Origin of the sequence: Micromonospora sp. H61, from assembly GCF_018070325.1 — a bacterium.
Taxonomy (GTDB): Bacteria; Actinomycetota; Actinomycetes; order Mycobacteriales; family Micromonosporaceae; genus Micromonospora; species Micromonospora salmantinae.
In genome coordinates this window covers 287,145-344,815 of the sequence record NZ_JAGPXY010000001.1, presented here as the reverse complement: position 1 = coordinate 344,815, position 57,671 = coordinate 287,145, and the positions used below count along the sequence as shown (strand labels likewise).

Genomic DNA, 57,671 nt, shown 5'->3' with positions numbered 1-57,671 from the left:
GCGTCGTCACGGCACACCGCCAGGGCCCGGGTCACGCCGGGCTGGGCGGTCAGCACCTCCTCGATCCGCTCCGGTTCGATCCGGTGGCCGTCCAGCACGATCTGGTCGTCGACGCGACCGAGGTAGTCCAGTTGGCCGTCCGGACGGCGGCGTACCAGATCGCCGGTGCGGTACATGTGTGCCTCGGGGGTACCGGCGAACGGGTCGGGGACGAAGCGGTCGGTGGTCCCGCCTGGCCGGCGCAGGTATCCCGGCGACACACCGACGCCGCCGACGTACAGCTCACCCGGCACGCCGAGCGGGAGGGGACACAGGTCGGCGTCGAGCACGTACGTCCGCGTCCCCCGCGTCGGTCGTCCGATCGGCACCCGTCCGGTTCCCGGTGTGAGGGGATCGGTGACCGTCGCCACGATGGTCGTCTCGGTCGACCCGTACGCGTTGTGCAGCCGTCGTGGCACGTCGCCCGCGACCCAGGTACGCACCAGATCGGGCGGACAGACGTCGCCGCCGACACAGATCACCCGGAGTGTCGGGTGGCCGGCGGCCGGCACGGTGGCCAGTGACGTCGGCGTGGTCAGCAGGGCGCTGATCCGACGATCGTCGAGGAACGCGCCGATCTCGGTCCCGGTTGCCGTATCGGCGGGCCCGACCACCAGAGCGGCGCCGGCGGTGAAGGCCAGGCACATCCCGGCGACCAGGTGATCGCAGTTCGGCGCGCTGAGCTGGGCGACCCGGTCGTCGCCGGTGAGGGCCAGCCGCTCGGTGAGGTCCGCGGCGAACACGCCGAGCGCGTGCCGGGTGATCGGCACCGTCGCCGGTCGGTCGCCGGAGGCGGTGTGCCGGACGTACGCCACCCTCGGCAGCGCGGCTTCGCCGGCCAGCGCCGTGAGGCGCGGGGTCGCGACCGCCCCCGGACCATCCTCCAGGGTCACCAGGACGGCCGGCGTCGTGGCGGCGAGCAGCACGTCCCGCCGTCCCGGGGGGAGAGCGGGATCGACCGGCAGGTAGGCGGCGCCGATCCGGTCCGTGGCCAGCGCCATGACGGCGAGTTCAGCCGATCGGGGCAGGGCGAGCGCGACCACGTCGTGCGGCCGGACGCCGGCCGCGCGCAGCCGGGCCGTGGCGCTGTCGACCTCGGCGTGCAGCCGCGCGTAGGTCCACGCCTCGTCGGCGGCCTCGAGCGCCACCGCGTCCGGTCGCTGGGTCGCCCATCGGGCCACCGAATCGGAGAGCGACGGAGCCGGTTCCGGTTCGGCCAGCTCCACGTCGAGCGGTTCGGACACCAACGCCCCTCGGCTGACCGGAGCCTCCGGACTCGACACCAGACCGGCGAGCAGGACCGCGAAGCTCTCCGCCCACGACGCGGCGGTGGCCGGGTCGCAGGCGTCGGTCCGGATCTCGAACGTGCCCTCCAGGTCGCCCTGCTCGGACTCCCGCACGATGCAGACAAGGTCGTATTCGCCACCGGTGTGGATCCGTCGTGGCTCGCTGATGGTGTGCAGGTCGACGTCGCCCTGCCGGCGCGGCAGGTACATGAACACCCACTGGAACAGCGGCGAGACGCCCGGCGTCCGAGGTGGGTCCACCGCCGCGACGATTCGTCCGACGGGGACGTCAGCGTTGACCATCAGGCTCGGGAACTCGGCCGCGAAGTCCTTCACCAACCGGGTGAACGTGTCGGTCGACTCGAACCGCCAGCGGGTCGGTACCACGTTCATTACGTAACCGACGACATCGCGCAGTCCACGGGCGGTCCGGTTGGCGAGCGGAGTGCCGATGAGCAGGTCCGGTTCGCCGGTGAGCCGATGCGCGAGGACGGCGAACGCGGTGGCGAGCACGCTGTAGACGCTGACGCCCTGCGACGCGGCGCAGGCGCGTACGGCCGGTGCGATGTCGGCTGGCAGTCGAATCGGCACCTGGGCGATGCTGTCCGGCCCGCCGCGTTGCGCGGCGCCAGTGCCACGGACGGCCAGCGGGCCCCGTACACCGTCGAGGTGGCGCTGCCAGAACGTGAGCTGGGCACCGAAGACACCGGACGCCTCCAGCTCCCGTTGCCACCCGGCGAAACTCGCGTAGCGGACCAGGGGTGGGTCGGCATCCGGTGGGACGCCGTTCCGCAGCGACTGGTAGGCCCGCACCAGGTCGCGGTGCAGCACGTCGAACGACCACCAGTCGGTGACGATGTGGTGCAGCGTCAGGCAGAGGACCGACCGCTGCTCGTCCAGTGGCAGGTGGCAGCCGCGGATCAGTTGGTCGCTGTCGAGCCGGAACGGCCGCCGGCTGAACTCCTCGGTGACGCGCCGGGCCGCCTCGTCGTCGGCCACGTCGACGCGCTCCAGCCGGAACGGCCCCCGCTCGGGAAAGTCGACCCGCAGATCGCCGGCTTCTCCGGTGATTCGCAGCCGTAACACCTCGTGGCGCTCCTGCAGCCAGGTCAGCGCCCGTTCCAGCAGCGAGACCTGCACCGGCTCGTGGAAGTGGTAGGCAACCGACAGGTTGAGCGACGCCCCCGGGTAGAGGGTCTCGTACACCCAGAGATCCTCCTGAGCCGGGCTGAGGCGCTCCGGTGTGTCCTCGTCGAGGGGCGGAATCACCGCCGGAATCTCCGCTGTACGTCCGGCCGCGACCAGTTGGCGGAGGACGCCGATCCGTTGCTCTCTGCTGAGCCGGAGGAAGCGTTCGCCGCGGGACAGCGGGGAACGATTCGGCGCGGAATTCATGTCTGGTCCACCTCCACGGTGGCCGGTGCGATGCGCCGCAGACCGGCCAGGATCTCATCGATCGGGATTCCGAAGTCGACGAAGCAGGCCACCTCGTCGCAGCCGATGTCGGCCAGGTCGGCGAGCGACCGCGCGCAGGTCTCGGGGGAGCCGATCAGGCTGCCCCAGTCGACGTATCGGCGTAGGGCCAGCTCGACCAGGCGGTCCAGCTGCGCCTCGGGCAGGGAGTCGACGGCCGGTGTCGCCGGGTCACCGTTCGTGGCCAGCTGCCCGAGGTAGGACCGCAGGTAGCGGCGCAGCGGCGGTCCGGCGATCCGCAGCGCCGTGTCGTCGTCGGCGCCGGCGTACGTGTGGGCCATGAGCGTCACCGTGCCCGGCCCGGTCCCGGTGTCCCGATATGCCTGCCGGTACCGGCGGATCTTGCCGGCCAGCTCCGCCCGGGTCTGGCCCATCGTGGCCGCGAGGACGTTCACACCCAGCTTGCCGGCCTGTTCCCAGGTGGCCGGGTTGCCGGAGGTGGTCAACCAGAGCGGCAGTGTCGACGAGATCGGTCGCGGCCCAGGGGTCACGGTGGCCTTTGCTCCGGCACCGTCCGGGAGGGTCATCGTGTCTCCGCACCACAGGCCGCGCAACAGCGGCACGGCGGCGGCGACCCGGTCCCGGCGATCGTCGTAACGGTCCGGGGCGAGGACGAAGTCCTTCGAGTGCCAGCCGGTCGCCAGGGAGATGCCGGCTCGGCCGCCGGAGAGGTTGTCGACGATCGCCCAGTCCTCGACGATCCGTAGGGGGTGATGCAGCGGAAGGACGACGCTGCCGGCCCGTAGCTGGATGCGCCGGGTGGTGACGGCGAGTGCCGCGGCCAGCACCGCCGGGCTGCTGAACGCCTGCCCGATCTGTTGGAAGTGCCGTTCCGGGAGCCAGACGGCGTGGTAACCGCCGGCGTCGGCGGCGGAGGCCACGCGCAGCACGCGGTCGTACGCCTCTCGATGGCCGTTGTCGGTGCTGGCGTCGTCGGCACCGAAGAAGAGCACGCTCAGGTTCATTTGTCGACTTCCTTGGTCGGGGCGTGGATGTCTCGGTGGCGGGGCGCTCGGGGGATCGGGGGCAGTGGTCGGTCCGTGCTGCGCGACAGCGCGCTGGCCAGCGCGGACACCGTGGGGTGACTGAAGATCATTGCCGTGGAGACGGGGAGTCCCTGCCGGCTGAGCCGTGCGGCCGCCCGTACCGCCGTCAGGGACGAGCCGCCCAGCCGGAAGAAGTCGTCATGCGGCGTGACGGCCGGCGTGTCCAGGAGTTCGGACCAGACGTTGCTGATCAGCCGGACGAGCCGGGAAGCCGGGGCGGTGGACACAGTGGGAGACGGTTCGGAGGGCGGCGCCTCGGTGGGTTCCGCCGTGGCCGCGAGCAGCGTGCTGATCCGCGCGGTGGCCGGTCCGGTGGTGATCGCCGTGAGGGCGGTCTGCAGGCCGTCAGCCATGATCGAGGCGTCGAGGGCCGGGCCCGTACCGTCGCGTTGTTCGACGGCGACGGTGAGGCCGCCGGCCTCCTCGGTCACCTCGACGAGGAGGCCGTACCGGGGGGCACGGGGGCGCACGACGCGCACCGTCGCCTCGACGCCGGGGAGCGACAACGTGGTGCCGGAGTTGTTCTGCAGGACGAGGGCGATGTCGGTGAAGGGCATCCGCCCGGGGACGCGGGGCGGGTTCAACCGTTGCACCACCAGGTCGAACGGGATGTCCTGGTGAGCGAAGGCGGCGACGTCCGCGGCCCGGACGCGACGAAGCAGCTCGGCGATGTCCGGATCGCCGGCGAGATCGCACCGCAGCACGACCTGATTGACGAAGAAACCGACGAGGTCGTCCGCGGCCGGGTCGTGCCGGCCGGCCACCGGGGCGGCGACCACGACGTCGGTGCTGGTCTGCGCCCGCCGGAGCGCGACGGCCAGCGCGGCGTGCAACACCATGAACGGTGTCACGCCGTGGCGGGCGGCGGTGGCGGCCACCGCCGCCGAGGCGGTCCGGTCCAGGTGCCGCAGCTCGGTCCTCATCCCGGTGCCAACGGGCCACGCGGAGCGGGGTCGGAGGCCGTCGAGCGTACGTCGCCAGAAGGCGAGCTGACGGGCGGACGTACTGCCAGGGTCGTCCGGAGCGCCGAGCCGGTCGGCTTCGGCCCGGTGGTACTCGGCGTGGCTCGGCAGCGCGGGCCACTGCGGCGGCCCACCGGCCAGCCGAGCGGCGTACGCGTCGCCGAGGTCGCGCAGCAGCGGGCGCAGGGACCAACCGTCGACCGCGATGTGGTGCATCGTGAGCAGCAGGGTGTGCTCGTCGGGGGCCGGCCCGGGTGACAGCGTGACCCGTAGCGGAACCTCGCGGGCGAGGTCGAACGCCCGGGTGGCGGCGCGTCTGACGGCGTCCGGGCCGGCGGTGTGCAACGGCACGTCGACCTCCGCGGCTGGCCGCACCACCGCTCGGGGGGAGCCGTCCTCGGCCGGGAACACCGTGCGCAGTGGCTCGTGCCGTGCCACGACGTCCCGGATCGCCGCCGTCAGCACGGTCGCGTCGAGCGGCCCCCGCAGCGCGATGCGGATAGGCACGAGGTACGCCGGTCCCGCGCCGGCCTGGTCGAGCAGCCACAGCCGCCGCTGCGCCGGGGACAGCACGGTGGCGTCTGCCGGCGCGGGGGTCGGGGTCGGGCTCGCCGGCTCGCGGAGTTGGTAGCCGTCCAGCCGCCGGGCCAGCGCCGCGACGGTCGGGTTGTCGAACAGTTCCGCGATGTCGAGCGCGGCACCGGTGGTGGCGTTGATCCGGCTGAGCACGCGGACGGCGCGGAGCGAGTCACCGCCGAGCGCGAAGAAGTCGTCCGTGCGGGACACCGACGCGGTCCCGAGGACGTCCCCGAAGACCCGGCCGACCAAGGACTCGGCTGGTCCCCGGGACGCCTCCGCCGCCGATCCACCGGCGGGCGCGGGGACGAGTCGGCGCAGCGCGGCCCGGTCCAGCTTGCCACTGGCGGTACGTGGCAGGTCGTCGACCACGACCAGCGTGTCGGGGACCAGATGCTCGGGCAGGTGTCGGGCGGCGTACGGCCGGAGCTGCCGCTCGACGGCCGCCGGGTCGGCGGCGTCCGGTACCACGTAGGCGACCAGTCGGGTGGATTCGGCGTCGGCGGCCACGGCGACGCGGTCGACGGCCGGGCTGCGGGACAGGACGCTCTCCACCTCCTCCGGCTCCACCCGGAATCCGCGGATCTTGAGTTGGTTGTCGAGCCGACCGGCGAAGTGCAGCAATCCGTCCGGGTCACGCCAGGCCCGGTCGCCGGTGCGGTAGAGACGCGTACCGGTCCCACCGGGGTCCGGCACGAATCGGTCGGCGGTCTCGCGGGGCCGGCCGAGGTAGCTCAGGGCGACGCCGGCGCCGCCGGCGTACAGATCGCCGATCTGGCCATCCGGCACCGGCCGGAGCCGCTCGTCGAGAAGCCGCACCGGCTTGCCCGGCAGCGGGGTGCCGATGGGCACGTCCGGCGCCTCGGCGTCAGCCGGCCGGACTCGGTGCAGGGTCTGGAAGATCATCGTTTCGACCGGGCCGTACCCGTTGTAGAGCCGCAGGTGCGGATGCCGGGCCATGATCCGTCCGAGGTGCGCCGGTGAGGCCGCCTCGCCGCCCGTGATGACGGTGTGCACACCCGCGAAGACGTCCGGCATCTCGTCGACGACCACGTTGAACAAGCTCGCCGACAGGTAGGCGGCGGTCACGCCGGAGCGGGTGAAGAGCGTGGCCAGCCGCGCCGGGTCGATGCGTCGCCCCGGGTACAGCACACAGGAGCCGCCGGTCAGCAGTGGGCTCCACACCTCGAGCGCGTGGGCGTCCCAGGAGATCGGCGCGCACTGCAACCACCGCTCGCCCGGCCGGCAACCGCGAGCCAGCAGCGCGGCGATGGTCGCGGTCACCGATCGGTGGGTGGCGACCACGCCCTTGGGGCGGCCGGTGGATCCCGAGGTGAACATCACCCAGGCCGGATCGTCGGGCGCCGCGGTGAACCGCGGCGGCTGGCGCGATGCCGCCGGTGGTCGCGGCGAGATCAGACGCCGATGGGGTACGACCGGATCGCGACCGTCAGACACCAGGACGTCGATGTCGGCGTCGATCCCCATGGTCCGGCGGCGGTGCGGCGGCAGGGCGGGGTCGAGCATGAGGCAGGCTGCGCCGGCCTTGAGCACGCCCAGTTCGGCCACCACGAGGTCGACCCCGCGTGCCAACTCGATGCCGATCGTGCGCCCGGTCAGCGCGGTCTCCGGCGCGATGGCGGCGGCGAGTCGGTCGGAGAGTTCGTCCAACTCCCGGTACGTCATGGTCCGGTCCTCGGCGATCAGCGCGACGGCGTCCGGCGAGCCGGCGGCGACCCGGCGGAAGGCATCCGGAACGGTGGAGTCGGCCGGGATCACGACGCCATCCGCTCTGGCCGGGCGACGAGGTCACCATGGCCGGTACGGCCGTCGGGCAGGTCCGGTACGAGGATGTCGATGTCACGGAGCGGGGGCCAGGCCTGCGCGCACAGCGCGACCGCGACGCCGCCCACCCCGGCGATCAGCAGCATCACCGCCATGCCGCTGCCCGGTCCCGAACCGACGAGCGGGGCCAGCGCGGTCACGAGGGCCGGCGCACCCCCGTCCAGTGGTTCGAAGACCTCATCGGCCAGCGGCCCCGCCACACCCATCGCCAGGGGGACCGACGCGTCGCCGATGAGCTGCATCGCTCCGAACATCCGGCCCTGCGTGCCGGGTGGCACCTTGGTCTGCACTATCGACTGGATGTCGGTGTTCACCACGGCCAGTGCGGCCGACCCCGCCAGCACGCCGGCGCACCAGAGCGGCACCCGACGCACGCAGCCGACCAGGACGAGTGAGCCGAGACAGGCGGCGACGATCCCCAGGTTCACGGTGCTGATTCGAGACCGCTTCCAGGTTCGTGCCCCGGCGAGCAGTCCGCCGGCGATACCCCCGATGCCGGAGCAGGCCATGACCGTCGCCAGCGCGGCTGAGTCACCGGTCTGCCGCAGGATCATCGGCTGCGTCACGATGAGACCGAAGACCATGCAGAGGTTCACCATGAACACCATCGCAGCCAACCCGCCGAAACTGGGCGTGTCGCGCATCAGCCGGAGTCCGTCCAGCGACTCACGCAGTACGCCTCGCGGCTCGGTGGCCGGCTCCGCCGGACCGCGCCGGGCCGGGAGCGGCACGCACCAGACCGTCACCAGGGCGACGACGAGCGCGACCACGTTGGTCCATACCGTGCTCCGCAGCCCACCGACGGCGAGTAGACCTGCGGCCAGTGCGGGGCCGAAGACCTCGGCCGCGCTGCGCGCGGTCGCCAACAGGGCGTTCGCCCGACGGAGGTGTTCCCGGCCCACCATCAGTGGCACGGCCGAGGACAGCGCCGGGTACTGGAACGCGGCTGCGACGCCCAGCAGCGTGACCACCAGGTAGAGGCCGGGCAGCGGGATCGCGGTAGCGGACGTCGCGACGGCGAATCCCACGACGATCACCAGACCGCCCAGGCCGGACAGTTGCAGCGCCACCCGCAGCCGGCATCGATCGATCAGCGCGCCGGCCAACGGACCGAGCAGGATCTGCGGCAGCACGGCACAGAGCGCGAGGAGGGCCACCGCGGTCGCGCCACCGCCGTGCTGCCACGCGTGGACGACGAAGGCGAAGCGGAGGACCGAGTTGCCGACCACCGCGACGATCTGACCAGACCACAGCACCAAGAAGGGTGTGAAGGAGCGCCGTGCCGGGTGAACGTCCGTAGCTGCCACGTCTCAGGTGTGCCAGCGTCGGACTTCGACTCACTATCGAACAACCATCGAAAGGACTATCGAGCTCCCGCGACGTCGCCCGGTCTAGTTCACGGCATCCTGGCCGGGTGCGCCCCGGTTCTCGAGCAGCCGTGCGGCGAGCCGGCGACGCAGCTCGCCGGCCTCCCGCGAACCGATGCTGTCCAGCGCGTCCACGGACGCCTGCCCCCGGGCCGCAGCGTCGGCCTGGTCGCCCTGGTGCAGATGCAGCTCGGCGAGGGCTTCCAGCGTCTGCCCGAGCCAGGCCCTGGCGCCCATCTGCTCGAACAGCACGAGGGCTTCGGTGAGATACCGCGATGCGGTGTGCGGCTCGCCCCGCCGTTCGTGCAGGATGCCCAAGCTGAGCAGGGCACGCGCGGACAGGGGTTGGTTGCCCGCCTCGTGGCTGAGCTTCTGCGCCTGGAGCAGCAACTCGCGAGCCTCCGAGAGCCTGTCCTGCCGGATACGGACCCGACCCAGGGCCTCCAGCGCGAAGGCGATCCCGAGCTGGTCTTCGGCCTCGCGTACGGTGGCGAGCACGCTGCGAAATGTCTCATCGGCCGCGTCGACGTCGTCTCGTTGCAGGTACATCTCGCCGAGCCGGTGACGCACCTGGGCGGCGACCCGGTGGTTGTTGTGCTCGGCGCAGATGACCAGGGCTTCCTCCAGCCAGCCTTTCGCGTTGTCGTGGTCGCCCTGCTCCAGGGCGATCTGTGCCATGCCGTTCAGCACGTGTGCCCCTCCGATGTGGTCCCCGGTGAGGCGCAGCTGTTGCAGGCTGTGGAAGTAGTTGTTCATCGCCCGGTCCAGCTGACCGGCCAGCCGGTCGAGGAAGGCCAGGTTGCGGCGCACCAGCGCGGTTCCGTACTGGTCGTTGACCTCGTCGAAGAGCACCTGGGCGCGTTCGAGGAGGAACCGCGCCTCCTCGCTCTGGCCGCTGGTGGCGAGCAGGGAGCCGAGCGAGTTGAGCACCGCCGCCTGGCCTCGGCGATTGTCGGCCCGACGGGTCTCGGCGAGGGCGAGGCGGTGGGTTTCCCGCCAGTCGGTGAAGTAGCCCTTGGCTTCGAAGAGGGTCACGGACGTGACGGCCAGCTCCCAGCAATGCTCGTCCAGGCCCATCCGCGCGGCCTGGTTGACCGCTCCCAGCAGGGACGGCCGCTCCTGCAGAAACCACTCCATGGGGGCGAGGGTCAGGTCGTCCACGGCGGTGAGGAGGCTCTTCCACCGTGGCGCGTCGCCGTGCAGGACGGTGTAGTCCCCGCCGTAGAGCCGGGAGTGGGCCGCCTCCGCCAGCAGCAGCCATCCGCCGAGCGCCCGTTGTACCGCGTCCCGCGCCTCAGCCGGGCCGTCTTCGTCGTGCAGCTGCTCCTGGGCGAAGAGTCGGACGAGGTCGTGCATCCGGAACCTGGGCAACCACGAGCCATGGGTGTCGACGACGTCGACCAGGTGCGCCTCGACCAGATTGTCGAGGACGTTCTCCCCGGTGGTGAGATCGGTGTCGAGGAGAGCCGCGGCTATCCAGCCGGGAAACTCGGGCGTCTGGGTGAGCGCGAGCCGACGGAGCAGGCACCGCGTCATCTCGTCCAGATTCTTGTAGGTGAGCAGAATGTTTGCACGGACCGCCAGCCCGTCGTGTACCAACTCGTCGAGGCGGCTCTCCTCGACGGACAGCCGGTTGGCGATGCGGGCCAGTGAGCGGTGCGGTCGGGCGGCGATTCGCGCGCCGATGATGCGCAGTGCCAGTGGCAGGCCGTCGCACAGCTCGACGATCTCGTGGGCGGCCTCGACCTCGGCGTCGACACGGCGTTGGCCGACCATCCGGGCCATCAGGCTCAACGCCTCATCGGCGGGTAGCACGCCCAGTTCGACGTGGTGCGCCCCGGGCAGGCCGGTGAGGCGTTGTCGGCTGCTGACCAGGACCGCACAGGTGTCGCTGCCCGGCAGCAGAGGCAGGACCTGTTGTTCGCTGGCCACGTCGTCGAGCACTATGAGAAGACGGTGGCTGGCGATGTGACTGCGATAGAGGGCGGCCCGGTCCTCGAGTGCCGGGGGTATCGCGTTTGCGGGCACACCGAGCGCGCGAAGGAACAGCTCCAACAGGTATGCGGGGTCGACCAGGCCGCGCTGGTCGTCCTGAAGCCGGGCGAAGAGCTGACCGTCGGGGTACTGCTCGCTGATCGCATGCGCCGTGTGCAGGATCAGAGCCGTCTTGCCGACCCCGCCCGGTCCGGCGACGGCCGCGAGTTTGACGGCGTTCGCGGTCCGGGAGCCTTCCGGGGTGAACAGCCGCAGCATGTGGTCGCTGACCGACGACCTGCCGGTGAAGTCCGCCGGCGCCGCCGGCAGCATCCGTGGCGTCGGCGCGCTGTCACTCGACAGGCGATCGCTCACCCAGCTCGACAGCGGGGAGTGCAGGCTCTCGTCGCCAGTCAGGATCGCATGCTCGATCTCCTGCAGATCTTCGCCGGGAAAGATGCCGAGTTCCTCGACCGAGGTGTCCCGGGCGTCCCGGTAAGCATGCAGCGCCTCACCCGGGCGGCCAGCGCGTGAGAGGGCCACCATCTGCTGCGCACGCAGTCGTTCCCGTAGAGGATACTCAGCGACCAGTTCCCCGAGCTCGGCTATCACGCTGTTGTGTCGGCCGAGGGCCAGTTCGAGTTCGATGCACTCCTCATGGGTGACGATCCGCTGTTCGTCGAGGCGGTTCGCGGTCGCTTGCACGAGCGGACTGTCGATGTCGGCGAGGGCCGGCCCCTGGGTCAGCGCCAAGGCCCTTCGGTAGGCGGATATCGCCGCCTCCGGCTGCCCCAGTCCGACCAGACGCCGCGCCTCTTCAACGTGTGCCTCGAAGACCGTCGCATCGAGTTGGTCGTCGGCGACGCGGATCAGGTAGCCGGGTGATTGCGTGACGATGATGTCCCCGAAGCCGGCCTCCTTGAGTGTCCGGCGTAATGCGGAGATGCCGATCTGCACCTGAGACCGTGCGGTGGATGGTGGATTGTCGGCCCACACGGCATCGACCAGTCTGGTGATGGGTGCGACCTTATTTGCCGCCTGCAGGAGCATGGCTAGAATGACCTGTTGCCGCCGGCCTTTGATATGTCTGGACTGGCCGTCGGCCATCAAATTCAGGGGCCCGAGTATGTTGAATTTGTGAGATGCCATTCATTGCAGCCCTTCTTAGTCCCAGAGTTGCCAGGTAGATCAGTCGGGTTAGGCAGCAAAGGGTTTTTGAACGCTAGGGTGCCCGAGTCAGGTGAATTTTTCATTACCGGTTAGAGCGGCTTGAACGACCTGCTTCTGCTCCGGGCCGGGCGGTCTGCCCGCTACGGAAGTGAGCTCGAGCCCCTGCTGACGTCATCAGAACGACTGGCGAATGCATTGAAGTCGAACATGGCGCCCCCGTTGAAGATGCTGCGGTGCGGTTGTGCCCGCGAGCGACATGAGTCGATGCGCCCATGCGGCCGTCGGTACAGTAACCGACTGTATTCTGCGCGTGACGTGATCTCAACATGTGAGGCCGCATAAGATGAAGGCGGGTGCGAATCGGTCGGCCTTCAGCGCTCTCCTGGTGGGCGGTGCCAGGAGTGACGTCCGCCAATGTGCGGACCTGGCTCTGACCGCCACGGGTGTTTTAAGATCATCAGTGCGGTGTGACCAGCCGCGTTCTCACCATAGCCGTGCCGCGTGCCGCGTGCCGCGTGCCCTGTGCCGCGTGCCGTGCCGCGGACCCTGCTCGGCGAAGCCGAGAGAGCGGCCCGTCGGACCGGTGACACGAAGGTCGGGCAATTCAATCTGCTCGACCTGGCTGTTTACAAGATCGCGTGTCCCGGGTACTTGGTAACTACGGCACCGCCGTCGATCACGCCCGGCAAATCGACCCAGCCCGGATTGTCATGCCGGAGCGCCGAGCTCGCTACTGGGAAGACGCAGCGCTGGCACCACACGGCCGCGGGCGCCTGCAGGCGACATTCCAGGCGCTGCTTGCTGCCGAGCGAGACACCCCGCAGGCCCTCCGGCGGGCCGGCAGAACCCCAGGCGGCGCCCTGTAATGCCAACGGATCAACGACCCGCGCTCGATGACGCTCAGCGCCCGCAGCTTGTAGTAGTCCCCGAGCCGAAGAAGATGCGTTTCGGCCTGAAGAAGCCAACCCCCCAGGCCATCCTCCTAGGATGCTGTAGGTGCCGTGCGCTCAACCCAGCCGCGGCGGCGGTGTGGCTTGCCGGATATGCCTGTTGAGGCGGATGGCTCGGCAGGACACTAGGCGTGTTTCAGAAGTCGTGGTGGCTGGTGAAGGTCCCGGCGTGGCGGTGACCGGCAATTGAAGAGGTCTCCGGTCCGCCGATCACGGGCTCGGACGATCTCGCGGCGGTCTGACCACCAAGGCCCATCTGGCCTGTGAGCAGGGGCAGAAGGTCCTATGCCTCCCGGAGCCATCGGTCGCACCTTGGAGGCGCCAGCTTCAAGACCACGAAGTCGATCACGATCTTCAGGGCTTCGCTCGCCGTCCGCACCCCTGCGGCGGTCAGGCGGAGGCCCGGCTTCATGAGAATCCGGGCCGCCCGCCGGGCGTACGCCCGTTGACCAAGCCGATTACTCCGGCAGGCGGATTACCGGTGAAGTCAGGCGAAGAGGTTGCCGGTGATGTCGGCGTAGAAGTCGGCGGGATCGCGGGAGAGGGAGGCCTTGACGTTGGCGGTGGGCTTGTCAGCGATGACTTCGATCTTGCCTGCTTCCAGTCCGTCGAGGGCCTGGGCGACCACCTCGTGGGGCGCGAGCTTGGGGATGTCGACGCCAGCCATCATGTCCGTGTCGGCGATCGCCAGCGCCAGGGCGGTGACCAGAGTCTTCTGGTCTGCCAACTCGAGTCGGATGCCGTTCGTCAGGGACCACTCCGCGGCCTTGGAGGCGGCGTAGCCGTTGCTGCCGGGGCTGAAGGTGTACCAGCTCAGCGCCGAGATGACATTGAGGATGGCGCCACCGGCCAGCCTGGGCGCGAAGGCGCGGGTGACGTTGAGGGTGCCCCAGAAGTTGGTGTCGAGGTCGCGGCGGATGTTCTCCGTGGAGGGGCCGAGCAGCGGGGCTTCAGTGGAGGTGCCGGCGTTGTTGATGAGGATGTCGAGGTCGCCCACCTTGCCTGCGGCGGCCTCGATGGACGCGGGATCCGTGATGTCCAGCTGGAGCGCGATGGCGCCGGGGATGTCGATGCTTTCCAGGCGACGGGCGGTCGCATAGACGGTGGCTCCCCGGACGAGGAGGGCCTCGGCGAAGGCCTTGCCGAGGCCGCGGTTAGCTCCGGTCACGAGAGCTGTTGAGCCGTTGATTTGCATATCATCACGCTAAAACCTCACGTTGACGTCAGGGGCAAACTTGTGCGAGGTGAATCACGCTCGCACCTGCGCCGGCCACACCGACCGCCGTGGACCCGCACCACCACCTACATCAAAGCCGACCTGCGCGCCGTCGCCACCGCCCTGGCAGCCCTCACCGGCCAACCCCACCCACTGGTCGTCGAACACCGAGGGCGTCGATGGCCGTCGGCGTAGCTTGACGGGGTGCCGATCCAGCGGGCGTGACCAACTCGAGCGCAACCTTCCCGCGCTACACGCATGCGACGCCGTCGTGCGGAATCACGTACCCACCAGCAGTTGGTTGCCCGCAGCGGTGCGCTGTACCGCTGCGGCGGCGCCGGCGATATGGGGTAGCGCCTGCAGCGCGGCGTCGATCTCACCCCGCTCGATCCGGCGTCCGCCGAGCTTCACCTGGTCCAAGGCGCTGCAGTTCTCAACGCCACCGGTCTGGCCCTCGCCGGTCTCGGTGAGTACGTGTTGCTGCGCTGGGTGCTGCCGATCGTCGCCGCCGTGCCGATGCACTTCCTCGTTGAACTGCCCGAGCACATCCTCGACGCGTAGCTGATCCGGCCCGACGGCTGCGTCGCCTGGACCTTGCACCGCGCAGGATCTGGATCTGGACACCACCGCGCTGGGGCGTGGGCTCGGCACCTGGTTCCGCCACCCGGCCTGAGCGGCGCATTAACGGTCGTCTCAGATTCGCTCGGTACGAAGTCGGCATCAGACGAGCGATAACCGTGTGGAGGAAGCTAGTGATGGCAGTCAAGGCAGCGCCGCCCGGGGAAGCGCCGGCCGGTCGCTTGGCAGGCCGGTGGGTGCCATGGTTGGTGATCGGGTTGTGGGTGGCGCTGGCGGCGGTCATGGTGCCGCTGAGCGGGAAGTTGAGCTCGGTAACCACCGACAGAGCCGTGGACACCCTGCCGGCCAGCGCCGAGTCCACCAAGGTGGCGGTGCTGGAGGACAGCCTGCCCGGCGGTGAGGACAACACGTTCGTCTTCGTGTACCACCGCGCCGGCGGCATGACCGACGCCGACCGCGCGTCGGTCGAGCGCCACCACAACACCCTTGCCAAGCGGTACCCACCGAAGGCGACGGCGGCGGGCGGCGAGGACGAGGAGGGCTCACCGACGAGACCCTCCGCCGACGGCAAGGCGATGATGTTCACCCTCGACGTGAGCACGACATACGGCGCACCGGAGACCATCGTCGGCCCGTTGCGTGAGGCTGCGAAGGACCGCCCCGCCGGCCTGGAACTCGACGTGACCGGACCGGCCGCGGTCGACGGCGACCTGGACGCCGTCTTCGACGGCATCGACCTGCAGGTCTTCCTCACCACCGTTGTCGTCGTCACGCTCCTGCTGATCCTCACCTACCGCAGCCCGGTGTTGTGGTTCATCCCGCTCATGGCTGTGGGCGCGGCCGCACTGACCGCGATGGCGACCGTCTACCTGCTCGTCAAGGGCTTCGGCATCGTGATCAACGACCAGAACTCGGCGCTGCTGACGATCCTGGTGTTCGGCGTCGGCACGGACTACGCGCTGTTGCTCATCGCCCGGTACCGGGAGACACTGCACCACCACGAGGACGTCCGGGTCGCGATGGTCCATGCGCTACGCGGCGCGGCACCGGCCATCGTCGCGTCGGCGGCCACCGTGATCGCTGGCCTGCTCTGCCTGCTCGTCGCCGACCTGAACAGCACCAGCGGGTTGGGCCCGATCGGCGCGGCCGGCATCCTGTGCGCGCTGGTGGCCATGCTGACGCTGTTCCCGGCGCTACTCGTGGTGCTCGGCAGGCGGATCTTCTGGCCGGCCATCCCGCGGTTCAACACGGCCGTCCAGGAGAAGCCGGGGCTGTGGGGACGGCTCGGCACCGCCATCAGCCGCCGCCGGTGGGTGGCGACGCTGGGCTCGCTCGGAGTCCTCGGCTTGCTCGCCATCGGGCTGGCGGGCAACACCGGCGCCCTGCGGGAGCAGGACCAGTTCCTGTCCGCGCCGGAGTCGGTCACCGGCTTCACCGTCCTCCGCCAGCACTTCCCGGAACTCGGCGGCCAGCCGATGACGATCTTCACGCGGCCGGCGCACCAGGACCGGGTGCTCGACATCGTCAAGGGCACTCACGGTGTGGCCATGGCCGTCCCGGGGCAGACCAGCGGAGGCTGGGCCGACATCTCCGTGTTCCCGACCGACGCGCCGGACACCGCCGCGGAGTACGACACGATCAAGCGGGTGCGCACCGCCGTGCACGCGGTGAACGGGGCGGAGGCGATCGTCGGCGGACCGAGCGCGGAGAACCTCGACACCGAGGTCACCACCACCCGCGACGAGAAGCTGGTGATCCCGCTGGTGCTCACCGTCGTCCTGATCGTCCTCGGGCTGCTGCTGCGAGCGATCGTGGCCCCGCTGGTCCTGATGGCGACCGTGATCGTCTCATTCGCCGCAGCCTTCGGCGGCAGCGTGTTCGTCTTCGACACGATCCTCGGGTTCAAGGGCGTCGACTATTCGGTGCCGCTGCTGGCATTCCTGTTCCTGGTGGCGCTCGGCATCGACTACAACATTTTCCTGGCCAGCCGGGCCCGGGAGGAGACCGTGCGCCTCGGCACCAGAGAGGGCATGCTCAAAGCCCTCTCCGCCACCGGTGGCGTCATCACCTCGGCCGGCCTGGTCCTAGCGGCCACGTTCGCGGTCCTCGCCTCACTTCCGCTGGTGATGCTGATCGAGGTCGGGTTCCTGGTCGCCTTCGGCGTGCTGCTCGACGCCTTGCTGGTGCGGTCGGTCCTGGTGCCCGCCCTCACCCTGCTGATCGGCCGGCGGATGTGGTGGCCGAGCCGGTTGTCCCGACCGGTGGAGCTGCCGGACGATCAACGGCCGCTCGTGGAGGGGCCCGCGCCGCAACGGTGAGCGCGGCGGCACAGTCGAGATCCGGGACGGGCTCTTGCTCGTCCCGGATCTTTGTCATGGCCCGGCGGCCGTCACCGTGTCCGCCGCCCTTGTCCTGCGTCGCCCGCTGCGGCGGGTCCTGGCACCGCGTGCCGTGGCGGTCCCGGCGCCGTGCCGCAGCGGGTCAGCGCGCCACCGTGTCCACCCCCGCGGTGAGCCGCGTGATCGGAGCGGGCGGGGCGGTGGCCGGAAGGATGATCCGCAGCAGCGCGCCACCGCGTGCGGACCGGGCGACGGTGACCCGGCCGGCGTGGGCGTCGACGACCCGCTGCACGATCGACAGGCCCAGACCTGAGCCCGGCAGCGCCCGGGCACTGCCGGCACGGTAGAACCGGTCGAACACCCGCGGTACGTCGGCGGCGTCGATGCCCGGCCCGGCGTCGTCGACCTCGAGGACCGCCGACGCGCCCTCGGCACGGAGCCGGACCTGGACCGGCTGGTCAGCGGGGGACCACTTGCCGGCGTTGTCGATGAGGTTGAGCACCGCCCGCTGGAGCGCAGCGGAACGCCCGCTCACCCACACGGAGGTCACGTCGAGCGCGATCCCGATGTCGGGCACGCGGGAACGCGCCCGGGTCGCGGCGGCCACCACCACGTCGGCGAAATTGAGCAGCTCGGTGCTCTCGTCGCTGACGTCGCCGCGCGCCAGGTCGGTCAGCTCGGCGGCAAGGGTGCTCAACTCGGCCACCTGGGCGCCGAGATCGTTGAGCAGCCGGGTCCGGCTCTCGGCCGGCAGTGCGCTGTCCAGGGTGCCGCGCCGATCGAGCCGGATCAGCAGCTCGACGTTGAGGCGCAGACTGGTGAGCGGGGTCTTGAGTTCGTGGGCGGCGTCCTCGGCGAGCAGCCGCTGGGCCCGCCGGGAGTCCCGGAGCGCGGCGAGCATGTCGTTGATTGACTGGATCAGCCGCCGGATCTCCCCGCTGCCCTCGTCCGGGATGTCGGCGTCGAGGTTCCGGGTCTGCGCGACACGAACCGCGGCGGCAGTCAGCCGGTCGATCGGTGCCAGTCCGGTCCGCGCCACGGTCCGCCCGACAAGGGCGCCTCCGGCCACGCAGAGCAGTCCGATCAGCAGCATGCCGAACCCGAATCGGTTGATCGGGCTGTCGTCGCTGTTGCGGGCCACCTGGACCGCGCCGTCGCCCACCCGCAGCGTGTAGATGAGGTAGCCGTCGTCGTCGCTGTCGTTCGACTCCATCAGGTCGGCCGAGGCGCCCTGCGCCACGCGCCCGGCGGGCCCGCTGACGGGGGGCAGCGCGGGTTGGCCGGCCGGCGTCCGGGTCGAACCGTCGGGCAGGATGACCCGCACCAGCCGACCGGATCCGGGATACGGCGGTAGCTGGACCTGCGCCAGACCGGTGTGCTCCACTGTCGTCGCCAGGACGCGGGAGTCCGCGCGTAGCTGATTCTCGGCGTTGTCCTGCAGCTCCGAGTCCAGCAGCTCGCTGGCCACCTGGAAGGCCACGAACACGCTGACCGCGATGGCCGTCGCCGCGATCACCGTCAGCCTGGTCCGCAGGGACCGCCGGCGCCACCATCGGGTCAGCCGACGCGGTTCCCGGCCGGCGGGCCTGCTCACGGAGGAGTCTCCCGCAGCGTGTACCCCAGGCCGCGCAGCGTGTAAATCAGTCGCGGCTCACCCTCGGCCTCCATCTTGCGGCGCAGATAGCTCACGTACACCTGAAGGTTGTTCGCGGTGGTGCTCATGTCGAAGCCCCAGATCGCCTCGAACAGCACGTCGCGGGTCAACACCCGGGTCGCATTGCGCACGAGAACCTGTAGCAGGGAGAACTCGGTCCGGGTCAGATACAGCGGCCGCCCACCCCGCCACGCCTCGAACCTGTCGGGATCGAGCCGGACGTCGGCGAACGACAGGATCTGCGACTCGTCGTCGCCCGGCGCGCGGCGGCGCAGCAGAGCCCGGACCCGGGCCAGCAACTCCTCGGTGGCGAACGGCTTGGGCAGGTAGTCGTCGGCGCCCGCGTCCAGCCCCGCGACCCGGTCGGAGACCTGATCCCGGGCGGTCAGCATCAGCACCGGCAGATCCCGACCCGCCGCCCGCAACCGCCGGCAGGTCTCCAACCCGCCGAGGCGGGGCATCATCACGTCGAGGATCAGCAGATCCGGCGCCGCGCCACCGATCCCGTCGAGCACGGCGAGACCGTTGGCGGCGGTGCTGGTGCCGTAACCCTCGACCTGGAGCACCCGCTCCAGCGACTCACGGATGGCCGCCTCGTCATCGGCGATCATGATCCGCACGCCGACCCGCCCCCTTCCAGTCGATGCTTTGCCGCTCATCCTCCCCGATCAACCTGAAGCCAGGATTAGGAACTCCTAACGGTGGCTGCCGGTGGAGCGGAGTGACCAGCGACCGGCTTCCTGATCCGGCTCGTTGTCCGCTACCGGATTGCCCAGCTGGGTCACCCAGTCGACGAACTCCGCGTCCTGCCTCGGCAGCGGCTCGCCGTCCGCCGGGGTGCCCCCGTCGGCCCGGGACTTGTTGCGCCGGAACAGGCCCAGCCGCCCGCTGGCCCGTCCCGCCTCGACGACGGATGCCGGGTGGGCCGGCGCGGGGACCGGGTCGGCCCCGGCGGGGCGGGCCGGCACGGCATCGGTCGTGCGCGTGGGCCCGGCGCGCTGGGCGGTCGCGAGTGCCGAGGTGGGAGTGCCGGTTCGGGCCTCTCTTGCGTACCGGCTGACTGGGTCGCCTCGGCGCCCGGAGCGGGCTCGGCCGAGGGCGGCACCCGCCGCGCCGGAACGACCGGCCAGGTCGCCTGAACCCGCGTCCGGTCGGTCTTCGGCGGCTGGTACATCCGGAGGGTCCCCGGGGCGACGAGGGCCCCGTCGGGCGGCGTCCCGTCGGGTTCGGTGTCGTCGACCTCCGCCTCCGCCGTCCCGGAGCCGTCCCCGCCAGGTCCCGCGGGAAGGTGGGCCGCCGTCGCGGGGGTCGGTTCCGATGTCTCCGGGGTGTCGTCGAGGTCGGCGGGTGCGGCCAATGCGGCGGTAACAACCGGTGCACCGAAGCCCAGCGGTTCGGCTGCGGTCGGGAGCTTCGCTGGGGTCGCGCCGGCGACCGGCCCCGTGCCGGCCAGGTCGGCGGGCTCCGGCTCGTCGGTCGTACCACCAACGGCCGGCCTCGTGGCCTGCCGCACGGCGGGACCGGCGGCCAGCGGACGGAGGATGTCGGTTGACTCGTCGACCCGTGCTTCGGCGGTGCGCGGCAGGAGCGGCCATCGGAACGACGCGGCGGCGGCCGAGCCGAGCACACCGGCGGCGACGGCGAGCAGCGCCCCGTAGTACGGCGTGATCTGGTACCGGTCGACGGCGTCGCCGGGACCGGCGGTCAGATAGGTGAACGCGACCAGCATCGTGCCGGCCGCGCCGGTCACGCCGTTGACCAGCGGCGGATGCCCACGCCAGCGGGCCAGCCCGCCGGTCGCCGCGCCGATGAGCAGGGCCACCGACGGCAGAGTCAGGATCGCCAGCCGGTGTGCCGCGTCGGCGTCGAGCCAGGCCGGCTCCAGCACACCGAGCCGTACGGCGGGCAACGGCCCGGCGGTGGCGAGCGACGGGACGACCGAGGCGAGCGCCAGCAGCCAAACGACGCCGCCCACTGCTGCCATGTTCCAACCCAGCGGCGGCTTCACCAGTACGGCGATCGCGGCACCCGCGCCAACCAGCGCGCCGAGGGCCGCGCAGATGCCGAGGGCCCAGATCGGGTCCACAGAGAAGCGTTCGGCGGCCTGGGCCGGCCGGATGCAGAGCGGCGCCACGACGGTGGCGCCCAGTGCGGCGGCGGCGGCGATGGCCACCAATCTGCCCGTGCTCCGCAGCGCCCCGTACCGGCGGGCCAGGCGTGCGGCGACGACGGTGCCGGCTACGGCGGCGTGTGCCGCGAACCAGCCCACCCAGACGAGCTGTGCAGGCCACTGGTTGACGGCGGCGCCGGTGGAGGCACCGGCGAGCTGGACGATGCCGAGGCTGAACGCGATGCCGAGTTGACCGGCACCGGCGAGCATGCCCATCCCGAGCGCTGTGAGCAACAGGTTGCGTCGTGTGTGAGCGAACATGTCCGGCACGTTACGCACCTAGTGCGGTTATTTTTACTGAATGTCGGTTTCGCGGCTGCGGCGGAGGACTCGCGGCGACATGCGACGTGCGCGACGCCGACCAGCGCGAACTGGTCCGGGAGCCGCTCGTGCCGAGCCAAGCCGCCGGTGGGCGGTCAGTACACCGTCAGCCCGTGATCCTGGAACTGGCGATAGACCCGGTGCAGCAGCGCCTCGTCCGGCGGTGGCGTGTCCGCCAGCGGGAACGGCAGGCCGAGGGCGGCGTACTTCCGAGCGCCGAGTCGGTGGAAGGGCAGCACCTCGACGCGTTCGACGGTGGGCACGCCTGCTGCGATGGAGGCGAGCGCGTCGACGTTGCACGGATCGTCGGTGAGGCCGGGCACGAGGACGAAACGGACCCAGATCGGCACGCCGCGGTCGGCCAGGCGGTGCGCGAACCGCACGGTCGGCGCCAGCCGCCCGGTTCCGGTCACCGTCCGGTACGTGGCCGGGTCGCCGGACTTGATGTCGAGCAGCACCAGGTCGGTGGCGTCGAGCAGGGCGTCGTCGGCGCGGTCGCCGAGCAGGCCGCTGGTGTCCAGGGCGGTGTGCAGCCGCATCTCCTTGCACTGGCGCAGCACCTCGCGGGTGAAGGCGGGCTGTTGCAGCGGTTCCCCGCCGCTGAGGGTGACGCCGCCGTGGGCGACCTTCAGGAAGCGTTCGTAGCGGCGGATCTCGGTGAGCAGCTCGTGGACGGAGGTGGGTCGGCCGAAACGGCGGTACTGGGTGTCGGGGCTGTGGCAGTAGATGCAGCGCAGCGGGCAGCCGGCCAGGAACGCGACGAACCGGGTGCCCGGCCCGTCCACTCCGGTGGAGATGTCGAAGGAGTGGAGCGAGCCGGTCACCGGTACCGTGACGGCGGTCATCACAGCGATCCGTGGAAGGTCCGGGAGATGACGTCGCGTTGCTGCTCGGGAGTGAGCCTGACGAAGTTCACCGCGTACCCGGAGACCCGGATGGTCAGCTGCGGGTACTTCTCCGGGTGGGCCATGGCGTCCTCGAGTGTCGCCCGGTTCAGCACGTTGACGTTCATGTGGAAACCGCCGCTGTCGGTGTAGCCGTCGAGCACGCCGGCGAGGTTGGTGATCCGTTCGTCACGGGTGTGGCCGAGGCCGTCCGGAGCGACGGTGATCGTCAGCGATATCCCGTCGCGCGCGCAGCGGTACGGCAGCTTGGCGACCGACAGCGCGGCGGCGACCATGCCGTGCGTGTCGCGGCCGTTCATCGGGTTCGCGCCCGGCGCGAACGGCTCACCGGCGCGTCGCCCGTCGGGCGTGTTGCCGGTGTGCCTGCCGTAGACGACGTTCGAGGTGATCGTGAGAACAGAGAGCGAAGGCTCGGCACCCCGGTAGCTGGGCTGCCGCCGGATCTTGGCCATGAATCGCTCGACCAGGTCGACGGCGATCGCGTCGGCGCGGTCGTCGTTGTTGCCGAAGGCCGGGAAGTCTCCGTCCACGGCGTAGTCGACGGCCAGACCGCTCTCATCGCGCAGCACCTTGACATGGGCGTGCTTGATGGCGCTCAGGCTGTCCACGGCGACCGACAGGCCGGCGATGCCGGTGGCGAGGAAGCGGTGCACGGGGTAGTCGTGCAGGGCCATCTCGATGCGCTCGTAGGCGTACTTGTCGTGCATGTAGTGGATGACGTTGAGCGCGTCGACGTAGGTCTCGGCCAGCCAGTCCAGCGTCCGGTCGTACGCGGCCAGGACCTCGTCGTAGTCGAGCACGTCGTCGGCGATCGGTTCGGCGACGAAGACCTGCTCGCCGGTCATCTCGTCGCGGCCGCCGTTGATCGCGTACAACAGGGCCTTGGCGAGGTTGGTGCGGGCGCCGAAGAACTGCATGTCCTTTCCCACCCGCATGGCCGACACGCAGCAGGCGATGGCGGTGTCGTCGCTGTACGCGGGCCGGATCAGGTCGTCGTTCTCGTATTGGATGGCGCTCGTGTCGATGGAGACCTGGGCGCAGAACCGCTTGAACCCCTCGGGCAGCGCCGGCGACCACAACACTGTCAGATTCGGCTCCGGGGCCGGACCCAGGTTGTACAGGGTCTGCAGGTAGCGGAAGCTCGTGCGGGTGACCAGCGGGCGGCCGTCACAGCCGATTCCCCCGAGTGCCTCGGTCACCCAGGTCGGATCGCCGGAGAACAACTGGTCGTACTCGGGCGTGCGCAGGAACCGGATGATCCGCAGTTTGATGACGAAGTCGTCGACCAGCTCCTGCGCCTCCCGCTCGGTGAGCCGGCCCTCTTCGATGTCACGCTGCAGGTAGACGTCGACGAACGTGGCGGTCCGGCCCAGGGACATTGCCGCGCCGTTCTGCTCCTTGGCAGCCGCCAGGTAGGCGAAGTACAGCCACTGGATCGCCTCGCGGCCGGTGCTCGCCGGGCCGGAGATGTCACATCCGTACCGGCTGGCCATGAAACGCAGCTCCTTCAGCGACCGAATCTGCTCGGCCAACTCCTCACGGTCGCGGATCACGCTGTCCGATGACAGCTGAGCGTCGAGCGACGCCTTCACCGCCCGGCGCTCGGCGACCAGGCGGTCCACCCCGTACAGCGCGACGCGCCGGTAGTCGCCGATGATCCGGCCCCGGCCGTACGCGTCCGGCAAGCCGGTGATGATGTGCGAGCGGCGGGCGGCCTTCACGTCGGCCGGGTAGGCGTCGAAGACGCCGTCGTTGTGGGTCTTGCGGTACCGGCTGAAGATCGCCTGCACGGCCGGGTCGAGGGTGAAGCCGTACGCCTTGAGGCCGGCCTCCACCATCCGCAGCCCGCCGTTCGGCATGATCGCGCGGCACAGCGGCGCGCTGGTCTGCAGGCCCACGATGAGCTCATGGTCCTGGTCGAGGTAGCCCGGCTCGTGTGAGGTGATCGTGGACGGGGTGTGCGCGTCCACGTCGTAGACTCCGCGACGGGTCTCCTCGACGAACATGCGCTGCAGCCGCCGCCAGATCCGTTCGGTCCGGTGCGTCGGCCCGGTCAGGAACTCCGGCCCGCCGGTGTACGGCTCGAAGTTGTCGTGGATGAATCCGCCGACGTCGATCGTCTCGCGCCAGCCGGTGCCGCGGAACCCGTGCCAGGCTTCGTGCGATGTGGTGGCCATTACCCCTCCTTCATCTCCTCCCAGCATTGCCGAGCGACCACTCGCGGCTTAAGGGTCAGAGGTCCCGGGCGGGTCGGGACCGTCCGGGACCTCCAGGGGCGGGCGGAACGTTCAGCGCTGCTCGACGAGCCGGTGTGCCCGCAACAGGTGCGCCCACCAGGGCCGGCTCGTCGAAGCGGCGCGCAGCGGTGGCCTGCCGGTGTGCTTGAGGCTGATCCAGCCGCCGGGACCCATCGTCACCGTGCCGATCGCCGGGCGCCGACGCATGGCCAGGCCCGCCGACACCGCCGCGGTGGCCACCGCCGCGGTGGCCAGCGCGGCCAGCGCGACGGTGGTGGCATCCACTGCCGGCACGAAGCGTCCGTCGATGTAGGCGCCGATCTCCCGATCGCCACGGCGAACCGGTGTCACCGTCGTTGTCATCGTGACCTCCTACCGGCTGTCCGAGCCGGCCGCTGCGCTCGCGGCGCGACCGGCCTCGAGCCGGGCGATCGGCACCCGGAACGGCGAGCAGGACACGTAGTCCAGGCCGGCGTCGTGGAAGAACCGCACCGAGGCCGGATCGCCGCCGTGCTCGCCGCACACCCCGATGGTCAGGTCGGGTCGGATGGCGCGGCCGCGTTGGACGGCGGTGCGGACGAGCTCGCCCACGCCGTCGCGGTCGATGCTCTCGAACGGTGATACCGAGAAGATGCCCAGCTCGAGGTACCGGCCGAAGAACGCGCCTTCCACGTCGTCGCGGGAGAAGCCCCACGTCATCTGGGTCAGGTCGTTGGTGCCGAACGAGAAGAATTCGGCGACGCCGGCGATCTGCCCGGCGGTCAGGGCGGCCCGGGGAACCTCGATCATGGTGCCGAGCCGGATCGGCGGCGCACCGGGCACGCTCGCCAGCACCGACTCCGCTTCCGCGCGTACCGTCTCGAGTTCCTGAACCGCTCCGACCAGCGGAACCATGATCTCCGGCTGAGGGTCGCCGCCTGCGGCGACCCGAGCGGCCGCGGCCTGCGCGATCGCGCGGACCTGCATGGCGAACAGACCCGGGATCACCAGGCCCAGACGTACGCCGCGCAGCCCGAGCATCGGGTTTTGCTCGTGCATGCGCCGCACCGCGGTCAGCAGTGTGCCGTCGTGGCCCGGGTCCACGCCGAGCGCCTCTGCGTGGGCCACCCGGGCGGTCAGCTCCTCCAGCGGGGGCAGGAACTCGTGCAGCGGTGGGTCGATGAGCCGCACGGTCACCGGCAGCCCGTCCATCGCGGCGAACAGCTCCTCGAAGTCGGCCCGCTGCAAGGGCAGCAGCGCCTGGAGGGCTTCGGAGCGGGCGGCGTCGTCCTCGGCCAGGATCAGCCTCTCGACCAGCCGGCGGCGGTCGCCGAGGAACATGTGCTCGGTGCGGCACAAGCCGACTCCGGTGGCGCCGAAGCGGCGGGCTCGGGTGGCGTCGACGGCGGTGTCGGCGTTGGCGTGCACGTCGAGCCGGGCCTGGTGATCGGCGTGGGCCATCAGCCGCTCCACCGCGGAGAGCAGCGGGTCGCCGTGCGCCGCCAGCTCGCCCTCGAAGTACCGCACCACCGCGGAGGGCCGCACGGCGACCGATCCCGGGTAGACGTTTCCGGTGGTGCCGTCGATCGAGATGATGTCACCGGCGTGCAGGGTGCGACCCGCCACGGTGACGCCGTCGCCGTCGATGCGTAGTTCCTCGGTGCCGCAGACACATGTCTTGCCCATGCCGCGGGCGACCACCGCGGCGTGTGACGTCTTGCCGCCGCGCGAGGTCAGGATGCCTTGAGCAGCGATCATGCCGGGCAGGTCGTCGGGATTGGTCTCCCGGCGCACCAGGATGACCGGCTCGGTCGCCGCCACCGCGGCGGCCGAGTCGAAGACGATCGCGCCGACCGAGGCGCCCGGAGAGGCCGGCACGCCGGTGGTCAGCGGTGGGGGAGCGGCGGTGGTGTCGAAACTGGGGAACATCAGCTGGGCCAGTTGCTCACCGGTGACCCGCTGCAGTGCCTCATGCAGGGTGATGCGGCCTTCGTCGACCAACTGGGCGGCGATGACGAACGCGGCGGCCGGGGTGCGCTTGCCGACCCGGGTCTGCAGCATCCACAACCTGCCGTTCTCGATGGTGAACTCGATGTCGCACAGGTCGCGGTAACGCTGCTCGAGCCGCTGCATGATCGACAGCAGCTGCCGATGGCTCGCTGGATCGATGGCGGCGAGCTCGGCCAGCGGCACGGCGTTGCGGATCCCGGCGACCACGTCCTCCCCTTGAGCGTTGCGCAGGTAGTCGCCGTAGACGCCACGCCGTCCGGTGGCCGGGTCCCGGGTGAAGGCGACCCCGGTTCCGGAGTTCTCCCCTCGGTTGCCGAAGACCATCGCCATGACGTTGACCGCGGTGCCCAGGTCCTGCGGGATGCGCTCCTGCCGGCGGTACAGGATGGCGCGTTCGGCGTTCCACGAGCGGAACACCGCTGCGATCGCCAGGAACAGCTGTTCGTGCGGTGCCTGTGGAAAGTCTCGGCCGGTGTGCTGGTGGAACACCTTCTTGTACGCGTGTACCAGGTCCTGCAGTTGAGTCGTGCCGAGTTCCGGGTCCGTTGCGACGCCCGCGATCGACCGGGCGGCCGTCAGTTCCTCTTCGAAAGCTTCGCCGGGAACGTCGAAAACCGTCTTGCCGAACATCTGGATCAGGCGCCGGTACGAGTCCCAGGCGAACCGCTGATCCGCGCTCTGTCGGCCGAGGCCGACCACGCTCGCGTCGTTCAGGCCGATGTCCAGGATTGTCTCCATCATTCCCGGCATCGAGAACTTGGCACCGGACCGCACCGACAGCAACAGCGGATCTGCGGCGTCGCCGAAGGTCTTGCCCATCCGGTTCTGCATCAGCCGCAGGTGATGTTGGACCTCGGTGAGCAGGCCTGCGGGCATCGTGCCGGTGCGCAGGTAGGTGCGGCACGCCTCGGTGGTGACGGTGAACCCTGGCGGCACCGGCAGGCCCATCAGGGTCATCTCGGCCAGGTTGGCGCCCTTGCCGCCGAGCAGGTCCTTGAGGTCCTTGTTGCCGTCGGTGAAGTCGTAGACGTATCGGGTCATGGCACTTCTCACCCCTTCCCTCTTCTTCCTTTGTAGACCGGTCGGGGTTCTTCGCCGTAGGGCCGGACGACCCCCGTCGACGGGCCGTGGCGCGACGCGCGTGGTGACGCGCTCTTCCGGCCCTGACCTGCGTCTTTGCGGGCCTCTACCGTCAGAGCTGGGAAGCTGGGAGGCGGGTGGCTGACCGCCACCCGCCTCGCGGTCCCGCCGCTGCCGCCGGGCATCGCCGAGAGACGGTGGCGCCGGCCGGCGCCACCGTCTCGGTGAAGCTCAGCCGCGTGCCGCCCAGTCGCCGAGCGCCCAGTCGCGGACCTCGGGCATGTCCTCCAGGTGCTCCACCACGTACGTCTCGTGGCGATCGAGCTGACTCTGGCACCACGCCTTGAGGTCGGCGGCGCCGCGGGGGAGGCGCTTGGCGTTGTTGATGGCGTCCATCACGAGGTGGTACCGCGACGCCCTGTTGCGGACCGTCATGTCGAACGGGGTGGTGGTCGTGCCCTGCTCGATGAAGCCGCGGACGCGGAACCGGTCCGCGTCGGGGCGGCCGTGCACGAGCTGGTGGATCGCGCCGGGGTAGCCGTGGAAGGAGAACACCACGTCGACGGTGTCGGTGAACAGCTCGGTGAACAAGGTCTCGTTCATGCCGTGTGGGTGGTCCTTGGGGCGGACCAGGGTCATCAGGTCGACCACGTTGACCACGCGGACCTTGAAGCCGGGCAACCGGTCGCGCAGGATCTGTGCGGCCGCGACCGTCTCCATGGTGACGACGTCGCCGGCGCAGGCGAGGACGATGTCGGGGTCGCTGGTGCCGTCGTCGGTGCCGGCCCAGTCCCAGACGCCCGCGCCGCGGGCGCAGTGCTCGATCGCCTCGTCCATGGAGAGGTACTGCAACTGCGGCTGCTTGTCGATCACGATCAGGTTGATGTAGGACCGCGACCGGAAGCAGTGGTCGGCCACCGACAGCAGGGTGTTGGCGTCCGGCGGCAGGTAGACCCGGGCGACGTCGCCGCGTTGGGTGAGCACCACCTGGATCAGGCCGGGCCCCTGGTGGGAGAAGCCGTTGTGGTCGTTGCGCCACGCCGTCGAGGTGAGCAGCACGTTGAGGCTGGGCACCTTCTCGCGCCACGGCAGGTTCTTGGCCTCCTGCAACCACTTGCCGTGCTGCACGGTCTGCGACGCGCTGACCATGGCGAACGCCTCGTACGTGGCGAACATGCCGTGCCGGCCGGTCAGGTTGTAGCCCTCCAGCCAGCCGTGGCAGTTGTGCTCGCTGAGCACCTCCATGACCCGGCCGTGGCGGCTGATCGCCACATCCTCTGCCGTCACGCGCTCCATGAAGGCGCGGTCGGAGACCTCGAAGACGGAACCGAGCCGGTTGCTGTTGGTCTCGTCGGGGCAGAACAACCGGAACCGGTCGGCGTTGCGGGCGTAGATGTCTCGCATCATCTCGCCCAGCTTGCGCGTCGACTCGGCCCGCCGCTGCGCGGGCCGGGGCACGTCGACCGCGTAGGCACGGAAGTCCGGCAGGTCCAGATCCCGGGTCAGCACCCCGCCGTTGGCATGCGGGCTGGCGCTCATCCGTAGGTCACCGTCGGGAGCCTGGTCCCGGATCAACGCCACGGGCGCGCCGGCGGAATCGAACAGCTCCTCCGGACGGTACGACTTGAGCCAGCGTTCGAGCAGTGCGAGGTGCTCCGGATTGTCCTTGACGCCGGACAGCGGCACCTGGTGCGACCGCCAGGTCCCGGTGACGGTGATCCCGTCGACGGAGTCCGGCCCGGTCCAGCCCTTCGGTGACCGCAGGATGATCAGCGGCCAGGCCGGGCGGATACCGTCCCAGGAACCGTCGCGGGCGGCGGTCTGGATGTCGCGGATCCTCGTCCAGGCAGTGACGAGGGCGGCGGCGAAGCGGTGGTGCATGCCGGGCAGGTCGGAGCCCTCGACCTCGATGACGTCGTAGCCGTGGCCACGCAGCAGGTTGCGTACCTCCTCGGGATCCTTGCGCCCCAGCACGGTGGGGCCGGAGATCTTGGCGTCGTTGAGGTGCAGGATCGGCAGGACCGCGCCGTCGCGCTCGGGGTTGAGAAAGGACACGCCCTTCCAGGAGCCCTCGAGGGGCCCGGTCTCGGCCTCACCGTCGCCCACCACCGCGATGGCCAGCAGGTCCGGGTTGTCCATGACCGCGCCGAACGCGTGGACCAGGACGTAGCCCAGCTCGCCGCCCTCGTGGATGGAGCCGGGGGTGGTCACCGACACGTGCGAAGGGATACCGCCCGGGCTGGAGAACTGCCGGAACAGGCGCAGCATCCCGGCCTCGTCCTGACTGACGTCCGGGTAGATCTCGCTGTAGGTGCCTTCCAGGTAGCCGGCGGCCACCAGTGCCGGGCCGCCGTGACCCGGACCGGCCAGGTAGATCGCCTGCTGACCGGTGTGCCGGATCAGCCGGGAGACGTGTGCGTAGATCAGCGACAGACCCGGGCTGGTTCCCCAGTGACCGAGCAGGCGCGGCTTGATGTGCTCAGCCGACAGGGGCTCGCGCAGCAACGGGTTGCCCTGCAGGTAAATCTGCCCGATGGTGAGGTAGTTGGTCGCCCGCCACCACGCGTCCAGACGGGCGAGTTCGGTGTCGTCGAGCTCGGCGAGCGTACGGGGCTCGGATACGACCGCGGTCACGGCGGCTCCTTTCACAGATCTCGGCTTGTCAGGAGTCACGCTAGGCCCGGCCGACGTCGCCCCCAAGGGCCAGAAGCCGTCCGCCGAGGGACGTTCGGCCCCCAGCTCCGGAACCTCAGGGCACCGCCGGTCTGATCAGGAATACCGGGTACTCCGGCGCGATCGTCATGAACTCAGCGTGTGAGGAATGCCGATCGACCGGGAAGTGCGGGCGGGCGCCCGGTGCCTTGGCGAGATACTCGCGCAGGATCGGCGCTCGTTCCGCCACGTCGACCTCGACCAGCCGGACCGGCTCCCGTCGGCCACGCCGAAGGGTGGCCGCGCCGTCGGCAGCCCGGACGTTGGCCACCCAGTTGGCCCGGCGCCCGAGCATCGAGACCAGGTAGCGCTCCCCGCCATGAATGGTCATCACCAACGGCACGGCCACCGTCCGCCCGCTTCTGTGGCCGACCACTTCCAGGGTCACCCAGCCCGACGGTGCCAGGAATCCGCTGCTGTGCTGGGCAGCGGCGATCCGGTTGAGCACCCGCGCCAGGCGACCGGGGTGTCCTCCCCGGTACATCCGGGCGCGCCATGATCGTCGAATGGTCACTGGTCGCTCCTTCGCAGAACCTCGGACAGCGGCCGGCGCGGTGTCACCGCGGCCTGTGGGCCGTATCCGATCCGAATGATCATCTGCGCCCAACGGCCGGCCGCGGTGTCGGTGAGCAGTTCGCGGATCGCCGGAACCTCGATCGGTTGGCTGATGGGAGTGGTGGCCAGCCTCAGCCGGGTGGCCGCCAGCAGGACGTGCTGAAGGGCCTGACCGGCGCTTACCCAGTCGTGCGGGCCGTCACCGAGCGTCGCGAGCACGGCGATGGTCGGGTGCGCCTCGAAGAACTCACTTGTCCGCCAGGGTTGTGGGTGGACGAGGCCGAAGTCTCGGATCGGCATTCGTTCGAGGGCGTCCCACGGTCCGATGGCGGCGGCTGGGATGCCGTCGTGGCGGCCCGACGAGGGCCTCGTCCAGCGGCTCAGCTCGGCCCGGTAGCGGCCGCTCATGCGCAGCCGGCGCTCAGCCTGGTGCCCGAGCCCCAGGATGGCGTTGCGGGTGACCGGACCGGCGACCGTGAGTGCCACCCCCTGGTCCGCGGCGGCCACGGTCAGCTCCTCGATCGCGTCGGCAGAAACCGCTGAGTCGGCGAACGGCCACCGATTGGTGTGCCGCCGGGCGATCGCTTCGGCCAACGTCGTCACGGTTTCCGGCGGTGGGGCTTCGCCATCGATTAGCACCCGGGCCACCAGATCGGGCGAGTCCGGTTCCGGGAAGAGGACGTACGTCGTGCGCCAACCCTCTGCCCGCAGAGCCAGCCGCAGGGTGAACACTGCCGCACCGACACTGATCAGGAGTTCGCGCCCGGACGCGTCCAGCGCGTCGAGTTGGCGGCTGCGGTCCGCGTACACCCGCACCTCCCGGCCGGTGACCCGGAAGAGCCATGGCTGGCTGTTGTGCAGCGAGGGAGCTAGCGTCGCGGCCGCCACGCACCGGGCGAGCACGTTCATGACGTGCCTTCCGCGCGCTGCTTGATACCCAGCAGCATCCGGCGTTCCATGATCAGACTGCCCGGTTCCATCACCAGGCGGTACGCGATCCGAACCGGTCCCGGACCGCCCACCAGCGCGATCCGGTTGCGGCTGATCAGCCGGGTGCCCGCCCCGTCGGGCCGCAGGTGGAAGGACCATACCCAGGCGCCATCGGCGGACCGGAACACCAGCGTCCGCCCCGGGTCGAGGATCTCGACCCGCATGGCGGGCCCGTTCCTGCCAAGCGGTAGTTCGTCGCCGGTGGCGAGGTGCTGGAACCGTGGCAGGATCTCGTCGGCGCTGTGCATGTCGAGCCCGAACAGGTTCTCGACCCAGTCGTAGGTGTAGGCGCCACCGCGACCGCTGCCCATCTGCACGAGCCAGGGCCAGACCGCCATGGGCGGTGCCTCGATGGTGACTGCCCGGGTGGAGACGATGTCCGGGGCGGCGAGGAACTCGTCGCCGGGCAGCGTGCCCGCCACCTCGCCCGTCGTGGCTCCCCACGTGAGCCACCGCCCGGGTCGTTGGAGCACTGTTCCCTTCATGGCCTCTCCCTTCTGAGCGAAAGCGGCACCTCCCGGTCTACTCAGCCGGCGGTCGCCGATCCGTGGTACGCGGCGCGCATCAGTTCCTGCATGTCGGCGAGCATCGGCATCCGGGGATTGGCCGGCGCGCACTGGTCCTCGTACGCGTTGAGCGCCTGCTGCGGCAACGCCGCGAGGAAGGCACCCTCGTCCACCCCGACGGCCGCGAACGAGGGTTCGATGCCGACCGCGTCGCGCAGCCTCTCGATCGCCGTGGCCAGAGCTTCGACCGCCTCGGCGTCGGTCGCCGCGGGCAGCCCGAGGGTGCGGGCGATGTCGGCGAAGCGTTGCGGCGCCCGGTAGCTCTCGTACTTGGGCCAGCCGGTGAGCTTGCTCGGCACGGCCCCGTTGTAGCGGATGACGTGCGGGAGCAGGATCGCGTTGGTGCGTCCGTGTGCGACGTGGAAGGTGGCGCCCAGGGTGTGCGACATGGCATGCACGATGCCGAGGAAGGCGCTGCCGAACGCCATGCCGGCGATCGTTCCGGCGTTGTGCATCTTCTCGCGGGCCCGCGGGTCTGCCGCGCCGTGGTGCACGGCCCGGGCCAGGTTGCCGAAGATGAGCCGGATGGCGTGCAGGGCCAGCCCGTCGGTGAAGTCGCTGGCGTAGACCGACACATACGACTCGATCGCGTGGGTGAGCGCGTCGAAGCCGCTGTCCGCGGTGACCACCGCCGGTAGGTCGGCGGCCAGCACCGGGTCGACGATCGCCACACTCGGCGTGAGAGCGTAGTCGGCGAGCGGGTACTTCTTGCCCGACGCGGTGTCGGTGATGACGGCGAACGGGGTGACCTCAGCCCCGGTGCCGGAGGTGGTCGGGACGCAGACGAGTTGGGCCAGCGTGCCGAGGGTGGGGAACTTGAAGGCGCGTTTGCGGATGTCGAAGAACTTCTCCCGCAGATCGGCGAAGACCACCTCGGGGTGCTCGTAGCGCAGCCACATCACCTTGGCGGCATCCATCGCCGAGCCCCCGCCGAGCGCGATGATGGTGTCCGGCCGAAACGAGCGCATCAACTCGGCGCCGCGGTCGACAGTGCGCACGCTGGGCTCCGGCTCCACGTCGTCGATGATCTGCAGAGCCACCTGCTCGCGGCGGCGGTGCAGCACGGACAGCACGCGGTCCACGTACCCCAGCTTGGTCATCGTGTGGTCGGTGACCACCGTGACCCGGTGTACGTCGGGCATGTCGGCGAGGTAACGGATCGCGTTCGGCTCGAAGTAGATCTTCGGCGGAACCTTGAACCACTGCAGATTGTTCGTACGCCGGGCAACCCGCTTGATGTTGATCAGGTCGACCGCGGTGACGTTGTGCGACACCGAATTGTGGCCGTAGCTGCCGCAGCCCAGCGTCAGCGACGGCAGGAAGGCGTTGTACATGTCGCCGATGCCGCCCTGCGAGGCCGGTGCGTTCCAGATGATCCGGACGGCCTTGATCCGACGGCCGTACGCCTCGGCCAGTTCCGCGTCCTGCGTGTGGATGACGGCGCTGTGGCCCAGACCGTCAAACTCGACCATCTGCTCGGCGTACGCGAAGGCCTGGTCGTGACCGGTCGCCGACAGCAGGGCGAGCACCGGGCAGAGCTTCTCCCGGGTCAGCGGCTCGGCCGGGCCGACCCGGTCAACCGGGGCCAGGATGATCGAGGTGTCCGGGGCGACCGCGAAACCGGCGTGTTCGGCGATCCAGGTCGCTGACTGCCCGACCACGTCCGGGTTGAGTCTTCCGGAGCCGAAAAGCAGCGCCTCCAGCAGCGTCTTCTCCTGTGGCGTCGCGACGTGGGCGTGCAGTCGCCGGAACTCGGCGAGAGCGACGGACTGGATCGCGTCGTCGATGATGACGGCCTGCTCGGAGGCGCAGATCATGCCGTTGTCGAACGACTTGGACAGCACCACGTCGTTGACAGCGCGGGCCACGTCGGCCGAAGCCTCCAGGTACGCCGGGACATTGCCGGCGCCGACGCCGAGCGCCGGTTTGCCGGTGGAATAGGCGGCTCGGACCATGGTGTTGCCGCCGGTCGCCAGGACCACCGAGACACCGGGATGCTGCATCAACTCGTTCGTCGCGGCCACCGACGGCGCCTCGATCCACTGGACGCAGTGCTCCGGCGCGCCGGCGGCGACGGCGGCGTCACGGACCGTTCGGGCGGCCTCCTGGCTGCAGCGTTGCGCCGCCGGATGGAAGGCGAAGATCACCGGGTTGCGGGTCTTGAGGGCCAGCAGAGCCTTGAAGATGGTGGTCGAGGTCGGGTTGGTCACCGGCGTCACCGCGGCCACCACCCCGACCGGCTCGGCGATCTGAGTGACCCCCGCGATGTCGTCCCGGGCGATCACCCCGACGGTGCGGATGTCGGCCATGTGGTTGGTGACGTGCTCGCAGGCGAAGATGTTTTTCGCCGCCTTGTCCTCGAACACGCCGCGGCCGGTCTCCTCGACCGCCAGCATCGCGAGTGCGGCGTGCCGGCTGAGCGCGGCCACCGACGCCTTCTTCACGATCTCGTCGACCTGTTTCTGGTCGTAGGAGTCGTAGTCGGCCAACGCCTTGAGACCGTTCTCAACCAAGGTCTCGATCATGCTTCTGCCCTCCGTTGGTCCTTCCTCTCGAACGTAGGTCTCCGTCGATCGATATCGGCACGGCCGATGGGCCCGCTAGGACGGGACCACCGGCCCGCCCGTACCGGGCGGCCGTCCGTCTGGTTCGCACCGTGGGCGATCGCATCCGTTGTCAACGGCCTCTGCCGTATCGGCCGCAACTCTCTGCGGCGGCTGTTGGATCGGACCTGAGTTCGGAGACGGCTGGACCGCCCCGGCCGGCCGGGGCGGTCCAGCGTTCAGAACCAGAGCTCAGGCCTGCGGGATTTCCCGGACCACCGCCACCGTGCACGGCGACCGGTGCAGCAGGTGCTGGCTGACCGAGCCCACCAGCACGAACTGGCGAACCCGCAGTGCCTGCGGCTGCCGAGCGCCCCACTGCGGCGTTCGCGGCGATCTCGAACGTCCGGCTGCATGCCCTGCTGTCGGGTTCCGCGATGATCTTCGTGGCCCCCATGGCCGGCGGCCGGGTTCCGTGTCGCGTCTGCGGTGGTGCCACCGCGCTTGTCGGCGATGCCGTCAGCGGTTGCCGATATTCGAGCCGCGACGCCTACTCCTTCACACCGATGTTGTCGATCGGCGGAGCGCTGAGCAGGCGTCGGACGGGCCACACGGTGGTTGCCAACGCCAGCAGTGTCGTGCCGCCGAGCACCGCCACCCAACCGAGCGGCGGGACGTACGGGACCGGGCTGCCGGTCAGTCCGTTGACGATCGCGCTCAGGGTCAGCGCCGCGATCGTCGCGCCGATCAGCACCGCGGTGCCGAGCAGCCCGGCCTGTTCGGCCTGGACCATCCGCCGAATCTGACGGCGGGTGACCCCGACCAGTTGCAGCAACGCCAACTCGCGGCGGCGGGCCAGCGCGGCCAGCACCATCGTGGTCGCCGCCGCCAGCGCCGCGTACCCCACCATCACGCCGATCAGCAGCCGGTTCAACCAGGCGCCGAACGCCAGATCGGCGCTGATCAGACGCGTACGGGTAGCGGCGTCGAGAACCTGGGTGCCCGGGTGCCCCGCCGACCACCGGGCCAACGCGGTGTCGGCCTCCGGGCCGGCGCTGACCAGGACCTCGTCGTCGGTACCCCCGGCCGTGTGCCCGGCGACCGTCTCGGCGGCCAGCGTGACGTCGCCGAAGCCGAGGCCCCGGCCGTAGATCGCGATGACGTCCAACGTGACCGGGGTGCCGTCGCCCAGCCAGAGTTCCACCTGGTCGCCGACGTCCCAGCCGGAAGTGGACGCCTGCATCGAAGACAGGGCGACAGTGCCCGCGCGCAGGTCGGCCAGGTTGCCCTCGCCTACGGCGAGGTCCATCGTCGACGTGATGCCCGCCGGGTCGACCGACTGCGCGCTGACCGGCTCGATTCCGCCGAGCGCCCGCACCACCACCTGCGTACGGTGCACACCGGTGGCCGCCCGCACCCCGGCCAACTCGCGGATCTCCCGGACCGCGTCCTTCGGCAGCCCACCCGGAGCGACAAGCACCCGCTCGGCGAGGGTTCCCGCGCTGCTCTGCGTGGTGGTCTGCCGTTCCAGGTTGGTCTGCAGGAACCAGACCGAGCCGCCGAACCCCACTGACAGTACGAGGGCGGTCAGGACGGTCGCCATGCCCTGCGCGTTGGCCCGCAGATTGGCCGCGGCCAGGTAGCCGCTGACCCGCCACATCCGCGGCAACAACGGTGTGAGCAGGCGTGCCGCGTACGCGTTGATCCTCGGTGCGAGCAGCGCCACCGCGATGACGAACAGGTACAGCATGCCGACCGCGCCGGCCAGTGCCCCGGTCGACCCGGCGGCACCGAGCGTGAACGCCCCGGAGGTGCCGGCCGCCGCCAGCGTCAGCACGCCGGCGATCAGCCGCACCCGGCCGCTGCGCCGAGGCTCGACAGCGATCTCGCCGAGCGCCTCGATCGGCTTGATCCCGGTGACCCGGCGTGCCGCGACCAACGCGGCGAGCACCGCCACGAGGACCGCCACGAGGGCCGCGGCCGGCACCGCGAACAGGCCGCCGGCCATCGGGAAGCTGGCCGGCACGAACCCCCGTCCGACCAGCTCGCCGTGCACCCAACGGGCCGCCAGCAGTCCGGCCGGGCCGCCGATCGCAGAGCCGAGCAGGGCCAAAAGCGCGGCCTCGGCGACCAGCATGCGACGCACCTGCCCCGGCGTGGCCGCGACCGCGCGTAGTAACGCCAGGTCACGTCGACGGTGCCGGACGGACAGCCCGATGGTGCCGGCCACCACGAAGACGATCAGCAGGACGACGTACCCCCCGAAAACCGATCCGACCTCGATCAGCAACGTCTGGGCGGCCTGGTCCTCCGACTGCTCGACGTTCCCACGGTCCTTCCCGGCGTACGTCGTGGCGCCGGCCGCCGACGCGATCTCGCGTACCGCGCCGAGGTCGGCGCCGGGCACCATCCGCACGCCGATCGCATCAACCCGGCCCGGGTGGGCGGACAACCGGGCGGCCTGCGCGTCGGTGAAGAACACCGCCGCCGAACCGGTCTCGGCGGTTCCGCTCACCCGGTACGACCGGCTGACCCCGCCGACGACCAGGTCGATGCGGTTGCCGGGTGCCACGCCGAGAAGGGTGTCGACAAGCACCTCGTCGTCGGCTCGTGGCGCGGCACCCGCGCCGATGGGACGACCGGTGAAGGCGTACGTGTCCCAGCCGTGTCCCACGGCAGCGGGTGAGCCGATCAGCACCCGTTCGTCGCCGGTGACGGCCTCGACGCCCGGCACCTGGCGGATCTGGTCCACCAGGGCCGCGTCCACAGTGCCGCCCTCGGGCAGCGTGACGGTGCTCGTGGTGGTGTCGCCGCCGAATTCTTTGAACGTGTGGCTCACCGTGCGGTTGGCGACGACCGCGTCGGCCGTTGCCCAGAGTCGTGGCTCCGTACGGAAACGCAGCCCGGACTCGACGAGCGTGCCCATCGATACCAGGATCAGCACGCCGGCGATCAGGGCCAGCAGGGTCGCGGCGGCGGGGCCGGCGCGGTGTCGCAGCAGGCGGGCGGCGAGGCCGATCATCGGAGGACCCGCCGATCCAGCGATGCCAGGTGCTCGGCGATACCGGCGGCTCCGAGCTGCGGCAGGTCGGCGACGATCGCACCGTCGGCCAACACGAGCACGCGGTCCGCGTACGACGCGGCGATCGGATCGTGGGTCACCATCACCACTGTCAGCCCGTGTTCGTCCACGACCGCGCGAAGCAGCGTCAGCACCTCCGCCGCGGTCCGCGAGTCGAGGGCGCCGGTGGGCTCGTCTGAGAAGATCACCTCGGGGCGGGTGGCCAGCGCCCGGGCGATCGCCACCCGCTGCTGCTGGCCGCCGGAGAGCGCGGCCGGCCGGTGGTGCAGTCGCTCGGTGAGGCCGACCCGCTCGACCACCTGGGTCAGCCAGGCCCGGTCCGGACGGACGCCGGCCAGGCGTAGGGGCAGCACGATGTTCTCCTCGACGGTGAGCGCGCCGATCAGGTTGAATGCCTGGAAGACGAACCCGATCCGGGTACGACGCAGCTCGGTCAGGCGGGTCTCGGACAGCCCGGACAGGTCGGTGCCTCCGATGACCACCCGACCGGAGGTGGGCCGGTCGAGCCCGGCGGCGGTCTGCAGCAGCGTGCTCTTGCCGGAGCCCGAGGGCCCCATCACCGCGGTGAAGGTGCCCCGGTCGAAGCCGACATCGATGCCCGCGAGCGCAGTCACCTGGTTACGGCCGGCGTCGTACACGCGGGTGAGTTGTTCGACCCGTACCGCCGGTTCGATGGTCTGTCCCGGATAATCCGGCATTCTGGTGGCCTCTCTCCGTGTCATCGGCAAGAACTGCGCGCACCAGAAACGCTATTGACGTGCGAGAACGGCGACCATCCCGCGGGCTGCCAGGGCCAGGTACAGCAGGCGCTACCTCCGATCACCGTTCAGGTAGCGCAGCACCGCGGTGACCCGGCGGTCGGCATGGTCGTCCGGTGGAAGCTGAAGCTTCGAGAAGATGCTGCGGATGTGCTTGTGCACCGCGCCGTCGGTGACGAACAGTCGCCCGGCGATCGCGCTGTTGCCAAGCCCTTCGGCCATCAACCCCAGCACCTCACGCTCACGCGGCGACAGCTCGCCCAGCGCCGTGTCCGTCCGGCGGTTGCGGGCGAGCAACTGCGCCACCACCTCCGGGTCGATCACGCTGCCGCCGTCCGCGACGCGGTGCAGCGCGGCGAGGAACTCCTCGACCCGGCCCACCCGCTCCTTCAACAGATAACCGAGCCCGACGGCGCCGACCGAGAACAGGTCGGTGGCGAAAGCCTGCTCCACATACGCCGACAGGACCAGCACCGCGAGGCCGGGGCGGCGCCGCCGGGCCTCCACCGCAGCCACGATGCCCTCGTCGGTGTGGGTCGGTGGCATCCGTACGTCCACGATCGCGACGTCCGGCGCGTGTTCGTCGACGGCGACCAGGAACTCGCCCGGAGTACCGGCCGTGGCGACCACGTCCAGATCCTCCGCCCGCAGCAGCAGAGCCAGCCCTTCACGCAGCAGCGGGTCGTCCTCGGCGATCACGATCCGCATGGCAGCTCCACGTCCATTCTCGTCGGCCCGCCCGGCGGGCTCGTCAGTGTCATCAGGCCGTCGTACGCCTCGACCCGCCGGCGGATACCGGTCAGCCCTGAGCCACGTGTCTCGTCCGCGTCGCCGTGTCCGTCGTCCTCAATGCACACCAGCAGCCGGCCGCGCTCGCGGCGCACGGCCACGTCCACCTGGCTCGCACCGCTGTGCCGGACGACGTTGGTCAGCGCCTCGGCCACCACGAAGTACGCGGTGGCCTCGACCGAGGCCGCGCACCGCACGGCCACGTCCACCTCAAGTCGGCAGGGCACCACGCAACTGCCGGCCAGACCCGCCAGAGCGCCGGCGAGACCCCGGTCGTCCAGCACGGGTGGCAGGATCCCGCGCACCACCGTACGAAGCTCGCCGAGTGCCTGTTCCGCAGCGTCCTGCGCCTGCCCGAGGATCTCGTCGGCGCGGTCCGGGTTGCGGCGCGCTGCCCGCCGCGCGGCACCCAGCAACACGTTGACCGCGACCAACCGGTTCTGGGTGCCGTCGTGCAACGAACGCTCGATCCGGCGCAGCTCGACCGCGTGGGCGTCCAGCGCCGCAGCGCGGGTGGCGGTCAGCTCGGCCACCCGCAGCGACAGGTCGACACCCGGCGGCGGAGGCAGCAGCAACCGGCCCGGCCACGCCTGGAGACGGGCCAGGACCGGGCTGAACCAGATCGCGGCGGCCAGCCAGCCCACCCCGAACAACCCGACCGCGAGTGCCTCGGACAACCCGTCGATGCGCCACCAGACGATCCCCGGCGCGCCCGCGTCGGCAGGGAGCAGCTCGTACCACAGCGGGAACGTGACGTACTGCACGGCAGACAGTGGCAGCGCGAGGCCGACCAGCCCGGTCACCAGGCCGATGAGCGAGTACAGCGCGACCCAGCCGAGCTCCCGGCGCACGAAGGGATCACGCGTCGCCGTCCGCAACCCGGCCGGCACCGGCCCCGGCGTGGGGATCGACTCACCCCAGCGGGACAGCCGGGCCCGCTCGCGGTCGGCCACCGAGCGCACCGCCCGCAGAGCACCGGGCGCCGCCAGCAGCCCCACCCCGCCCACGCAGGTCACCGCCACGATCGCCGCCCAGAGCAGCGCGCCCAGCGCCAGCGCGGCGGTGCCCAGCCCTCCGGCGAGGTGCTCCAGGGCGTCGATCGAGGCGCGAACCCGGCCCCGCACGTACGTCATCGACCCACCTCCCTCGCCAACATAGGCCACCGCGGAACCCGCACGGCAACGCCCTGCGCGGAAGGTACAGCCTGCTGTACCACTGTCGTCGAGCTGACGGGATCGTCCCCGCCGCGCCGCCTGCCTAGCGTCGACGGCGTCGAGGAACGTTCGCCTAAGGGGGTAGTCATGACCGATCCGTACCGCATCGCCGAGGCCCCGGTCGCCGGACCGAAGAAGCCGGGCGGCCTGCTGCGCCCGCTGCTGTGGCTGGTGCTCTTCGTCAGCGCGGCGGCCAACGTGGTGCTGTCGACCGCGGCGGACAACCAGTGGATCAGCTCGGCGTTCGGCCTGGTGGCGGTGCTCTGCGCGGTCGCGCTGACCGTCCACCACCGCCGCAACCGCGCGCGAGAGTCGTAGGGACGCAGACCTCGCCCTCCCGTCGCGCTCGATCACCCTCGCCACTCCGCCCGCCCGGGTCGGCGATGTGGCTCAGGTCCTGGTTGGGTCGATCATGCGACTCCTCCTGCCCGGTGCAACCACGACCCCGCTCCTGCGTCGTCGAGTTCGTCATCGCCACCTGCGGCAACTACGGACGCGCGATGGCGATGGCCTGCGGCGCCATCGGCATGCCCTGCACCGTCGTGCTGCCCACCGGCTGGAGCGACGGCGGCACCTTCATGCGCGCAGCCGGCGCGAACGTGCATTTGATCGACGGCAGCTACGAGGACGCCGTCGACGAGTCCAGGCGACTGGCAACCCTCGACGGCGCCATCGACGGCAACGTCGACGGACCCTACGTCGACGCGGTGTTCACCGGCCACGGCACCGTCGCCCACGCCCTGCACGCCGAGCTGGACGAACCGCCGGCGGCGCTGTGGATCCCGGTGGGCAACGGCACCACCGTCATCGCCGTACACAAGGCGCTGAGTCAGCTCGGGTGGGACGTGCCGCTGCACGGCGTTACCACGACCGACCACAACCAGCCGCTGGTCAACTGGCACGCGCTACAGGGCCCCGAGGCCCTCGACGCGATCAGAGCCAGCGGCGGTGCCGTGCACGCGGCCACCGACGACGAACTGCTGACCGCGCGGCACCTGCTCGCCGAGTACGCAGCCCAGCCCACCGCCGCCGGCTCGGTCGCCCTGGCCGGGCTGCTCGCTCACGCCCGTAGCACCGCGTTGACCGGAACCCACGTCGTCCTGCTCAGCGGCCGCTGATCCCACCTACACCCGCCACCGAGGAAGAACCATGACGCTCACCGCCGCGCCCGCGTCCCTCCCTACCCCCGCGCCCACCCTGCTGTTCGCCCGCGCCCGCACCACCGGCGCCGACGAGCGCGTCTTCCTCTGCAAGCTCGGTGTCCTGGCCCTGATCACCGGAGCCGGGCCACCCTCGCCCTGCGTCCGGAGCCGGTAGCGGTCGTCGCAGGCGTGCTGCTGCTAGCCGCCATGTACACCCACGCGGTCGAGCTTCAACACCAGGTACTGCACCACCCCGCCTTCTACCGCACGCTGTGGCAGGCGCTGCGCGCCCCGAAGCAGCACCCCGAGTAACCGCGAGAGGACAGCTGATCGCTTACTCCGTGGGAGGCTTGACGACGCCAGCACAGCGCGGTTCTTCCGGATGTACGTGAATTGACGCGCTCCCGTGTCCGGGACCAGGCGACGGGTGGATGTACGCGTGGGCGTGGCAGGACCGGGCCCCCGGTCGGTTGCGTGCGAGTGGTCAGGCCTTGCCGCGTTCGTGAGGTCAGCCGGCCTGCCAGCCGGCAGGGTTGATGCCGCCGGGCACTGGCGCCGCACTGTCGTAGGGCTGCCGGGTGAAGATGAAGGTGCCAAGATCGAGGTGACTGACGGCGCCAGCCGCGTCGCGGTGCACCCGCAGCCGTTCGCCGGCGAAGTAGCCGTTGATCCCCTCCCAGCCACCGTCGCCGGTGGGGCGCAGCCGCGTGCCGCGCCCGCCGGACAGCGGTGTCAGCTCCAGGAAGCCATCAGCCTGCGGGCGCAGCGCATAAGGGGCCGGCCCCCAATACCACGGGCCGGCGAGATCCAGCAGCTGTGGGTCAACCGAGGGCAGCGGTCGCCACGGCGCAGGGATCCGCGGCTCCCGCTCGGCGACCGTCTGCAGTAGATCAGCGGCGAGAGTACCGGCGGACAGGCCAGCGGTCACGTTACCCATCACGACCGCGCCCAGAGCGTCATCGGGGCTGACCCACACGGTCGCGACGAAGCCCGGCATCGAGCCGGTGTGCCCGGACAACAGTCGGCCGTCGCGGCGCAGCAACTGCATGCCGAGCCCGTAGCCGCTGTCAAAGTCCGTCGCCTCCGGCGGGCTCGCCGGGTTGCGCATCTGGGCGACGGTGTCGGGATGGAGCACCCGGTCGTCGCCGTCGATGAGGAACGCGGCGAACCTGGCCAGGTCCGTTGCGGTCGACCACAGCTGCCCGGCAGGCGCCATCAGACCGGTGTCCACGGCGGGCTCCGCGAGGAGCACATCGGCCCAGGGATGCACTGCCCAGCCGGTGGCATGCGGCGCGACCGGCAGCAGGGTGGTGCGGGTCATCGCGAGCGGGTCCAGCACCTCGCGCCGTAGCACCTCGCCCCACGCCTGACCCCGAACCCGTTGCACCAGTGCGCCGAGCAGCGCATAGCCGGGGTTGGAGTAGTGGTGGCGCTGTCCGGCCGGATGCACCTGCGGATCGTCGCCCAGCACGTCGGCCAGGTCGGGCCGCAGCGTGCCCGGGGTTCGTTCCCACCATGGGCCGGGCGCCTCGGCGATCAGCCCGGCGGTGTGCGCCAGCAGCGCACCGACCGTGGCATGGCCCACCGCCGTGCCGGGCAGGTGCTCGGCCAGCGGGTCGGTAAGCGCGAGTCGCCCCTCGTCGCGCAGGCGCAGCACCAGCACCGCCAGGAAAGTCTTGGTGATCGAGCCGATCCGGTATTGGAGGTTGCCATCCGGCACCCTGCCGTCCACCGTTCCCCACCCGCCCATCCACACAGGACCACCGTCACGCACCACGGCAGCGACGACCGAAGGCGCCCTACCCGCTACCTGACCAGTGGCCAGCCGGTGGACCAGCGCACGTCGGGTTTCGGGTAGCAGTTGCGTCGGGATCGGTGACATGCGGGCAAATCTACCGGGCGGCCTGCACTGCCCCGTAACGATCTGAAGCGTCTGGATCTGCCGCTGATAAGGCGTGGCGTCCGTGAGGGCAGTCAATGATGGCCGGGGCCGTGGCAGCAGGTCGGGCACGCCGGGCGTCGGCGTGAACCGAGGCCGCTGGGACCAGCAGCCACGATCCGTTTCCCAACGATGTGCAGCACCGTCCATCCCAACCCGGCGGCAGCAGCCCGGTCACGAGCCGGGGGTCGGGGAAGCAGATGGGGAGCAACAGGCGAAGAGGTCACCGCGCCCGAAGGGCTCACCGATGCCGTACAGCGCGGCATGTCGGGCCGTCGAGAGACCCTCCGGCAATCGCGCTCATCCGGCTCCGTCGGTTGCGCGCCGGGAGGCCTGGACGTGTACGACCCCGCGCTGGCTCCGTGGCGCGGCACTAGAATGATCGGCCGGTGGGGGTTCCGGCGAGGGCTGGAGCTCGACCGGGCGACGCATGAGGACCTGCTGGCCGACCCGGAGGCACGCCCGGCTGGGACGTCGTCGGGTGAGGTTTGGCTGTTGGCGGTCTCCGTGGTGCTGGCCCTGCTGGGGGTGGCGGCGGTGGGCTACCTCGTTCCCACAACGCCACAGGAATTCGTCGGGGCGTAGCGCAGGTCCGGCGTCACCACCACCCGGCAGCGGCCCACCACCAGCCCTCCACCCGGCGGATCACCCAGCACGTCGATCGCAGCGGGCGTCACCTCACCGCAGGGAAGTCATCTGGCCCTGAAGACTCCCGAGCCTTCCGCCTACGCTGGTACTACCCGTCGATCACCGGCGTCATGAGCGGCCATCGTGTCCTGCCGGCCGGGTTCCTCGGTCAGGATCGCGCAGTGCAGCCAGGCGTCCGGGATGGCGAAACCGTCCACGAGCGTTCGTAGGTGCGGGCGTAGCTCCTTGAGCAGTGCATTGACCACGCCCGTGATGGACTTGGCCCGCGCCGGCGTCAGCCGGCCGTGCTCCAGGAACCAGCCCTTGTTCGCCTCGATGACGCTGAGCGCGTACAGGTCACAGACCCGGGAGAGCAGCGCCCGGACCGCCGGATCGGCGGTGTCTTCGATGCCCGCGACGAACGCCTCCAGGGTGATCCGGTCGATGTGCGCGGCGGCGACGGTCAGGACATGGTCCTGGACGTCGTTGAAGATGTCGAAGGGGCGGTCCTTCTTGGTGGCCGCGCCGTTGCGCAGGCGGCGGACCGCGCCGTCGAGGAGGTGCCTCTCGCGGTCCTCGAAAACCTTCAGCTGCCAGCCTCGGTCGGTGACGGCGACTTCGTCGTCGCGACCGGGTACGGCGCTGATCAGCCGCTCGATGAGCGACCGCGCGGCGGTGCGTTCGAGCACCATCTCGCGGACCTGCTCGGCGACGAACGAGGCACGCCCCCAGCCGTCCAGCGAGCCGAACTCGTCCCGGTAGCCGGTGAGCAGTCCCTTGGCCACCAGCTGCAACAGCACCGTGTTGTCGCCCTCGAACGTGGTGAAGACGTCGGTGTCGGCCTTGAGGCTGGGTAGCCGGTTCTCGGCCAGGTAGCCGGCACCGCCGCACGCCTCACGGCACATCTGGATGGTGCGGGTCGCATGCCAGGTCTGCGCGGCCTTGAGACCGGCGGCCCGGGACTCCAACTCCCGCTGCTGGTGTTCGTCGACCGGCCCGTCGCCGCCCTGCACCTCACTGAGCGTGGCGACCAGCTCGGTCTGGGCGAAGTGCAGCGCGTACGCGGTGGCCAGGGCGGGCAGCAGCTTGCGCTGGTGGGCCAGGTAGTCGTTGAGCAGCACCTCCCGGCCGACGTCGGGGGTGCCGAACTGGCGGCGGATGTCGCCGTAGCGCACCGCGATCGTCAGCGCCGACTTGGTGGCCGCCGACGCGGCGCCGCCGACGCTCACCCGGCCGCGGACCAGGGTGCCGAGCATGGTGAAGAAGCGTCGGGAGTCGTTCTCGATCGGGCTGGAGTACGTCCCGTCCGGTGCGACCTGACCGTAGCGGTCCAGCAGCATGTCCCTCGGCACCTGTACGTGGTCGAAGGTGAGCCGCCCGTTGTCCACGCCGAGCAGGCCGGCCTTGGGCCCGGCGTCGCCGATGCGCACGCCAGGCAGGGGGTTGCCCTGCGCGTCGCGGATCGGCACCAACCACGCGTGTACGCCGTGCCGCCGGCCGTTCGTGACCAGCTGCGCGAAGACCACCGCCATCCGCCCGTCCCGGGCGGCGTTGCCGATGTAGTCCTTGCGGGCCGCCTCGTGCGGGGTGTGCAGGTCGAAGGTCTGCGTCTGCGGGTCGTACGTGCAGGTGGTGCGCAGCTGCTGGACGTCGGAGCCGTGCCCGGTCTCGGTCATGGCGAAGCAGCCGAAGATGGTGCCGGAGACGATGTCCCGGAGGTACGCGTCGTGGTGGCGGCGGGTGCCGAGGGCCGCGACCGCGCCGCCGAACAGGCCCCACTGCACTCCGGCCTTGACCATCAGTGACAGGTCGACCTGCGCCAGCATCTCGCTGGCGATGATCGAGCCGCCGACGTCGGAGCTGCCGCCGTACTCGGTGGGGAAGGCCGACGCCATACCCAGCTCGGCGGGGAGTTCGGTGAGCAACCGGGTGATCCGCTCCCGTGCCTGGTCACCGGTCTCGCCGTACACCGGGAGGAAGCGCTCGTCGAGGTGCTCCCGGTGCGCATTGCGCACCTTGGCCCACGGTCCGTCGAGCACGTCCCGCAGGCGAGCGAGGTCGATCTGATCGAGCATGGTTCCCCCCTCAGCTGACCGGCAATGGTGTCGGCAGTGCCCAACCAAGAATACCGACGCCTCGGTGAGTCGCTGAGGGAGACCGTGGTGAGAGGGCGCACCGATCACGTGACCCCACGCCTGCCTGATCGCTTGTCTCGACGATTTTGGGTGTCGGCTGAATGGGGACGGTGTCCCCGAACCGGGCCGCAATCGGAAGCTGCGGCACTGCACCGCAGATGAGATTACGCGATCGAGCCACGATGGAATATGACAGTTGTATGACAGTTCTCTATCAACCCCAACACATTCTGGAACTGCTCCCCGGTCGGCGTCGACTCGCTGGTGGGAGGCGATCCAGCGGGACGATCGGCGCAGGCTGCATCAATCCTGCCTGGTCTGACCGATGTGGGCGATGGGTTGCGCAACATCCGCCGGACGGCCAGTCTGGCACCGGTACTCGCGAATTTTTGTGTGCATATCCACAACCCTGCGGTGCCAACTGGATTTGTGGCGAGAGCATCGGTAGGTTTCGCCGCCGGGCCTATGTGACCCGCGGAATGTGATCGATGTTGATATCGATGAAGAGACGCGAAGATGGCGCCGGTGATGCGATACGCCAGCCGGTTTCCGTCGAGAGGGGGATCGTGTCCGCGCTCATAGTGCAGTCGCTCTACAAGATTTTCGGCAGCCGGGCTGACGAAGCGGTACGACGCCTGGCGGACGGCAAGCCCCGCACCGAGGCGCTCGCCGGGCTGCCGGCCACGGCCGCGGTGATCGATGCGAACTTCGAGGTGCGCCCCGGCGAGATCTTCGTCGTCATGGGCCTCTCCGGTTCCGGAAAGTCGACCCTGATCCGGATGCTCAACGGCCTGCTGCAGCCCACCAGGGGAAGCGTGCGGGTCGATGGGGTCGAGTTGACCACGCTCAGGCCGGCGGCGCTGCGCAAGCTGCGCCGCGAGAAGATCAGCATGGTGTTCCAGCACTTCGCGCTCATGCCGCATCGGACGGTGCTGGAGAACGCCGGGTACGCGCTGGAGGTCGCCGGGCTACCCAAGGCCGAGCGGCGTGAGCGGGCCATGGACGCGCTGCGCATGGTGGGCCTGACGGAGTGGGCGGACAATCTGCCGCACGACCTTTCCGGCGGCATGCGGCAGCGGGTCGGGTTGGCCCGCGCGCTCGCGGCCGGCACCGAGATTCTGCTGATGGACGAGGCGTTTTCGGCGCTGGACCCGCTGATCCGCCGGGAGATTCAGGACCAGCTCCTGGAGCTTCAGGCCGAACTGGGCAAGACGATCATCTTCATCACGCACGACCTGAACGAGGCCATGCGGCTCGGCGACCGGATCGCGGTGATGCGGGACGGTCGGATCGTGCAGATCGGCACCGCCGAGGAGATCCTGACCGACCCGGCCAACGACTACGTGGCGCAGTTCGTCGCCGACGTCGACCGGACCCGGATCCTCACCGCCGCGTCGGTGATGGAGAAGCCCCAGCAGGTGCTCGACGTCAACGCCGGTCCGCGGGTCGCCGCCAAGGCGTTGCGGGAAAGCCAAACCTCGGTGGTCTACGTGACCGGTCCGATGAAGCGGTTCCTCGGCACGGTCACCGAGGACGAGGTGTTGCGGGCGCTCCGCGAGGGTCGTCCCCACCTCGACGGTTACGTGTCGACCGAGCGGGTCCGCACTGTCACCGCGGACACCTCGGTGGCCGACCTCTTCGCCGACTGCGCGGAGAGTCAGCACCCGGTGGCTGTTCTCGACGAGCGTGACCGGCTGATCGGGGTGATTCCCCGGATCACGCTGCTCAGTGCGCTGGCCGCCGCGACCCCGGACGAGCCGACGCAGGGCCAGGACCAGGTGGAACTGGTCGGAACGAAGGGAGAGCCGGCATGAGCCGGACGCAGTCGCCGCTGGACAGTTGGCTGCCCCGGGTGCCGCTGGGCGCCTGGACCGAGTCCGCCGTCGACTGGGCCACCGCCACCCTCGGCCCGTTCTTCGACGGTGTCGCCGCCGTGGTCGAGGCGTTGGTGCGACCGCTCAACGACCTGCTCACCGGCGTACCGGCGGTGGTGGTCGTGCTGGTGCTCGCCGGGCTCGGCTGGTGGCTGCGCGGGTGGAAGTTCGCCCTCGGTACCGCGCTGGGCCTCGGCCTGGTGGCCGGAATGCCGTACTGGGAGGAGACCATGAGCACGCTCGCGCAGGTGCTCGTCGCCAGCACTCTGGCGTTGCTGATGGCTATCCCGCTGGGTGTGCTCGTCGCCGAGAACAAGCGGGCCTCCGCGGTGGCCCGGCCGGTGCTGGACCTGATGCAGACCATGCCCGCGTTCGTCTACCTCATTCCGGCGATCTTCTTCTTCGGCATCGGCACCGTGCCGGGCGTGCTGGCCACCCTGGTCTTCAGCATGCCGCCCGGCGTACGCCTGACCGAGTTGGGTCTGCGCCAGGTCGACAAGGAAATCGTCCAGGCCGCCGAGTCCTTCGGTGCGCCGCCGTGGATGGTGCTGCTGCGGACCAAGCTGCCGCTGGCACTGCCCACGATCATGACCGGCGTCAATCAGGTCATCATGCTGGCCCTGTCCATGGTGGTGATCGCCGGCATGGTGGGCGCCGGCGGCCTCGGCGACGTGATCATGTTCGCGTTGTCTCAGGTCGAGGTGGGCAGCGGCTTCGAAGGCGGGATCGCGGTCGTGATCCTCGCCGTGGTCCTCGACCGCCTCACCGACTCGGCGGGCGACCGTTTCCCGTCCGCCCGGGCGCAACGCCTCGCGCGGCAGGCCGCCTGACCGTCGCTCTCCGCCGGCAATCCCCTTTCCCGCGTACGCGGGGTCCGCCGGCATACCCGAAAGAGGAGGACAACCCTTTTGTTCACGACACTGAAGCGCGCCCTCGCGCTCACGGTGACCGCCACCCTGGCTCTCGGTGGTGCTGCCGCCTGCGGCGAGCAGGACGACGCGTCCGACAACGGCAAGAAGATCACCATTGGTTACATGGCCTGGGACGAGGCGATCGCGGCCTCCCACCTGTGGCAGGACATCCTGCAGGACAAGGGCTACGAGGTCGAACTCAAGAACCTGGAGGCCGGTCTCGTCTACGGCGGTCTCGCCAACGGCGACATCGACCTGTTCCTGGACAGCTGGCTACCCCAGACGCACGCCTCCTACCTGGAGAAGTACGGCGACAAGCTGGAGAAGCTCGGCGTCTGGTACGACGACGCCAGCCTGAGCATCGCCGTGCCGAAATACGTCGAGGGCGTCAACTCGCTGGCTGACCTGGCCGGCAAGGCCGGCAGCTTCGACGGGGAAATCATCGGGATCGAGCCGGGTGCAGGCCTGACCAAGGCCACCCAGGAGAAGGTCATCCCCGAGTACGGCCTGGACGGCAAGCTGAAGCTGAAGACCTCCTCCACGCCGGCGATGCTGGCCGCCTTGGACGGCGCGATCGCCGACAAGAAGCCGATCGTTGTCACCCTCTGGCACCCGCACTGGGCCTACGCCAAGTACGACCTGAAGGACCTCACCGACCCCAAGGGCACCCTCGGCCAGGCCGAGCAGATCAACACACTCGCCCGCACCGGCTTCGGCAAGGACTTCCCCGAGGTCACCGCGATGCTGAAGAAGTTCAAGATGGACGGTGAGCAGCTCGCGTCCCTGGAGGACCTGATGTTCAACACCCATAAGGGCGACGAGGAGAAGGCCGTCGAGGAGTGGCTGAAGGCCAACCCGGAGTATCCCAACACGCTTTCCTGAACCGCATGACTCGAGGGGCCCCGCCGGTTCGGCGGGGCCCCTCGTCGTCTCCGCCAGTCGCTCGACGTCCCGTCACGAACGGGCACGGTGAGCCGTCACGAAAACGGGCCGGAAGCGTCATCGTTTCGTCGTCTAGTCCCGGCCGCTCCTTGGGTAGCGAATAAGAATCAGACGCTACGGAAGGAGCAGCTCATGCCACACGACACGACGGCGATTCTGGTCAAGCTCAGTGACTCCGGGCAGACGATCGCGGATGCCGAGCACGACGTGCGCGGTCGACGCGTCCTCGACGTCGACGGTGACGACCTGGGCAAGGTCGATGACCTGCTGATCGATCGCGAGGAGCACAAGGTGCGGTTCCTGCGCGTCGAGCACGGGGGGATCCTCGGCATCGGCGCGACCGCGACGTTCCTCCCCGTCGAGGCGGTCAGTGACGTCACCGACGACACCGTGCGGGTCGACCTGACTCGGGAGAAGATCGAGCAGGCCCCAACGTACGACCCGGAGGTCGTCGAGGAAACCGGCTACTACCAGGACGTGTACTGGTATTACGGCTACGCGCCGTTCTTTAGCCCGCGTGGGGTTGCGGCGCCGTACCCGGTGCCCCCGACCCGACGCTGAGTTTCGGCTGTCCCCCGACCGGCCGGTGTTTCGGCGGCCGGACACGACCCGCCGAAACGCCGAATCATCTGTGAGGGAACGTCATGACCTACGTCCCCTGGTTTCTGCCCGAGGATCTTCCATCGTTGATCCAGGTCCAGCCGGCCTCTGAGGATGCCCGGCTGGCCTGCCGGCTGCTGGAGAGCATGCAGCGCCATCCCCGCTTACGTCACGAACGCATCTGCATCGAAGTGCAGAACCGCGTGGTCATCCTGGACGGCGTGGTCACGTGTGCCGACGTGAGTAGGGAGGCCCACGCGCGCGCCTGGAACACTGCGGGTGTGCACGACGTCAACAACCGGCTACGACCCTTGGAGCGGTGACAGTCGGCTCCAACGGACACCGTTGACGGTGGGCTCCCCGGCCACAGCACATGCCGGTGGCCGCTGGTGAGGGCGGGCCGGTCTGATGACGACCATCGGACCGGCTGCCCTCAACCTCCCGGCGCCATCGGCCAGATGGCCCAGATCCGCCACCGTCGTTCGCGCCGTGCATGTTGCCGTGGTCGGTGATCGCCACAGCTGCGGGTCGTTTGTCGAGCTCATATTCCATGCCCGGCAAGGCACAAGGAGACCGTCAACGGCCGTTGGTCGGAACGCTGACGGTTTCCAGCGGTTGCGGTGGGTGGATGGTGATGCTTTGTGTCACCGATGCCACCTTGATGGCGTTTTCCGCGAAGCGGTCCAGTACTCGTCGGGTGACTTGGTCCTTGACCTGTCGGGCGGCGCGTACGGGCACGACGAATCGTGCCGACAGTTCGACCCAGTTTGAGGTGGCGCGGACGAACACGCGCGGGTCGACCTCTGCCTCGGCGACTGGGTAGCGGCGGCGCATCTGTTCGATGGCGTGTCGCGCCTCGACGGTTGAGGAGATGGTCTGCGCCTCCTCGCAGAGGATGCGTTCGGCGAGGTGCCAGTCCGCTTCGTAGGGGATGGGTAGCGTCAGCTCTTCCCACAGGTGGTCCAGCACGGTGCTGCTGTTGTACACCGGGGTGGTGAAGACGAGGTGGTTCGACAGGGATACCACCCGTCCGGTGTACTGGCGTCCGCGGATCCAGGATTCCGGGTCGGAGGAGGAGCCGCTTTCCAGGATGCGGGTGCGTAGTGGGGTGATGTCCAGGACGTCACCACGTACCCCACACATCTGGATGCGGTCACCGACGCGGTACTGCCGCCCGGTGAGGATGCTGATCCATCCGGCGAACGCGCCGATGACCTCCTGCATGGCCAGCGCGAGACCGGCGGCGAGCAGGCCGACGACCACGCCGATCCGGCCGGCGAACGGCTGCCACAGCAGCGCCAGTGCGAACAGCAATACCACGACGGTCAGGTAGTGCACGGCCTTTCGCAGGTAGTAGCGGTTGCTGGTGCCTGCGACCCGCAGGGTGGCCAGGCGACCAGCGACCCCGGCGAGGACAACGGCCAGCACGATCAACACGACGCTGGTCACGAGGCGACCACTCACGCTGCTCGTGTCCCAGACAGCCTCCAGCAACCGCTCCATACCGCATGCCCATCCTCGGCGGCAACAGCCGCTTGATATCCCTTGCGTCGGTTCAACCATAGGCAGCCGCCTGCGGCGGAATCTGGGGAAACGCCCTGGTGCGGGGCAAGCCCAGCCGGAAGGGTGGTGCGGTCCGGACGGTTGACCCGGCGGGACGGCCACCGCCTCGGGTCTCGATGGATGCCGTTGTCGTGCTGGGCCTGATCGCCGCCGTCGGTGAGGCCGCCGAGCGTCCCGGCCACCGCCGTTGCGTTCCCGCACGCCGAGAACGGCACCGTCGGCGGGCCGTTATGATCTGCGAGGTCTGTGGAGCGCCGGGAAGTCTGGTCGGCACCGTGTTGAACCCTGCGTCCCGGAGGTTTCCTGTGCTGCTCCTCTGCTTCGCCGCTGTCCTGCTCGTCGCCGTGCTCGTGTCGGCGCTCGCGCACCGGACGATCCTGTCCACGGCGGCGCTGTTCCTGGTCGCCGGCTTCGCCCTCGGTGAGGACACCACCGGGGTGTTGCACCTGCAGGCCGACTCGCCGATCGTGGCTCAACTGGCCGAATTGGCCCTGTTCGCGGTGCTGTTCAGCGACGGGATGCGCGTGGGCTGGGCGGACCTGCGCAGCGCGTGGCGGCTGCCCGGCCGGGCGTTGGGCTGGGGTCTGCCGCTGACGCTGCTGGTGACCGCAGTGCTGGCGCACTATGTGGCCGGGTTGGGCTGGGCGGAGGCCCTCCTCATCGGGGCGATCCTGGCGCCCACGGATCCGGTGTTCGCGGCCGCGTTGGTCGGCAACGACAAGGTGCCCGCGCGGCTGCGGCACCTCCTCAACGTCGAGTCCGGGGTGAACGACGGACTCGCGCTGCCGTTCGTGGTGGTGCTGCTCGCGGTCGCGGCCGGCTCCGACAACCTGCACCTGGGTGAGTTGACCACTGAACTGGCGGTCGGCCTGGCGATCGGGGTGCTGGTGCCGCTGGCGGCGCTCGCGCTGGAGCGAACCCGCTTCTTCGCTGCCTCGGCGGCGTACGCGCCGCTGAACGGGGTCGCGATCGGGCTGCTGGTGCTGGCGCTCGGCAAGGCTACCCACGGCAATTTGTTCCTTGCCGCCTTCGCTGCCGGTATCACGGTGGCGTCCTTCGGACCCAGGGAACGTGCGGCGTTCGAGCACTTCGGGGAGAACATCGCCGAATTGCTCAAGCTGGGGGCGCTGCTGGTGTTCGGTGCCTTGATCTCGGTGGAGTTCCTCGGTGACATCTCCTGGACCGGTTGGGTCTTCGCCGTTCTGGCCATCGTGGTCGCCCGCCCGATCGCACTGTGGATCTCGTTCCTGCGCTCCGGGCTGAGCCTGCGGGAGCAGGCGGCCGCCATGTGGTTCGGGCCCAAGGGCTTCGCCTCGGTGGTCTACGGCCTGCTGGTAGTCGAGTCCGGCATCGCCGCAGCGGACGAGATCTTCCACCTGGTCGCGCTCACGATCGTCATCTCGATCCTGGCGCACTCCTCGACCGACGTCGTGATCGCTCAGGCCTTTGACGACACCCGCGACACGCCCAACTGGCACGACGCGCTGCGCCGGGTGCGTCGGCGGATAGCGGTCCCGCGTCGGCCTGCCGGCGACCCTGCGGCGGTTGCCGCGCCGGATATCGACGGTGAGGCCGAGGACGGTCAGGCAAACGCGAAGTAGCGGAGCGGGTGGCGCTGACGGCGATGACATTGCCACCGAGGCCGACGTCAAGCGCGAGCGCCACCATGGCGGGGGAGGACGGCACGGTCACGGCTCGCACGACGACTCGCGTGCTCTGAGACGCCACCGAGCCGGCGGTCTGCAGGTGGATGACCCGACGTCTGAGTGCGCCACACCCCCGACCGTGTTTGTGATGGGGCTGGTCAGGCACTCAGGTCGCGCCGGCGGTAGCCGATCGCGCCGGCGACCACTCCTGCTGCGGAGATGCCGGCCATCACCAACGCTGGTGGCCATGCCGGTGCGGTGGCCGGCACCGCGGCCAGGTGTGCGAACGGGGACAGCGCACGGATCCAGGAGGGCGCGTCGACGCTGTCGGCAAGGACCTGCCACAGGAACCCGCCGGCGGCCGGAAGAGCGCCGATCGCTGCGACGGTGCGCGGCGCCCATCCGAGCGCCAGGACGGCAGCTCCCAGACACAGCAGCACGACCGGTACGACGTTCCAGGCGCCGGCGAGCGCGTCGCCGGGCGCGAGGCCGGCATGGACAGTGGCCGTGCCGGCCCACATGGCGATGCCCGCGACCGTGATCAGGGCCAGCGCGGCGCAGCCAGCGACGGCCGCTTCGGCGGCCAACAGCCGTGCCCGGGTCACCGGTGCGGCCAGCAGCAGGGTGAGACGCCGGGCGTTCTCGTCCGCGGCGGTGGCGGCGAGCCGCACGGCGACGAACACCCCGACCGGAACGGCCAGCAGCGCGTACAGGGTCGCCGCGTAGCCCTCGACCGTGCCGAGCGCCGGAAAACCAGCCTGGGCCGCCATGGTCGCGAACTCGGGGTTGCCGGTCAGGAATTCGGTCATGGACCGGGCGATCAGGCCAAGGAGCAGGAAGTACGCGCCGATCCCGGCCGACCAGGCGGCCAGCGGTCGCATGGTGCGCCGTACTGCGAAGGCGACCACCGAACCGAGCAGGGCGGTACGCGCCGGTCGGCTCGCGGCGAACGCCAGCACCGACACCGGCAACCCGCGATTAGTGTCGAACGGGCGGGTCAGCGCCAACAGCCCGAACGGCGACAGCCACCGGAGCCAGGCCAGCGCTGGTACACCGTCACCGACCATCCGCATGAGGAGCCCGACGACCAGGACGGTGGCCGCGACACCGTTGGCAGCCGACCGGCTGACGAACAGCTGCGCGGTGACGCCCCCGACGGCGACGAAGAAGAGCCCGACGGCAGCGAGGGCGCTGCCGTGCAACAACGAACCGGTTTCGCCCACGCCTGCAGCGATCATCGCCACCGCCGTCGCCACCCCAACGAGGATCGGAACGACGGCCAGCACACCGAGATGCTGGCGGACCGCCTCGGCGAGGGTGATGCGGCCGGACAGCAACAGACCCCACCGGCCAGCGTCCTCCTCACCACGGGTGATCCGAGTAGCGCTCAGCATCGCCCACACACCGAGCAGGACGGCCAGGACGGTGCCCGTGCGCCACACCGTGAATCCGCCCGCCTGGTCGAGCGCGACGGGCTCACCGAACAGTGTGCGGATCGCGGGGTTGCGGGCCAGCGCCGCCAAGGCGGCCGGATCCAGCGCCTCGCTGTGGTAGCCGACGGCCACCAGCGCGGACATCCCCGCGCAGACAGCGGTCACGACCAGGGCACCACGGCGCACCTGGCGCACCGCGAGCCCTCTGAGCACACGCTGCGGGCGGGCTGGCGCCGTCGTGGTCGCGATCATCGGGCGTTCTGCCCGTAGTAGGCGAGGAAGATCTCCTCCAGGCTCTGCTCGCGGACGACTATCGTCGCCACGTCAGCGTCGGCCAGGGCGCGCAGCGCCGCGGCGGGGGAGCCGCTCAGGGTGAACCGCACAGACGTCGCAGCGTCTTCGTGTACGTCGTCGACGCCGGGGATGCCGGCGAGGTTCGGTGGTGTGCCGGTGAACGTTGCGGTCACTTCGGTGTGGTGCAATTGGCGCAGCTGCGCGACAGATGCCACTTCCACCAGTTCACCTGCCCGCAGGATGCCGACGCGGTCGCAGACGGCCTCGACCTCGGCGAGTTGGTGGGAGCTGAGGAACACCGTCTGCCCGTTGTCGCGGGCAACCCCTACTGCCTGCCGGAACTGCAGTTCCATGAGCGGGTCCAGGCCGCTGGTCGGCTCGTCCAGCACCAGCAGCGGTGCCCGGGTGGCGAACGCCGCGATCAGAGCAACCTTCTGCCGGTTGCCCGTCGAGTAGGTGCCGGCCGGTTTGGACACGTCCAGCGCGAATCGTTGGATGAGCTCGTCGCGGTAGGCGGTGTCCGTGCCGGGGCCGATGCGGGCGAGCAGGTCCAGCACCTCGGCGCCGGTCATCCGTGGCCACAGCGCCACATCCGCGGGCACGTAGGCGAGCCTGCGGTGGGCGGCGGCAACGTCGGCGGCGTCGGTGTCGAAGATCCACGCCCGTCCGGAGGTGGGTCGGGCAAGGCCGAGCAGCAGCCGGATCGTCGTTGACTTCCCGGCGCCGTTGGGGCCGAGAAAACCGAACACCTCGCCCGCCGCGACGTCGAGGCTGAGGCCATCGAGGGCAAGTAGCCGCCCATAACGCTTGGAAAGATTTTCGGTACGCAGGGCAGAAACGCTCATCGGAGCCTCCAGAGCCGCAGCACGACATGACTGCCGACCAGACTTCCCGGCGCACCTGACGTGAGAGTACTCCCGGCGGTCGCGGCGCGTACGCCGCCCGGGCTGGCGTTCGGGCCAAGACCTTCCGATGTTCGGCAACCGCCTCAGCGTTATGTCGGCCGGATGCTGACCTGGATGCCGGCAAGGAAAGCCCGCGACGATGTCGGCATGACAAGCGACGTCGCCCTACTCACCGAGGACCTGACCAAGTTCTATGGTCAGCGCCGCGGCATCGAAGGGCTCAACCTGGAGGTTCGCGCCGGGGAGGTGGTGGGATTCCTGGGACCGAACGGAGCCGGGAAGACAACCACGATCCGCCTGCTGTTGGACTTTCTGCGCCCCACTCGTGGACACGCGACTGTGCTCGGGCTCGACCCACGCAAGGACAAGGCCGCACTGCACCGTCAGATCGGCTATCTGCCCGGCGAGCTCGTGTTTCCCGGGCGGGACAAGGCGGAAGATCTCCTGCGCTTCTTCGCCGTAGCACGCGGCGACGTGGCCTGGTCGCAGGTGACCGAGTTCGCGGAGCGGCTCGACCTGGACCTCTCGCGCTCGGTACGGACGATGAGTAAGGGCAACAAGCAGAAGGTCGGGTTGGTGCAGGCGTTCATGCACCGGCCGGCGGTGCTGGTCCTGGATGAGCCGACAAGTGGGCTGGATCCACTCATGCAGCAGGAGTTCCTGGCCATGGTCCGCGACGCCAGTGGTGCTGGGCAGACCGTCTTCATGTCCTCTCATGTCCTGGCCGAGGTGCAGCAGGTGGCCGACCGGGTGGCCATCGTCCGCGATGGGCAGTTGGCCGCGGTCGAGCGGGTTGAGTCACTGGGGAAGCGGGCGGTCCGCGCCGTCGAGATTCACTTCGATGACCCGGTGGACCCGGCGGAGTTCAGTGTCCTGCCCGGAGTCAGTGACGTGGTGGTGTCCGGCCCGGTGCTGAAATGCACCGTCGACGGCCGCATCGACCCGCTGATCAAGGCGGCGGCACGACATGAGGTGGTGGACATGTTGTCTGCCGAACCCGACCTCGAAGAGACGTTCCTGTCGTTCTACTACCACGGGGAAGGAGCCGGCGATGCTTCCCGCGCTGGTGCGTAAGACCTGGCGTGACGACCGCCTGGCATTGATCGGGTGGGCCGGTGGCGTCGCCGCTTTCACCGCCATCTACACCTCGTTCTACAGCCAGTTCCAGGGAGCCGCGGAGCTGAAGCAGGACGCGCTGCCCCAGGGCATGCTGGACTTCCTCGGCATCGCCGACATGCTGTCGCCCGCCGGCTATCTGCAGGCGACCATCTTC

At 70.1% G+C, this 57,671-nt stretch carries 41 protein-coding genes and 1 pseudogene (2 of these 42 cut by a window edge); 14 read left to right on the top strand and 28 right to left on the bottom strand.

What is annotated here, in order from left to right:
* From KBX08_RS01380 to KBX08_RS01350, 7 genes are all read right to left on the bottom strand, one after another.
* A protein-coding gene (locus tag KBX08_RS01380; protein WP_210780670.1) for a condensation domain-containing protein crosses the window boundary here: on the bottom strand, window positions 1-2,720 show its 5' portion. Its footprint begins 1,783 nt before the window's first position; the window shows 2,720 of its 4,503 coding nt (coding positions 1-2,720); the start codon lies at window positions 2,718-2,720; the stop codon falls past the left edge of the window.
* On the bottom strand, window positions 2,717-3,763 hold the full coding sequence (locus KBX08_RS01375; RefSeq protein WP_210780669.1) for a MupA/Atu3671 family FMN-dependent luciferase-like monooxygenase: 1,047 nt from the start codon (window positions 3,761-3,763) through the stop codon (window positions 2,717-2,719). The genes KBX08_RS01380 and KBX08_RS01375 overlap by 4 nt, the downstream gene beginning before the upstream one ends.
* On the bottom strand, window positions 3,760-7,161 hold the full coding sequence (locus KBX08_RS01370; protein WP_210780668.1) for a non-ribosomal peptide synthetase: 3,402 nt from the start codon (window positions 7,159-7,161) through the stop codon (window positions 3,760-3,762). Before KBX08_RS01370 ends, KBX08_RS01375 begins: the two co-directional genes overlap by 4 nt.
* A complete protein-coding gene (locus tag KBX08_RS01365; RefSeq protein WP_210780667.1) occupies window positions 7,158-8,483 on the bottom strand; it encodes an MFS transporter in 1,326 nt (441 codons plus the stop codon). The genes KBX08_RS01370 and KBX08_RS01365 overlap by 4 nt, the downstream gene beginning before the upstream one ends.
* Window positions 8,484-8,618: 135 nt before the next feature.
* Window positions 8,619-11,675, bottom strand: coding sequence for a BTAD domain-containing putative transcriptional regulator (locus KBX08_RS01360; RefSeq protein ID WP_210780666.1), 3,057 nt, complete (start codon window positions 11,673-11,675; stop codon window positions 8,619-8,621).
* Window positions 11,676-13,175: 1,500 nt separating this feature from the next.
* On the bottom strand, window positions 13,176-13,883 hold the full coding sequence (locus KBX08_RS01355; protein WP_210780665.1) for an SDR family oxidoreductase: 708 nt from the start codon (window positions 13,881-13,883) through the stop codon (window positions 13,176-13,178).
* 300 nt (window positions 13,884-14,183) lie between these two features.
* Entirely contained in the window at window positions 14,184-14,450 is a 267-nt protein-coding gene (locus KBX08_RS01350; RefSeq protein WP_210780664.1) for a hypothetical protein, read from the bottom strand.
* 209 nt (window positions 14,451-14,659) lie between these two features.
* On the opposite strand from KBX08_RS01350, the gene KBX08_RS01345 reads away from it, so the two are divergent.
* Window positions 14,660-16,801 carry an MMPL family transporter gene (locus tag KBX08_RS01345; RefSeq protein ID WP_210780663.1) on the top strand — a complete coding sequence of 714 codons (2,142 nt, stop codon included), beginning with the start codon at window positions 14,660-14,662 and terminating at the stop codon, window positions 16,799-16,801.
* Window positions 16,802-16,964: 163 nt separating this feature from the next.
* Here the strand turns inward: KBX08_RS01345 and KBX08_RS01340 are convergent, their stop codons facing one another.
* The 16 genes and pseudogenes from KBX08_RS01340 to KBX08_RS01265 all read right to left on the bottom strand — a co-directional run bounded on the left by KBX08_RS01340 (window position 16,965) and on the right by KBX08_RS01265 (window position 40,306).
* Window positions 16,965-18,416 carry a HAMP domain-containing sensor histidine kinase gene (locus tag KBX08_RS01340; protein ID WP_210780662.1) on the bottom strand — a complete coding sequence of 484 codons (1,452 nt, stop codon included), beginning with the start codon at window positions 18,414-18,416 and terminating at the stop codon, window positions 16,965-16,967.
* On the bottom strand, window positions 18,413-19,096 hold the full coding sequence (locus tag KBX08_RS01335; RefSeq protein WP_307850422.1) for a response regulator transcription factor: 684 nt from the start codon (window positions 19,094-19,096) through the stop codon (window positions 18,413-18,415). The genes KBX08_RS01340 and KBX08_RS01335 overlap by 4 nt, the downstream gene beginning before the upstream one ends.
* 161 nt (window positions 19,097-19,257) lie before the next feature.
* On the bottom strand, window positions 19,258-20,907 hold the full coding sequence (locus tag KBX08_RS01330; protein WP_210780660.1) for a hypothetical protein: 1,650 nt from the start codon (window positions 20,905-20,907) through the stop codon (window positions 19,258-19,260).
* A gap of 155 nt (window positions 20,908-21,062) precedes the next feature.
* Window positions 21,063-21,812, bottom strand: coding sequence for a pyruvate formate-lyase-activating protein (gene pflA, locus KBX08_RS01325; RefSeq protein WP_210780659.1), 750 nt, complete (start codon window positions 21,810-21,812; stop codon window positions 21,063-21,065).
* The gene (gene pflB / locus KBX08_RS01320; RefSeq protein WP_210780658.1) at window positions 21,812-24,049 is read right to left on the bottom strand and encodes a formate C-acetyltransferase; all 2,238 of its coding nucleotides are present in this window, start codon (window positions 24,047-24,049) and stop codon (window positions 21,812-21,814) included. Before pflB ends, pflA begins: the two co-directional genes overlap by 1 nt.
* A 111-nt stretch (window positions 24,050-24,160) precedes the next feature.
* On the bottom strand, window positions 24,161-24,472 hold the full coding sequence (locus KBX08_RS01315; protein WP_210780657.1) for a hypothetical protein: 312 nt from the start codon (window positions 24,470-24,472) through the stop codon (window positions 24,161-24,163).
* Between the two features lie 9 nt (window positions 24,473-24,481).
* The gene (ppdK, locus tag KBX08_RS01310; protein ID WP_210780656.1) at window positions 24,482-27,139 is read right to left on the bottom strand and encodes a pyruvate, phosphate dikinase; all 2,658 of its coding nucleotides are present in this window, start codon (window positions 27,137-27,139) and stop codon (window positions 24,482-24,484) included.
* A gap of 270 nt (window positions 27,140-27,409) precedes the next feature.
* Window positions 27,410-29,812 carry a phosphoketolase gene (locus KBX08_RS01305; RefSeq protein ID WP_210780655.1) on the bottom strand — a complete coding sequence of 801 codons (2,403 nt, stop codon included), beginning with the start codon at window positions 29,810-29,812 and terminating at the stop codon, window positions 27,410-27,412.
* Window positions 29,813-29,927: 115 nt separating this feature from the next.
* The gene (locus KBX08_RS01300; protein WP_307850421.1) at window positions 29,928-30,404 is read right to left on the bottom strand and encodes a nitroreductase/quinone reductase family protein; all 477 of its coding nucleotides are present in this window, start codon (window positions 30,402-30,404) and stop codon (window positions 29,928-29,930) included.
* Entirely contained in the window at window positions 30,401-31,354 is a 954-nt protein-coding gene (locus KBX08_RS01295; RefSeq protein WP_210780654.1) for a nitroreductase family protein, read from the bottom strand. Before KBX08_RS01295 ends, KBX08_RS01300 begins: the two co-directional genes overlap by 4 nt.
* Window positions 31,351-31,920, bottom strand: coding sequence for an SRPBCC family protein (locus KBX08_RS01290; RefSeq protein WP_210780653.1), 570 nt, complete (start codon window positions 31,918-31,920; stop codon window positions 31,351-31,353). The genes KBX08_RS01295 and KBX08_RS01290 overlap by 4 nt, the downstream gene beginning before the upstream one ends.
* 41 nt (window positions 31,921-31,961) lie before the next feature.
* Window positions 31,962-34,529 (bottom strand): annotated as a pseudogene (adhE, locus tag KBX08_RS01285) (bifunctional acetaldehyde-CoA/alcohol dehydrogenase); the annotation flags it as partial.
* 565 nt (window positions 34,530-35,094) lie between these two features.
* A complete protein-coding gene (locus KBX08_RS01280; protein ID WP_210780651.1) occupies window positions 35,095-37,566 on the bottom strand; it encodes an FtsX-like permease family protein in 2,472 nt (823 codons plus the stop codon).
* Entirely contained in the window at window positions 37,563-38,324 is a 762-nt protein-coding gene (locus KBX08_RS01275) for an ABC transporter ATP-binding protein (RefSeq protein WP_210780650.1), read from the bottom strand. The genes KBX08_RS01280 and KBX08_RS01275 overlap by 4 nt, the downstream gene beginning before the upstream one ends.
* A 111-nt stretch (window positions 38,325-38,435) precedes the next feature.
* Window positions 38,436-39,092 (bottom strand): response regulator transcription factor, encoded by a 657-nt coding sequence (locus KBX08_RS01270; RefSeq protein WP_210780649.1) that lies wholly within the window; start codon window positions 39,090-39,092, stop codon window positions 38,436-38,438.
* Window positions 39,080-40,306, bottom strand: a complete 1,227-nt coding sequence (locus KBX08_RS01265) for a sensor domain-containing protein (protein WP_210780648.1) — start codon at window positions 40,304-40,306, stop codon at window positions 39,080-39,082. Before KBX08_RS01265 ends, KBX08_RS01270 begins: the two co-directional genes overlap by 13 nt.
* 168 nt (window positions 40,307-40,474) lie before the next feature.
* Here KBX08_RS01265 and KBX08_RS01260 point away from each other — a divergent pair, with 168 nt between their 5' ends.
* The 4 genes from KBX08_RS01260 (at window position 40,475) to KBX08_RS34315 (ending at window position 41,841) form a co-directional block, all read left to right on the top strand.
* Window positions 40,475-40,705 (top strand): hypothetical protein, encoded by a 231-nt coding sequence (locus KBX08_RS01260; protein ID WP_210780647.1) that lies wholly within the window; start codon window positions 40,475-40,477, stop codon window positions 40,703-40,705.
* 113 nt (window positions 40,706-40,818) lie between these two features.
* Complete coding sequence (locus KBX08_RS01255; RefSeq protein WP_210780646.1) at window positions 40,819-41,505, top strand: pyridoxal-phosphate dependent enzyme; 687 nt, start codon at window positions 40,819-40,821, stop codon at window positions 41,503-41,505.
* Between the two features lie 31 nt (window positions 41,506-41,536).
* Window positions 41,537-41,704 (top strand): hypothetical protein, encoded by a 168-nt coding sequence (locus KBX08_RS01250; protein ID WP_210780645.1) that lies wholly within the window; start codon window positions 41,537-41,539, stop codon window positions 41,702-41,704.
* Between the two features lie 14 nt (window positions 41,705-41,718).
* A complete protein-coding gene (locus KBX08_RS34315; RefSeq protein WP_255750022.1) occupies window positions 41,719-41,841 on the top strand; it encodes a hypothetical protein in 123 nt (40 codons plus the stop codon).
* Between the two features lie 196 nt (window positions 41,842-42,037).
* Here KBX08_RS34315 and KBX08_RS01245 read toward each other — a convergent pair whose 3' ends face one another.
* Window positions 42,038-43,540, bottom strand: coding sequence for a serine hydrolase (locus KBX08_RS01245; protein WP_238688365.1), 1,503 nt, complete (start codon window positions 43,538-43,540; stop codon window positions 42,038-42,040).
* A gap of 306 nt (window positions 43,541-43,846) precedes the next feature.
* Here KBX08_RS01245 and KBX08_RS01240 point away from each other — a divergent pair, with 306 nt between their 5' ends.
* Window positions 43,847-44,053, top strand: a complete 207-nt coding sequence (locus KBX08_RS01240; RefSeq protein WP_210780644.1) for a hypothetical protein — start codon at window positions 43,847-43,849, stop codon at window positions 44,051-44,053.
* 140 nt (window positions 44,054-44,193) lie between these two features.
* Here the strand turns inward: KBX08_RS01240 and KBX08_RS01235 are convergent, their stop codons facing one another.
* Window positions 44,194-46,170 carry an acyl-CoA dehydrogenase gene (locus KBX08_RS01235; protein ID WP_210780643.1) on the bottom strand — a complete coding sequence of 659 codons (1,977 nt, stop codon included), beginning with the start codon at window positions 46,168-46,170 and terminating at the stop codon, window positions 44,194-44,196.
* A 623-nt stretch (window positions 46,171-46,793) separates the two neighbouring features.
* Here KBX08_RS01235 and KBX08_RS01230 point away from each other — a divergent pair.
* The 5 genes from KBX08_RS01230 to KBX08_RS01210 all read left to right on the top strand — a co-directional run bounded on the left by KBX08_RS01230 (window position 46,794) and on the right by KBX08_RS01210 (window position 50,880).
* Complete coding sequence (locus tag KBX08_RS01230) at window positions 46,794-48,044, top strand: glycine betaine/L-proline ABC transporter ATP-binding protein (RefSeq protein WP_374101924.1); 1,251 nt, start codon at window positions 46,794-46,796, stop codon at window positions 48,042-48,044.
* Window positions 48,041-48,934 (top strand): proline/glycine betaine ABC transporter permease, encoded by an 894-nt coding sequence (locus KBX08_RS01225; RefSeq protein WP_210780641.1) that lies wholly within the window; start codon window positions 48,041-48,043, stop codon window positions 48,932-48,934. Before KBX08_RS01230 ends, KBX08_RS01225 begins: the two co-directional genes overlap by 4 nt.
* A gap of 78 nt (window positions 48,935-49,012) precedes the next feature.
* Window positions 49,013-49,897, top strand: a complete 885-nt coding sequence (locus tag KBX08_RS01220; RefSeq protein ID WP_210780640.1) for a glycine betaine ABC transporter substrate-binding protein — start codon at window positions 49,013-49,015, stop codon at window positions 49,895-49,897.
* 192 nt (window positions 49,898-50,089) lie between these two features.
* Window positions 50,090-50,518, top strand: a complete 429-nt coding sequence (locus KBX08_RS01215; RefSeq protein ID WP_210780639.1) for a PRC-barrel domain-containing protein — start codon at window positions 50,090-50,092, stop codon at window positions 50,516-50,518.
* A gap of 83 nt (window positions 50,519-50,601) precedes the next feature.
* The gene (locus KBX08_RS01210; protein WP_210780638.1) at window positions 50,602-50,880 is read left to right on the top strand and encodes a BON domain-containing protein; all 279 of its coding nucleotides are present in this window, start codon (window positions 50,602-50,604) and stop codon (window positions 50,878-50,880) included.
* A gap of 253 nt (window positions 50,881-51,133) precedes the next feature.
* Here the strand turns inward: KBX08_RS01210 and KBX08_RS01205 are convergent, their stop codons facing one another.
* Window positions 51,134-52,060, bottom strand: coding sequence for a mechanosensitive ion channel family protein (locus tag KBX08_RS01205; RefSeq protein WP_210780637.1), 927 nt, complete (start codon window positions 52,058-52,060; stop codon window positions 51,134-51,136).
* A gap of 365 nt (window positions 52,061-52,425) precedes the next feature.
* Here KBX08_RS01205 and KBX08_RS01200 point away from each other — a divergent pair, with 365 nt between their 5' ends.
* Entirely contained in the window at window positions 52,426-53,721 is a 1,296-nt protein-coding gene (locus KBX08_RS01200) for a sodium:proton antiporter (RefSeq protein ID WP_238688370.1), read from the top strand.
* Window positions 53,722-53,924: 203 nt separating this feature from the next.
* Here the strand turns inward: KBX08_RS01200 and KBX08_RS01195 are convergent, their stop codons facing one another.
* Window positions 53,925-55,451, bottom strand: coding sequence for a hypothetical protein (locus KBX08_RS01195; RefSeq protein WP_210780636.1), 1,527 nt, complete (start codon window positions 55,449-55,451; stop codon window positions 53,925-53,927).
* Window positions 55,448-56,338, bottom strand: a complete 891-nt coding sequence (locus tag KBX08_RS01190) for an ABC transporter ATP-binding protein (protein ID WP_210780635.1) — start codon at window positions 56,336-56,338, stop codon at window positions 55,448-55,450. Before KBX08_RS01190 ends, KBX08_RS01195 begins: the two co-directional genes overlap by 4 nt.
* A gap of 162 nt (window positions 56,339-56,500) precedes the next feature.
* On the opposite strand from KBX08_RS01190, the gene KBX08_RS01185 reads away from it, so the two are divergent.
* Together KBX08_RS01185 and KBX08_RS01180 are read left to right on the top strand one after the other, a co-directional pair.
* The gene (locus tag KBX08_RS01185) at window positions 56,501-57,472 is read left to right on the top strand and encodes an ABC transporter ATP-binding protein (RefSeq protein ID WP_247668662.1); all 972 of its coding nucleotides are present in this window, start codon (window positions 56,501-56,503) and stop codon (window positions 57,470-57,472) included.
* A protein-coding gene (locus KBX08_RS01180; RefSeq protein ID WP_210780634.1) for an ABC transporter permease subunit crosses the window boundary here: on the top strand, window positions 57,450-57,671 show its 5' portion. 567 nt of this gene lie beyond the right edge of the window; only the first 222 of its 789 coding nucleotides appear in the window; it begins with the start codon at window positions 57,450-57,452; its stop codon lies off the right edge, out of view. The genes KBX08_RS01185 and KBX08_RS01180 overlap by 23 nt, the downstream gene beginning before the upstream one ends.

Excerpts from the sequence above, each read along its gene's own strand:
- KBX08_RS01375 (WP_210780669.1), bottom strand. The coding sequence starts at position 3,763 with ATGAACCTGAGCGTGCTCTTCTTCGGTGCCGACGACGCCAGCACCGAC.
- KBX08_RS01360 (WP_210780666.1), bottom strand. The coding sequence starts at position 11,675 with ATGGCCGACGGCCAGTCCAGACATATCAAAGGCCGGCGGCAACAGGTC.
- KBX08_RS01355 (WP_210780665.1), bottom strand. The coding sequence starts at position 13,883 with ATGCAAATCAACGGCTCAACAGCTCTCGTGACCGGAGCTAACCGCGGC.
- KBX08_RS01345 (WP_210780663.1), top strand. The coding sequence starts at position 14,660 with ATGGCAGTCAAGGCAGCGCCGCCCGGGGAAGCGCCGGCCGGTCGCTTG.
- KBX08_RS01330 (WP_210780660.1), bottom strand. The coding sequence starts at position 20,907 with ATGTTCGCTCACACACGACGCAACCTGTTGCTCACAGCGCTCGGGATG.
- pflA (WP_210780659.1), bottom strand. The coding sequence starts at position 21,812 with ATGACCGCCGTCACGGTACCGGTGACCGGCTCGCTCCACTCCTTCGAC.
- pflB (WP_210780658.1), bottom strand. The coding sequence starts at position 24,049 with ATGGCCACCACATCGCACGAAGCCTGGCACGGGTTCCGCGGCACCGGC.
- KBX08_RS01315 (WP_210780657.1), bottom strand. The coding sequence starts at position 24,472 with ATGACAACGACGGTGACACCGGTTCGCCGTGGCGATCGGGAGATCGGC.
- ppdK (WP_210780656.1), bottom strand. The coding sequence starts at position 27,139 with ATGACCCGATACGTCTACGACTTCACCGACGGCAACAAGGACCTCAAG.
- KBX08_RS01295 (WP_210780654.1), bottom strand. The coding sequence starts at position 31,354 with ATGAACGTGCTCGCCCGGTGCGTGGCGGCCGCGACGCTAGCTCCCTCG.
- KBX08_RS01290 (WP_210780653.1), bottom strand. The coding sequence starts at position 31,920 with ATGAAGGGAACAGTGCTCCAACGACCCGGGCGGTGGCTCACGTGGGGA.
- KBX08_RS01280 (WP_210780651.1), bottom strand. The coding sequence starts at position 37,566 with ATGATCGGCCTCGCCGCCCGCCTGCTGCGACACCGCGCCGGCCCCGCC.
- KBX08_RS01275 (WP_210780650.1), bottom strand. The coding sequence starts at position 38,324 with ATGCCGGATTATCCGGGACAGACCATCGAACCGGCGGTACGGGTCGAA.
- KBX08_RS01270 (WP_210780649.1), bottom strand. The coding sequence starts at position 39,092 with ATGCGGATCGTGATCGCCGAGGACGACCCGCTGCTGCGTGAAGGGCTG.
- KBX08_RS01265 (WP_210780648.1), bottom strand. The coding sequence starts at position 40,306 with ATGACGTACGTGCGGGGCCGGGTTCGCGCCTCGATCGACGCCCTGGAG.
- KBX08_RS01260 (WP_210780647.1), top strand. The coding sequence starts at position 40,475 with ATGACCGATCCGTACCGCATCGCCGAGGCCCCGGTCGCCGGACCGAAG.
- KBX08_RS01250 (WP_210780645.1), top strand. The coding sequence starts at position 41,537 with ATGACGCTCACCGCCGCGCCCGCGTCCCTCCCTACCCCCGCGCCCACC.
- KBX08_RS01240 (WP_210780644.1), top strand. The coding sequence starts at position 43,847 with ATGATCGGCCGGTGGGGGTTCCGGCGAGGGCTGGAGCTCGACCGGGCG.
- KBX08_RS01235 (WP_210780643.1), bottom strand. The coding sequence starts at position 46,170 with ATGCTCGATCAGATCGACCTCGCTCGCCTGCGGGACGTGCTCGACGGA.
- KBX08_RS01225 (WP_210780641.1), top strand. The coding sequence starts at position 48,041 with ATGAGCCGGACGCAGTCGCCGCTGGACAGTTGGCTGCCCCGGGTGCCG.
- KBX08_RS01215 (WP_210780639.1), top strand. The coding sequence starts at position 50,090 with ATGCCACACGACACGACGGCGATTCTGGTCAAGCTCAGTGACTCCGGG.
- KBX08_RS01210 (WP_210780638.1), top strand. The coding sequence starts at position 50,602 with ATGACCTACGTCCCCTGGTTTCTGCCCGAGGATCTTCCATCGTTGATC.
- KBX08_RS01205 (WP_210780637.1), bottom strand. The coding sequence starts at position 52,060 with ATGGAGCGGTTGCTGGAGGCTGTCTGGGACACGAGCAGCGTGAGTGGT.
- KBX08_RS01195 (WP_210780636.1), bottom strand. The coding sequence starts at position 55,451 with ATGATCGCGACCACGACGGCGCCAGCCCGCCCGCAGCGTGTGCTCAGA.
- KBX08_RS01190 (WP_210780635.1), bottom strand. The coding sequence starts at position 56,338 with ATGAGCGTTTCTGCCCTGCGTACCGAAAATCTTTCCAAGCGTTATGGG.
- KBX08_RS01185 (WP_247668662.1), top strand. The coding sequence starts at position 56,501 with ATGCTGACCTGGATGCCGGCAAGGAAAGCCCGCGACGATGTCGGCATG.